Source organism: Pseudomonas sp. MF08875 (assembly GCF_059862525.1).
This window is the reverse complement of the sequence record NZ_JCBCUW010000017.1, coordinates 1-54,781: the sequence shown is the minus strand read 5'-3', so window position 1 is coordinate 54,781 and position 54,781 is coordinate 1. Positions and strand designations below refer to the sequence as shown.

General features: G+C 62.1%; 59 protein-coding genes (1 of these 59 cut by a window edge). 27 read left to right on the top strand and 32 right to left on the bottom strand.

Annotation, left to right across the window (positions count from 1 at the left end):
* Positions 1–1,079, bottom strand: the 5' portion of a protein-coding gene (katE, locus tag AC19YT_RS12185; protein WP_095110272.1) for a catalase HPII. 1,063 nt of this gene lie to the left of the window's left edge; 1,079 of the gene's 2,142 nt are visible here — the first part of the coding sequence; the start codon lies at positions 1,077–1,079; its stop codon lies beyond the left edge, outside the window.
* Between the two features lie 263 nt (positions 1,080–1,342).
* Here katE and AC19YT_RS12180 point away from each other — a divergent pair, with 263 nt between their 5' ends.
* From AC19YT_RS12180 to AC19YT_RS12170, 3 genes are read left to right on the top strand one after another with little or no spacing between them, the layout of a single operon-like run.
* Positions 1,343–2,350, top strand: coding sequence for a methionine ABC transporter ATP-binding protein (locus tag AC19YT_RS12180; protein ID WP_095110270.1), 1,008 nt, complete (start codon positions 1,343–1,345; stop codon positions 2,348–2,350).
* Positions 2,350–3,024, top strand: coding sequence for a methionine ABC transporter permease (locus AC19YT_RS12175; protein ID WP_095110269.1), 675 nt, complete (start codon positions 2,350–2,352; stop codon positions 3,022–3,024). The genes AC19YT_RS12180 and AC19YT_RS12175 overlap by 1 nt, the downstream gene beginning before the upstream one ends.
* 48 nt (positions 3,025–3,072) lie before the next feature.
* A complete protein-coding gene (locus AC19YT_RS12170; protein ID WP_095110267.1) occupies positions 3,073–3,846 on the top strand; it encodes a MetQ/NlpA family ABC transporter substrate-binding protein in 774 nt (257 codons plus the stop codon).
* Positions 3,847–3,913: 67 nt separating this feature from the next.
* Here AC19YT_RS12170 and AC19YT_RS12165 read toward each other — a convergent pair whose 3' ends face one another.
* Genes AC19YT_RS12165 through AC19YT_RS12145 form a run of 5 tightly spaced genes read right to left on the bottom strand, consistent with a single transcriptional unit; the run spans position 3,914 to position 7,819 of the window.
* On the bottom strand, positions 3,914–4,549 hold the full coding sequence (locus AC19YT_RS12165; protein WP_095110266.1) for an SCO family protein: 636 nt from the start codon (positions 4,547–4,549) through the stop codon (positions 3,914–3,916).
* Complete coding sequence (gene cyoE / locus AC19YT_RS12160) at positions 4,546–5,445, bottom strand: heme o synthase (RefSeq protein WP_095110264.1); 900 nt, start codon at positions 5,443–5,445, stop codon at positions 4,546–4,548. Before cyoE ends, AC19YT_RS12165 begins: the two co-directional genes overlap by 4 nt.
* Complete coding sequence (locus AC19YT_RS12155; RefSeq protein ID WP_500610319.1) at positions 5,433–6,512, bottom strand: COX15/CtaA family protein; 1,080 nt, start codon at positions 6,510–6,512, stop codon at positions 5,433–5,435. The genes cyoE and AC19YT_RS12155 overlap by 13 nt, the downstream gene beginning before the upstream one ends.
* Before the next feature lie 10 nt (positions 6,513–6,522).
* Positions 6,523–7,116, bottom strand: coding sequence for a PA_0111/PP_0108 family redox-active disulfide protein (locus AC19YT_RS12150; protein ID WP_500598676.1), 594 nt, complete (start codon positions 7,114–7,116; stop codon positions 6,523–6,525).
* Positions 7,082–7,819, bottom strand: a complete 738-nt coding sequence (locus AC19YT_RS12145; protein ID WP_500610318.1) for an SURF1 family protein — start codon at positions 7,817–7,819, stop codon at positions 7,082–7,084. Before AC19YT_RS12145 ends, AC19YT_RS12150 begins: the two co-directional genes overlap by 35 nt.
* A 70-nt stretch (positions 7,820–7,889) precedes the next feature.
* Between AC19YT_RS12145 and AC19YT_RS12140 the strand changes: the two genes are divergently transcribed.
* On the top strand, positions 7,890–8,093 hold the full coding sequence (locus AC19YT_RS12140) for a twin transmembrane helix small protein (protein WP_095110261.1): 204 nt from the start codon (positions 7,890–7,892) through the stop codon (positions 8,091–8,093).
* 8 nt (positions 8,094–8,101) lie between these two features.
* Here AC19YT_RS12140 and AC19YT_RS12135 read toward each other — a convergent pair whose 3' ends face one another.
* The 4 genes from AC19YT_RS12135 to coxB all read right to left on the bottom strand — a co-directional run bounded on the left by AC19YT_RS12135 (position 8,102) and on the right by coxB (position 12,511).
* Complete coding sequence (locus AC19YT_RS12135; RefSeq protein WP_095110259.1) at positions 8,102–8,989, bottom strand: cytochrome c oxidase subunit 3; 888 nt, start codon at positions 8,987–8,989, stop codon at positions 8,102–8,104.
* Between the two features lie 41 nt (positions 8,990–9,030).
* Positions 9,031–9,573 carry a cytochrome c oxidase assembly protein gene (locus AC19YT_RS12130; protein ID WP_095110258.1) on the bottom strand — a complete coding sequence of 181 codons (543 nt, stop codon included), beginning with the start codon at positions 9,571–9,573 and terminating at the stop codon, positions 9,031–9,033.
* Between the two features lie 138 nt (positions 9,574–9,711).
* Positions 9,712–11,301 (bottom strand): cytochrome c oxidase subunit I, encoded by a 1,590-nt coding sequence (gene ctaD, locus AC19YT_RS12125; RefSeq protein WP_095110256.1) that lies wholly within the window; start codon positions 11,299–11,301, stop codon positions 9,712–9,714.
* Positions 11,302–11,383: 82 nt separating this feature from the next.
* On the bottom strand, positions 11,384–12,511 hold the full coding sequence (gene coxB, locus AC19YT_RS12120) for a cytochrome c oxidase subunit II (RefSeq protein WP_500610317.1): 1,128 nt from the start codon (positions 12,509–12,511) through the stop codon (positions 11,384–11,386).
* 371 nt (positions 12,512–12,882) lie between these two features.
* Here coxB and AC19YT_RS12115 point away from each other — a divergent pair, with 371 nt between their 5' ends.
* A complete protein-coding gene (locus AC19YT_RS12115; RefSeq protein WP_095110253.1) occupies positions 12,883–13,530 on the top strand; it encodes a hypothetical protein in 648 nt (215 codons plus the stop codon).
* Positions 13,531–13,573: 43 nt separating this feature from the next.
* Here the strand turns inward: AC19YT_RS12115 and AC19YT_RS12110 are convergent, their stop codons facing one another.
* The 3 genes from AC19YT_RS12110 to AC19YT_RS12100 all read right to left on the bottom strand — a co-directional run bounded on the left by AC19YT_RS12110 (position 13,574) and on the right by AC19YT_RS12100 (position 17,223).
* Complete coding sequence (locus tag AC19YT_RS12110; protein WP_500610316.1) at positions 13,574–15,106, bottom strand: SulP family inorganic anion transporter; 1,533 nt, start codon at positions 15,104–15,106, stop codon at positions 13,574–13,576.
* A gap of 89 nt (positions 15,107–15,195) precedes the next feature.
* The gene (locus AC19YT_RS12105; RefSeq protein WP_095110251.1) at positions 15,196–15,927 is read right to left on the bottom strand and encodes a carbonic anhydrase; all 732 of its coding nucleotides are present in this window, start codon (positions 15,925–15,927) and stop codon (positions 15,196–15,198) included.
* A 237-nt stretch (positions 15,928–16,164) separates the two neighbouring features.
* A complete protein-coding gene (locus AC19YT_RS12100; RefSeq protein WP_500610333.1) occupies positions 16,165–17,223 on the bottom strand; it encodes a PA0069 family radical SAM protein in 1,059 nt (352 codons plus the stop codon).
* 183 nt (positions 17,224–17,406) lie between these two features.
* Between AC19YT_RS12100 and AC19YT_RS12095 the strand changes: the two genes are divergently transcribed.
* Together AC19YT_RS12095 and AC19YT_RS12090 are read left to right on the top strand one after the other, a co-directional pair.
* A complete protein-coding gene (locus AC19YT_RS12095) occupies positions 17,407–17,709 on the top strand; it encodes a hypothetical protein (protein WP_095110369.1) in 303 nt (100 codons plus the stop codon).
* A 95-nt stretch (positions 17,710–17,804) separates the two neighbouring features.
* On the top strand, positions 17,805–18,359 hold the full coding sequence (locus AC19YT_RS12090; protein ID WP_500610315.1) for a hypothetical protein: 555 nt from the start codon (positions 17,805–17,807) through the stop codon (positions 18,357–18,359).
* 50 nt (positions 18,360–18,409) lie between these two features.
* On the opposite strand, the gene AC19YT_RS12085 is transcribed toward AC19YT_RS12090, so the two are convergent.
* Both AC19YT_RS12085 and prlC read right to left on the bottom strand, forming a co-directional pair.
* Positions 18,410–18,685: a YheV family putative zinc ribbon protein gene (locus AC19YT_RS12085; protein WP_095110249.1), complete on the bottom strand. Its 276-nt coding sequence runs from the start codon at positions 18,683–18,685 to the stop codon at positions 18,410–18,412.
* Positions 18,682–20,760: an oligopeptidase A gene (gene prlC, locus AC19YT_RS12080; protein WP_500610314.1), complete on the bottom strand. Its 2,079-nt coding sequence runs from the start codon at positions 20,758–20,760 to the stop codon at positions 18,682–18,684. The genes AC19YT_RS12085 and prlC overlap by 4 nt, the downstream gene beginning before the upstream one ends.
* 75 nt (positions 20,761–20,835) lie before the next feature.
* Between prlC and AC19YT_RS12075 the strand changes: the two genes are divergently transcribed.
* Entirely contained in the window at positions 20,836–21,381 is a 546-nt protein-coding gene (locus tag AC19YT_RS12075; RefSeq protein ID WP_095110248.1) for a gamma carbonic anhydrase family protein, read from the top strand.
* Positions 21,382–21,410: 29 nt separating this feature from the next.
* Positions 21,411–22,061, top strand: coding sequence for an HAD family hydrolase (locus AC19YT_RS12070; protein WP_500610313.1), 651 nt, complete (start codon positions 21,411–21,413; stop codon positions 22,059–22,061).
* 53 nt (positions 22,062–22,114) lie between these two features.
* Here the strand turns inward: AC19YT_RS12070 and AC19YT_RS12065 are convergent, their stop codons facing one another.
* A complete protein-coding gene (locus tag AC19YT_RS12065) occupies positions 22,115–23,179 on the bottom strand; it encodes an aminopeptidase (RefSeq protein WP_500610312.1) in 1,065 nt (354 codons plus the stop codon).
* 126 nt (positions 23,180–23,305) lie between these two features.
* Between AC19YT_RS12065 and AC19YT_RS12060 the strand changes: the two genes are divergently transcribed.
* Complete coding sequence (locus AC19YT_RS12060) at positions 23,306–23,728, top strand: PA0061/PA0062 family lipoprotein (protein WP_500610311.1); 423 nt, start codon at positions 23,306–23,308, stop codon at positions 23,726–23,728.
* 6 nt (positions 23,729–23,734) lie between these two features.
* Here AC19YT_RS12060 and AC19YT_RS12055 read toward each other — a convergent pair whose 3' ends face one another.
* Together AC19YT_RS12055 and AC19YT_RS12050 are read right to left on the bottom strand one after the other, a co-directional pair.
* A complete protein-coding gene (locus AC19YT_RS12055; RefSeq protein WP_095110243.1) occupies positions 23,735–23,968 on the bottom strand; it encodes a DUF1161 domain-containing protein in 234 nt (77 codons plus the stop codon).
* A gap of 90 nt (positions 23,969–24,058) precedes the next feature.
* Positions 24,059–24,490: an OsmC family protein gene (locus AC19YT_RS12050; RefSeq protein WP_095110242.1), complete on the bottom strand. Its 432-nt coding sequence runs from the start codon at positions 24,488–24,490 to the stop codon at positions 24,059–24,061.
* A gap of 244 nt (positions 24,491–24,734) precedes the next feature.
* On the opposite strand from AC19YT_RS12050, the gene AC19YT_RS12045 reads away from it, so the two are divergent.
* Positions 24,735–25,736, top strand: a complete 1,002-nt coding sequence (locus AC19YT_RS12045) for an LLM class flavin-dependent oxidoreductase (RefSeq protein ID WP_095110240.1) — start codon at positions 24,735–24,737, stop codon at positions 25,734–25,736.
* Between the two features lie 197 nt (positions 25,737–25,933).
* On the opposite strand, the gene AC19YT_RS12040 is transcribed toward AC19YT_RS12045, so the two are convergent.
* Together AC19YT_RS12040 and AC19YT_RS12035 are read right to left on the bottom strand one after the other, a co-directional pair.
* Positions 25,934–26,158 (bottom strand): DUF1161 domain-containing protein, encoded by a 225-nt coding sequence (locus tag AC19YT_RS12040; protein WP_500598661.1) that lies wholly within the window; start codon positions 26,156–26,158, stop codon positions 25,934–25,936.
* Positions 26,159–26,269: 111 nt separating this feature from the next.
* A complete protein-coding gene (locus tag AC19YT_RS12035) occupies positions 26,270–26,485 on the bottom strand; it encodes a dodecin (protein WP_095110237.1) in 216 nt (71 codons plus the stop codon).
* 154 nt (positions 26,486–26,639) lie between these two features.
* On the opposite strand from AC19YT_RS12035, the gene AC19YT_RS12030 reads away from it, so the two are divergent.
* Positions 26,640–26,966, top strand: a complete 327-nt coding sequence (locus AC19YT_RS12030; RefSeq protein ID WP_095110235.1) for an ElaB/YgaM/YqjD family protein — start codon at positions 26,640–26,642, stop codon at positions 26,964–26,966.
* Here AC19YT_RS12030 and AC19YT_RS12025 read toward each other — a convergent pair.
* Positions 26,963–27,856 (bottom strand): LysR family transcriptional regulator, encoded by an 894-nt coding sequence (locus AC19YT_RS12025; protein WP_500610310.1) that lies wholly within the window; start codon positions 27,854–27,856, stop codon positions 26,963–26,965. The genes AC19YT_RS12030 and AC19YT_RS12025 overlap by 4 nt on opposite strands.
* Before the next feature lie 112 nt (positions 27,857–27,968).
* On the opposite strand from AC19YT_RS12025, the gene trpB reads away from it, so the two are divergent.
* Complete coding sequence (gene trpB / locus AC19YT_RS12020; RefSeq protein WP_500598659.1) at positions 27,969–29,201, top strand: tryptophan synthase subunit beta; 1,233 nt, start codon at positions 27,969–27,971, stop codon at positions 29,199–29,201.
* Positions 29,201–30,013, top strand: coding sequence for a tryptophan synthase subunit alpha (gene trpA / locus AC19YT_RS12015; protein ID WP_500610309.1), 813 nt, complete (start codon positions 29,201–29,203; stop codon positions 30,011–30,013). The genes trpB and trpA overlap by 1 nt, the downstream gene beginning before the upstream one ends.
* A gap of 177 nt (positions 30,014–30,190) precedes the next feature.
* On the opposite strand, the gene AC19YT_RS12010 is transcribed toward trpA, so the two are convergent.
* The 3 genes from AC19YT_RS12010 to AC19YT_RS12000 form a co-directional block, all read right to left on the bottom strand.
* Positions 30,191–30,544 (bottom strand): DUF6124 family protein, encoded by a 354-nt coding sequence (locus tag AC19YT_RS12010; protein WP_500610308.1) that lies wholly within the window; start codon positions 30,542–30,544, stop codon positions 30,191–30,193.
* Between the two features lie 442 nt (positions 30,545–30,986).
* Positions 30,987–31,313: a DOPA 4,5-dioxygenase family protein gene (locus AC19YT_RS12005; protein WP_500598657.1), complete on the bottom strand. Its 327-nt coding sequence runs from the start codon at positions 31,311–31,313 to the stop codon at positions 30,987–30,989.
* Positions 31,314–31,353: 40 nt separating this feature from the next.
* Positions 31,354–32,298, bottom strand: a complete 945-nt coding sequence (locus AC19YT_RS12000) for a choline sulfate utilization transcriptional regulator (protein WP_500610307.1) — start codon at positions 32,296–32,298, stop codon at positions 31,354–31,356.
* 114 nt (positions 32,299–32,412) lie between these two features.
* Between AC19YT_RS12000 and betC the strand changes: the two genes are divergently transcribed.
* The 3 genes from betC (at position 32,413) to AC19YT_RS11985 (ending at position 36,671) form a co-directional block, all read left to right on the top strand.
* The gene (gene betC / locus AC19YT_RS11995; protein WP_095110226.1) at positions 32,413–33,927 is read left to right on the top strand and encodes a choline-sulfatase; all 1,515 of its coding nucleotides are present in this window, start codon (positions 32,413–32,415) and stop codon (positions 33,925–33,927) included.
* 15 nt (positions 33,928–33,942) lie between these two features.
* The gene (gene choX / locus AC19YT_RS11990) at positions 33,943–34,863 is read left to right on the top strand and encodes a choline ABC transporter substrate-binding protein (RefSeq protein ID WP_500610306.1); all 921 of its coding nucleotides are present in this window, start codon (positions 33,943–33,945) and stop codon (positions 34,861–34,863) included.
* Between the two features lie 239 nt (positions 34,864–35,102).
* Entirely contained in the window at positions 35,103–36,671 is a 1,569-nt protein-coding gene (locus AC19YT_RS11985; RefSeq protein ID WP_500610305.1) for a SulP family inorganic anion transporter, read from the top strand.
* A 132-nt stretch (positions 36,672–36,803) separates the two neighbouring features.
* Here AC19YT_RS11985 and aroE read toward each other — a convergent pair whose 3' ends face one another.
* The gene (gene aroE / locus AC19YT_RS11980) at positions 36,804–37,625 is read right to left on the bottom strand and encodes a shikimate dehydrogenase (RefSeq protein ID WP_095110217.1); all 822 of its coding nucleotides are present in this window, start codon (positions 37,623–37,625) and stop codon (positions 36,804–36,806) included.
* A gap of 15 nt (positions 37,626–37,640) precedes the next feature.
* Positions 37,641–38,549 (bottom strand): oxygen-dependent coproporphyrinogen oxidase, encoded by a 909-nt coding sequence (gene hemF / locus AC19YT_RS11975; protein ID WP_095110215.1) that lies wholly within the window; start codon positions 38,547–38,549, stop codon positions 37,641–37,643.
* A gap of 166 nt (positions 38,550–38,715) precedes the next feature.
* Between hemF and AC19YT_RS11970 the strand changes: the two genes are divergently transcribed.
* Positions 38,716–39,693, top strand: coding sequence for an NADPH:quinone reductase (locus tag AC19YT_RS11970; RefSeq protein ID WP_500598650.1), 978 nt, complete (start codon positions 38,716–38,718; stop codon positions 39,691–39,693).
* A gap of 25 nt (positions 39,694–39,718) precedes the next feature.
* On the opposite strand, the gene tsaC is transcribed toward AC19YT_RS11970, so the two are convergent.
* Both tsaC and dprA read right to left on the bottom strand, forming a co-directional pair.
* The gene (gene tsaC, locus AC19YT_RS11965) at positions 39,719–40,276 is read right to left on the bottom strand and encodes an L-threonylcarbamoyladenylate synthase type 1 TsaC (RefSeq protein WP_095110211.1); all 558 of its coding nucleotides are present in this window, start codon (positions 40,274–40,276) and stop codon (positions 39,719–39,721) included.
* A gap of 55 nt (positions 40,277–40,331) precedes the next feature.
* A complete protein-coding gene (gene dprA, locus AC19YT_RS11960) occupies positions 40,332–41,432 on the bottom strand; it encodes a DNA-processing protein DprA (protein ID WP_500598648.1) in 1,101 nt (366 codons plus the stop codon).
* Positions 41,433–41,715: 283 nt separating this feature from the next.
* On the opposite strand from dprA, the gene def reads away from it, so the two are divergent.
* The 5 genes from def to AC19YT_RS11935 all read left to right on the top strand — a co-directional run bounded on the left by def (position 41,716) and on the right by AC19YT_RS11935 (position 46,316).
* Positions 41,716–42,222 carry a peptide deformylase gene (gene def, locus AC19YT_RS11955; RefSeq protein WP_095110206.1) on the top strand — a complete coding sequence of 169 codons (507 nt, stop codon included), beginning with the start codon at positions 41,716–41,718 and terminating at the stop codon, positions 42,220–42,222.
* A gap of 69 nt (positions 42,223–42,291) precedes the next feature.
* The gene (fmt, locus tag AC19YT_RS11950) at positions 42,292–43,251 is read left to right on the top strand and encodes a methionyl-tRNA formyltransferase (protein WP_500610304.1); all 960 of its coding nucleotides are present in this window, start codon (positions 42,292–42,294) and stop codon (positions 43,249–43,251) included.
* Positions 43,248–44,573 (top strand): 16S rRNA (cytosine(967)-C(5))-methyltransferase RsmB, encoded by a 1,326-nt coding sequence (gene rsmB, locus AC19YT_RS11945; protein ID WP_095110203.1) that lies wholly within the window; start codon positions 43,248–43,250, stop codon positions 44,571–44,573. Before fmt ends, rsmB begins: the two co-directional genes overlap by 4 nt.
* Positions 44,574–44,594: 21 nt before the next feature.
* Entirely contained in the window at positions 44,595–45,968 is a 1,374-nt protein-coding gene (gene trkA, locus AC19YT_RS11940) for a Trk system potassium transporter TrkA (RefSeq protein WP_095110201.1), read from the top strand.
* A 33-nt stretch (positions 45,969–46,001) separates the two neighbouring features.
* Complete coding sequence (locus AC19YT_RS11935; protein WP_095110199.1) at positions 46,002–46,316, top strand: tetratricopeptide repeat protein; 315 nt, start codon at positions 46,002–46,004, stop codon at positions 46,314–46,316.
* 9 nt (positions 46,317–46,325) lie between these two features.
* Here AC19YT_RS11935 and AC19YT_RS11930 read toward each other — a convergent pair whose 3' ends face one another.
* From AC19YT_RS11930 to AC19YT_RS11920, 3 genes are all read right to left on the bottom strand, one after another.
* Positions 46,326–46,565, bottom strand: a complete 240-nt coding sequence (locus tag AC19YT_RS11930; protein ID WP_095110197.1) for a pilus assembly protein PilZ — start codon at positions 46,563–46,565, stop codon at positions 46,326–46,328.
* 74 nt (positions 46,566–46,639) lie between these two features.
* Positions 46,640–47,527 (bottom strand): lysophospholipid acyltransferase, encoded by an 888-nt coding sequence (locus AC19YT_RS11925; RefSeq protein WP_500610303.1) that lies wholly within the window; start codon positions 47,525–47,527, stop codon positions 46,640–46,642.
* Between the two features lie 42 nt (positions 47,528–47,569).
* Positions 47,570–48,127, bottom strand: coding sequence for a DNA-3-methyladenine glycosylase I (locus AC19YT_RS11920; protein ID WP_095110193.1), 558 nt, complete (start codon positions 48,125–48,127; stop codon positions 47,570–47,572).
* Between the two features lie 80 nt (positions 48,128–48,207).
* On the opposite strand from AC19YT_RS11920, the gene glyQ reads away from it, so the two are divergent.
* From glyQ to AC19YT_RS11900, 4 genes are all read left to right on the top strand, one after another.
* The gene (gene glyQ, locus AC19YT_RS11915; protein WP_003213601.1) at positions 48,208–49,161 is read left to right on the top strand and encodes a glycine--tRNA ligase subunit alpha; all 954 of its coding nucleotides are present in this window, start codon (positions 48,208–48,210) and stop codon (positions 49,159–49,161) included.
* Positions 49,158–51,212: a glycine--tRNA ligase subunit beta gene (glyS, locus tag AC19YT_RS11910; protein WP_095110191.1), complete on the top strand. Its 2,055-nt coding sequence runs from the start codon at positions 49,158–49,160 to the stop codon at positions 51,210–51,212. Before glyQ ends, glyS begins: the two co-directional genes overlap by 4 nt.
* A 22-nt stretch (positions 51,213–51,234) precedes the next feature.
* The gene (gene gmhB, locus AC19YT_RS11905; protein WP_500598714.1) at positions 51,235–51,756 is read left to right on the top strand and encodes a D-glycero-beta-D-manno-heptose 1,7-bisphosphate 7-phosphatase; all 522 of its coding nucleotides are present in this window, start codon (positions 51,235–51,237) and stop codon (positions 51,754–51,756) included.
* 81 nt (positions 51,757–51,837) lie between these two features.
* On the top strand, positions 51,838–52,608 hold the full coding sequence (locus AC19YT_RS11900; RefSeq protein ID WP_500610302.1) for a lysophospholipid acyltransferase family protein: 771 nt from the start codon (positions 51,838–51,840) through the stop codon (positions 52,606–52,608).
* Between the two features lie 422 nt (positions 52,609–53,030).
* Here the strand turns inward: AC19YT_RS11900 and AC19YT_RS11895 are convergent.
* The coding region (locus tag AC19YT_RS11895) for a hydrolase (protein WP_500610301.1) at positions 53,031–54,781 on the bottom strand (1,751 nt) is incomplete at its 5' end.

Below are 54,781 nucleotides of genomic sequence, written 5' to 3'. Positions count from 1 at the left end.
ATATGCCCAGGGCAGAACGCCACTTGCTCGGTTTCGGCGAAGAAGTTGTCCGGGTTGCGGTTGAGCACCATTTTGCCCAGGGGCGTGATGGGTACCAGCTCTTCGGGGATCAACTTGGTGGGGTCGAGAATGTCGAAGTCGAACGTGTGCTCGTCTTCTTCGGCGATGATCTGCACACCGAACTCCCACTCCGGGTAATCCCCGCACTCGATGGCTTCCCACAGGTCCCGGCGATGGTAGTCGGTATCCTTGCCCGCCAGCTTCTGCGCTTCGTCCCACACCAGCGAACAGGTGCCGGCGGCCGGCCGCCAGTGGAACTTGACGAAGCTGGACCGGCCCTCAGCGTTAATCAGGCGAAAGCTGTGCACCCCAAAACCCTGCATGGTGCGTAGGCTTTTAGGAATGGCTCGGTCGGACATGGCCCAGATCACCATGTGTGCCGACTCCGGTTGCAGGGAGACAAAGTCCCAAAACGTGTCGTGAGCCGAGCCGCCGGTAGGTATTTCGTTGTGGGGCTCGGGTTTTACCGCGTGGACGAAGTCGGGAAACTTAATCGCGTCCTGTATGAAAAACACCGGCATGTTGTTGCCGACCAAATCGAAATTACCTTCGTCGGTAAAAAACTTCACCGCGAAACCCCGCACATCCCGCACGGTGTCCCCGGAACCACGGGGCCCCTGCACCGTGGAAAAGCGCACGAACACCGGGGTTTTCTTCTGCGGGTCGGTTAGGAACCCGGCCTTGGTCAGGGCCGAGTGGTCGGCATAGCTCTGGAAGTAACCATGGGCGCCAGTTCCGCGGGCGTGGACGATGCGTTCGGGAATCCGCTCATGGTCAAAGTGCGTGATTTTCTCACGCATGATGAAGTCTTCCAGCAGCGAAGGCCCACGTGCGCCGACCTTCAGAGTGTTCTGGTTGTCGGCGATTTTCACGCCCTGGTTGGTGCGCAGGGCCTGGCCGGTGGCGTCGGAACGGAAGCGCTCCAGGCTCTGCAACTTGGCGTTGGTGTTGGCGCGGTCAGCGGTGTCGGTGCCCGCTAGCTCGCTCTTGGGCGGCGGGGCTGGTTTTTTCGTGCTCATCAGACAAAAACTCCTCGTTTGCGGGCCGCAACCATGGCGGCGCTGGGGGCAAAAACCCGGGCACGGCACCCGGGAGTTTCGAGTTGCTTAAGTAATGACTGGTGGTTGTAGGCGCCGTTCCTTTTTTATGACCTTTGCTCGCGTTATTGCCAAATCGTTGGTTCATTGCGAAATAAATGCTAAGAACCTCTATACGGACAGGCTAAAATGCGCGCCCGGCTTACCGCTGCCCCTTTTCTAACGCGCCCCACAAGGTTCGCTACGTGATCGAGTTTCAAAACATCCACAAAACCTACCGGGTTTCCGGCAAGGATATTCCCGCCCTGCACCCGACGAATTTGCGGGTGGAGAACGGTCAGGTCTTCGGCCTGATCGGCCATTCCGGTGCAGGAAAAAGCACCCTGCTGCGTCTGATAAACCGTCTGGAAGAGCCAAGCGGCGGCATCATCACGGTGGACGGTGAAGAAGTCACCGCCCTCGACGCCAAAGGCCTACGCCGCTTCCGCCAGCAGGTCGGGATGATTTTCCAACACTTCAACCTGTTGGCCTCCAAGACCGTGGCCGACAACGTCGCGCTGCCGCTGACCCTGGCCGGCGAACTGTCGCGCAGCGAGATCGAGCGCCGCGTCGCCGAGTTGCTGGCCCGGGTAGGCCTGCAGGACCACGCCAAGAAGTACCCGGCGCAGTTGTCCGGCGGCCAGAAGCAAAGGGTCGGCATCGCCCGCGCCCTGGCCACCAAGCCGAAAATCCTGCTGTGCGACGAAGCCACTAGCGCCCTTGACCCGCAAACCACGGCGTCTGTCCTGCAATTGCTGGCCGAGATCAACCGCGAACTGAACCTGACCATCGTGCTGATTACCCATGAAATGGACGTGATCCGCCGGGTTTGCGACCAAGTCGCGGTGATGGATGCTGGCGTGATCGTCGAGCAGGGTTCGGTGGCCGACGTGTTCCTGCACCCCAAGCACCCGACCACCAAGCGTTTTGTCCAGGAAGCTGAGCAGATCGACGAAAGCGAGCAACGCGACGACTTCGCCCACGTGCCGGGCCGCATCGTACGTCTGACCTTCCAGGGCGACGCGACCTACGCACCATTGCTGGGCACCGTCGCCCGCGAAACGGGGGTGGACTACAGCATCCTCGCCGGCCGTATCGACCGCATCAAAGACACGCCTTACGGCCAACTGACCCTGGCCATCACCGGCGGTGACATGGAAGCGGCCTTTGCCCGCTTCACCGCGGCCGATGTCCACATGGAGGTGCTGCGCTGATGGAAGCGTTTGTGAGTTTCTTCGCCAATATCGACTGGTACGAAATCTGGCTCGCCACCGGCGACACCCTGATGATGCTCGGCGGCTCGCTGCTGTTCACCGTCCTGCTGGGCCTGCCCCTGGGCGTACTGCTGTTTTTGTGCAGCCCGCGCCAACTGCTGGAGCAAAAAAGCCTCTACGCCCTGCTGTCGCTGATCGTGAACATCCTGCGCTCGCTGCCGTTCATCATCCTGTTGATCGTGATGATTCCGTTCACGGTGCTCATCACCGGCACGTCGCTGGGTGTGGCGGGCGCGATTCCACCCCTGGTGGTCGGCGCCACGCCGTTCTTCGCGCGGCTGGTGGAAACCGCCCTGCGGGAAGTGGATCGCGGCATCATTGAAGCGACTCAGTCCATGGGCGCCACCACACGGCAGATCATCACCAACGCGCTGCTGCCCGAGGCTCGCCCCGGCATCTTCGCGGCGATTACGGTGACAGCGATCACGCTGGTTTCCTACACGGCAATGGCCGGTGTGGTCGGCGCCGGTGGCCTGGGCGACCTGGCGATCCGCTTCGGCTACCAGCGCTTCCAAACCGATGTGATGGTGGTCACCGTGGTGCTGTTGCTGGTGCTGGTCCAAGTTCTGCAAACCGTCGGCGATAAGCTGGTGGTGCACTTTTCCCGAAAATAAAGACAACCGCCGGTTTGGCCGGACCTGTCTGAACAAGGAGTCTGCTGGATGAAAAAACTACTCGTCGCATTCGCTGCCGTTGCAGCCTTTTCCGCTCAGGCCGCCGAGACCCTGACCGTGGCCGCCACACCGGTGCCCCACGCCGAGATTCTCAACTTCCTCAAACCGGCCCTGGAAAAAGAAGGCGTGACCCTCAAGGTCAAGGAGTTCACCGACTACGTGCAGCCCAACGTGCAAGTGGCCGAAAAACGCCTGGACGCCAACTTCTTCCAGCACCAGCCGTACCTGGATGAGTTCAACAAGGCCAAGGGCACTCACTTGGTGAGCGTGGCTGGTGTGCACCTGGAGCCCCTGGGCGCCTACTCCAGCAAATTCAAAAAACTGGCCGAACTGCCAAGCGGCGCCACCGTGGTGATCCCCAACGACGCCACCAACGGCGGCCGCGCCTTGCTGCTGCTGGATAAGGCTGGCGTGATTAAGTTGAAGGACGCCACGAACATCCTGGCGACCATCAAAGACATCACCGTGAACGAAAAAGGCCTCAAGTTCCGCGAACTGGAAGCCGCCACCATCCCACGCGTGCTGACCCAGGTTGACCTGGCGCTCATCAACACCAACTACGCGCTGGAAGCCAAGCTCGACCCGGCCAAGGACGCCCTGGTGATCGAAGGCAAAGACTCGCCTTACGTGAACATCCTGGTGGCCCGCCCGGACAACAAGGACAGCGAGGCCATGAAGAAGCTGGTCACCGCGCTGCATAGCCCGGAAGTAAAAGCCTTCATCTTGGAAAAATACAAAGGCGCGGTCGTGCCGGCGTTCTGATTGCTGCGTTAACACGAAAAAAGGGGGCGCATCGATTGCGCCCCCTTTTTTGCGCAACGGCCCAGGCTTAAGGGCGTTTGAGCAGTTCCGGCAACTGGGCCACCAGTTTCTGGTTGTTCAACGGCGCGCGAATGAAGCCGCGCTGGGTGCCGTCCGGGCCGATCACGGCGAGGTTGCCGCTATGGTCCACCGTGTAGTTGGGCTTGTTGATGTCGGCCGGGATGAACGGGATGCTTACCGCGTTAGCGACCTTCTGCACATCCTCCACGTTAGCGCCGGTCAGCCCCACGAACTGCGGGTCGAAGTAGCCCAGGTATTGCTTGAGCTGCGTGGGGTTGTCGCGGTTGGGGTCGACGCTGACCAGCACGATTTGCAGGTTGTCCACCGCCTCCTTGGGCAGCTCGCTCTTGATCTGGCGCAGTTGGGCCAAGGTGGTGGGGCAGATGTCCGGGCAAAAGGTGTAGCCGAAGAACAACAGGCTCCATTTGCCCTTGAGTTCATTGACCGTGACGCTCTGGCCTTCCTGGTTGGTCATCTGCACATCCGGCAGGTTGCGGCTTTGCGGCAGCAGGATGATGCCGGCGTCGATCAGCGCGGTGGGGTCGCCCTGGCCCTTGCCCGTGAGCACTTTATTGACGGTCAGGCCCATGACCAGGGCCACCAGGGCGACGAGGATGAAAACGGTTTTCTGAGTTCGAGTCATAGGTTCAACACTAGGTAGTGGTCTACGAGCAGGGCGATAAACAGCAGGAACAAGTAGTAGATAGAGTACTTGAAGGTGTTGATCGCCGCGTGCGGCCGACCGCCACGGTACAACACCCAGGCCCAATGCAGAAACTTCGCGCCCAGGCCCAGGGCACACAGCAGATAGAGCATGCCGCTCATGCGGATCACGTAGGGCATCAGGCTCACGGCCAGCAGCACGCAGGTGTACAGCAGGATATGCACCTTGGTGTAGTGCTCGCCGTGGGTCACCGGCAGCATCGGGATGTCAGCCTTGGCGTATTCCTCCTTGCGGTGGATGGCCAGGGCCCAGAAGTGCGGCGGCGTCCAGGCGAAGATAATCAGCACCAGCAACAGCGGTTCGGCGCTGATGTGCCCGGTCACTGCCACCCAGCCCAGCAGCGGCGGCGCGGCCCCGGCCAGGCCCCCGATGACGATGTTCTGCGGCGTGGCACGCTTGAGAAACCCGGTGTAGACCACCGCGTAGCCGAGCAACGAGGCCAGGGTCAGCCAGGCTGCCAACGGGTTGGTGAACGCCAGCAGCAAGGCTAGCCCCAGCACCGCCAGGGCCATGGCAAAGGTCAGCGCGGCGGCGGGCGACACCCGGCCCTCGGCCAGGGGCCGCTTGTGGGTGCGCGCCATCACGGCATCGATGCGCCGGTCCACCACGTGGTTGACCGCCGCCGCGCCGCCAGCACACAGGGCGATGCCCAGGTTACCGAACACCAGCACCGTCCACGGCACCCCGGCGCGGGTGGCCAGGAACATGCCGACCAACGAGGTGATGAGCATCAGCACCACCACTTTGGGTTTGGTCAGCTCCAGGTAGTCGCGCCAGATCGCCTGGCTGTGACGTTCGCCGATCAAGGTCGCCATGGCATCTCTCCTTTGATTGTGATGAGGCCGTTGGCCTGTTTGCGTGGGCTGAGCCGCCAACCCGTGAATGCCGGGCGCCGCACCCGCACCAGGCTGGTGCGTGCGTGGTAATTGACCAGCACCAGGGTCAGCAGCAGCGCCGCCCCCCCGGCGTTGTGGGCCACTGCCACCGGCAGCGGCAGGTGAAACAGCACATTGCTGATGCCTAGGCCGACCTGCGCCGCCAACGCCACCAGCACCAGGGCGGCCAGGCGCGTCATGCCCACCGCGCGCAACTGCCACGCCAGGCCCAGCAACACCAGGGTCACCAGCAACGCACCGATGCGGTGGGTGACGTGGATGGCGGTGCGCGCCTCGCTGTCGAGTTGGCCGCCCAGGTAATTGGGGCCGATGTGCTGGGTGAGGTGAAAGCCGTTGGCAAAATCCGCCGGGGGCAACCATTGCCCGTGGCAGGTGGGGAAGTCGATGCACGCCACCGCCGCGTAGTTGGAACTGACCCAACCGCCCAGGGCGATTTGCCCGATCACCAACAACAGCCCTGCCGTCGCCCAATGCTGCAGGCGCCGAGGCACGGTCAGGGCCGGCAGCACGCCGGAGAGGCGCAAGGTCAGCAAAAACAGCAGGCTCAAGGTGGCGAAGCCGCCGAGCAAATGGCCGGTGACCACTTGCGGCCAGAGTTTTAGGGTCACCGTCCACATGCCGAACGCGGCTTGGGCAATCACCACCGCCAACACGAACAGCGGCAGTTTCAGCGGTTGCTCCGGCCGGTGCCGATGGCGATAGGCCCGCGCCGCTAAAAGCAGAATCACCAGCCCCAGGGAGCCGGCGAAATAGCGGTGGACCATTTCGTTCCAGCCCTTGTGGGCCTCCACCGGGGTGTCGGGAAAGTGCAGCTCGGCATGGGCCAACTGGGCTTCGCTCTTGGGCACGCTGATAAAGCCGTAGCAGCCGGGCCAGTCAGGGCAGCCGAGGCCGGCGTGGGTCAGGCGGGTGTAGGCGCCCAGCAGCACGACCACCAGCGCCAGCAAGGTGGCAAACAACGCGAGGCGAAATCCAGGTTTGGCCATGACGATGCCCTTATCCGATGTTCGACAGTTTCAGCAGGTGGCGCAGGTCGTTGAGCAGCGCCTTGCCCTTGATCGTGGCGTCGTAGCGCAGCACCAGGTTGCCGTGGGGGTCGACGATCCACAGGCGCGGCCCCTGCTCGGCACCCGCGCCCTTGAGGTAAGCCGCGCGGTCCAGCGGGTAGCGCTGTAATTGCGGGTATTCGCGCTGCAACTGGGCGTCATAGGCCGCGGCCACCGGGGCGGCGCTGGCCAGGGCATGGCTGGCGCGCGAGGCATCGCGGCCCAGGCCGATCTGGATCTGCCGCGCCAGGTACACCAGTTGCTGGCAATCGGCGGCGCAGGCATCGGGCGCGGTCACCAGTATTTGCCAGCGCTGCTCCTGGGCGGGCACGCCGATGTCGGCGCGGGTCTGGCCGTTGCCGATCAGCTCGCCGTGGTAGCTGCGGCTTTGCGGCACCCAGAACTGCAATTTGTACATGCCGGTGGCCAGCACCATCGGGCCGATCACCAGCGCCAGGATCAGGATCAGTTGCAGGCGCCCGCGCGCGCGGCTGCGCGGGGCTTGCGTGTCAGACGTGTTGGGTGGATTCATGGCCGCTCCCATGGTGTTTCTCCCTTGCGTTGTGCCATCCGAGGTAGAGGTAAAGTGCCAGCAGCGCCAGCGCCATGGCGAACCACTGCACGGCATAGCCCAGGTGTTTTTCCGGCCCCATGGCCACCACCGGCCAGTCCGTGCGGTAGGTGCCCGGGCCGCTTTCGGCGCGCAGTTGCCAGGCAACGCCCTCGCGGCCCAACTCGGTCCAGAGCGCGGGCGGGGCCACTGCGGTTATCAGGCGAGGCCACGTGGCGTTGGCCGGGTCGGCGTGCAATTGGAAGGTGGCGCCCGGCGCGACATAGACCCAGGCATTGATAGCCAGGGCCTGGGCCGGGGTGCTGAATTGGGGTGGCGTACGCCGATCCGGCCAGGGCAACCAGCCACGGTTGAGCAACACCCATTGGCCACTGGCCTGGTCGAGGAAGGGTTGCAGCAGTTCGACGCCGACCTTGCCGTCGCGGGTGCTGTTGTCCAACAGCAGGCTGTGGCGGGCGTCGAACTGGCCGTGCAGGCGCACGCGGCGAAAGGCCGGGTCAGCAGGCTGCACCTGGCTCAGCGCCACAGGCGTGGCGGCGCGGCGCTCGGCGTAGCTGTCGAGCAGCAGGCGTTTTTGCTCGCCCCGGCCCAATTGCCAGAAGCCGAGAAACACCAACAGCGGTAACAGCGCCAGCACCACCAAGGTCGGCACCACGCCTGGGCGAAAAGTCTTCATGGCGTTGCCGCACACGTAGAAAGCGGACTAGCTTTACTCCATTGCATCCCGTCCCCCTGGAGTCCCCACCATGCTCAAAGCAGCCATCGTCCTGATGCTGATTGCCACGGTTGTCAGCCTGTTCAGCGGCTTGTTCTTCTTGGTCAGGGACGACAGCAGTTCCAAACGCCTGCTGACGGCCTTGATGGTTCGTGTCGGCCTGGCCACCGTCACCGTCGGCCTGATCGCCTGGGGTTTCTACAGCGGCCAACTGGTGAGCCACGCGCCCTGGTAAGCGGCGCGTCAGAGCACGTAGACGAAAACAAACAAACCGATCCACACCACATCGACAAAGTGCCAGTACCAACTGGCGGCTTCAAAACCGAACTGGTGCTCGTTATTGAAGTGCCCGCGCATCACCCGCATCAGCATCACGAACAGGATGACGGTGCCGATGGTCACGTGGGCCCCGTGGAACCCAGTGAGCATGAAGAACGTCGCGCCGTACACGCCCGAACCCAGGGTCAGCCCCAGCTCTTTGTAGGCGTGGATGTACTCTTCGGCCTGAAAACCGAGGAAGGCACAGCCCAACAGCACGGTGAGGGCCAGCCAGATTTTCAGTGCGCCGCGATGGCCTTTTTTCAAGGCGTGGTGGGCGATGGTGATGGTCACGCTGGAGCTGACCAGCAACACCGTATTGAGCAGCGGCAAGCCCCAAGGGCTGATGATGCCCTTGGGCGCGGGGTAGAGTTTCGGGTCCGGGGTGTTGAGCAGTGGCCAGGTGAACTCGAAACCGGGCCACAGCATGTTGGCCAGGCCCTTGGCGCCATCGCCGCCCAGCCATGGGCCGGACAGGTGCCGTACATAAAACAGCGCGCCGAAGAAGGCGATGAAGAACATCACTTCGGAAAAGATGAACCAGGTCATGCCCCAGCGAAACGAACGGTCCATCTGCGGGCTGTAGAGCCCGGCGTGGCTTTCTTTGATGACCGCGCCGAACCAGCCGAACAACATGTACGCCAGCACCAGGCTGCCGGCGAAAAATACCCAAGGGCCGTGGGAATCGGCGCGGGCGGCCTTGAGGTCGTTGAACCAGATGCCCAGGCCCACCACCGTGACCAGCATGCCGACCGTGGCGATGATCGGCCATTTACTCTGGGCCGGAACGTAGTACGTCTCGTGAGTTGCCATCTTATTGTTCTCCTTATCGGGCACGCTTGGACTCGCCGGGGTCAGTTGGTCGCGACCGGCGGGTGGCGAGCGGTGATATCGAACAGCGTGTAAGCCAGCGTCAGGTGTTTGACTTGCTTGGGCATGTCGCGGTCAACGATGAAACGCACCGGCATCTCGATGCGCTCCCCCGGTTGCAGAATCTGCTGGGTGAAGCAGAAGCACTCGGTCTTGTGGAAATACATTGCCGCCTCGGCCGGGGAAATGCTGGGGATGGCCTGGGCCGTCATCGGGCGGTTGGTCGGGTTGTGCGCCACGAACACCATCTCGTTCACCGCCCCGGGGTTGACCAACAGTTCATCGGCCTTGGAGTGAAACTCCCAGACCATGTCCACGGCATTGGTGGACAGGAACTGCACCCGCACCTGGCGCGACAGGTCGCTCACCTGCTCGCCCTCGTACTGCCCGGCGGTTTTGCCATTGATGCCGAACGCGGCGCACATCACGTCGTAGATCGGCACCAGGGCAAAGCCGAAGGCAAACATGGCCACCACCAGGATCAGCAGGCGGGTAACCAGGCGTTTGTTGGTGGCGGGTTCAGCCATGGCGCCCACCGTGTATACCTAAAACAACTGTGGGAGCGAACTTGCTCGCGATAAGCGCATCACCGTGAATATCGCTGTCGCGCAGTCTGTCATCGCGAGCAGGCTCGCTCCCACATGGGAACTCCAAACCCCGAATATTCATTTCACCTCCGGCGGCGTGGTGAAGGTGTGGTAGGGCGCGGGCGACGGAATGCTCCACTCCAGCCCCTCGGCACCGTCCCACGGCTTGGCCGGGGCGGGTGCGCCGCCACGGATGCACTTGATAACGATGAACAGGAACAGGAACTGGGTAGCGCCGAAGGTGAAGGCGCCAATGGAGGACACCATGTTGAAGTCGGCAAATTGCAGGTTGTAGTCCGGGATGCGGCGCGGCATGCCCGCCAACCCCACGAAGTGCATCGGGAAGAACGCCATGTTCATGCCCACGAAGGACAACCAGAAATGCAGCTTGCCCAGGGTTTCGTCGTACATATGGCCGGTCCACTTCGGCAGCCAGTAGTAGGCCGAGGCGAAGATCCCGAAGATCGCCCCCGGCACCAGCACGTAGTGGAAATGCGCCACCACGAAGTAGGTGTCGTGGTACTGGAAGTCTGCCGGGGCGATGGCCAGCATCAGCCCGGAGAACCCGCCGATGGTGAACAGGATCACGAACGCCACGGCGAACAGCATGGGCGTCTCGAAGGTCAGCGAGCCTTGCCACATGGTGCTGGCCCAGTTGAACACCTTGACCCCGGTGGGCACCGCGATCAGCAGGGTCGCGTACATGAAGAACAACTCGCCCACCAGCGGAATGCCCACCACGAACATGTGGTGCGCCCAGACAATGAACGACAGGAACGCAATGCTCGCCGTGGCGTAGACCATTGAGGTGTAGCCAAACAGCGGCTTGCGCGAAAAGGTCGGGATGATCGAGCTGACGGCGCCGAACGCCGGCAGGATCATGATGTACACCTCGGGGTGGCCGAAGAACCAGAACACGTGCTGGAACAGCACCGGGTCGCCGCCGCCCGCCGCGCTGAAGAAACTGGTGCCGAAGTGGATGTCCATCAGCATCATCGTCACGCAACCGGCCAGCACCGGCATCACCGCGATCAGCAGGAACGCGGTAATCAGCCAGGTCCAGACGAACAGCGGCATTTTCATCAGCGTCATACCGGGGGCGCGCAGGTTGAGGATGGTGGCGATCACGTTGATCGCGCCCATGATCGAGCTGATGCCCATCAGGTGAATGGCGAAGATGAAAAAGGTCACGCTTTCCGGCGCGTAAGTGGTCGAGAGCGGGGCATAGAAGGTCCAGCCAAAATTCGGCCCGCCGCCAGGGGAAAACAGCGTCGAGACCAACAACAGGAACGCCGCCGGCAGCAGCCAGAAGCTGAAGTTGTTCATCCGCGGCAGGGCCATGTCCGGCGCGCCGATCATCAGCGGGATCATCCAGTTGGCTAGGCCGACGAACGCCGGCATCACCGCGCCAAAGACCATAATCAGCCCGTGCATGGTGGTCATCTGGTTGAAGAATTCCGGCTGCACGATCTGCAGGCCCGGCTGGAACAGCTCGGCACGGATCACCATGGCGAACGAGCCGCCGAGCAGGAACATCGCGAAGCTGAACCACAGGTACATGGTCCCGATGTCTTTGTGGTTGGTGGTCAGCACCCAACGCATCAGGCCTTTGGCGGGGCCGTGGGCGTGGTCACCGGCATGGCCGTGGTCATCGATCACTGCGCTCATGTCCTTTCTCCTGCAAAGAAGTGGGCGAGGCGGTCATGGGCGCATCGCCGCGACCGTGGGCGGGGGCCTGCATTGGGCGCGCTCATTTGTTTTCAGCCTCTTTGAGGGCCAGCACATCCTTAGGCGTAACCATGTCGCCCTTGTTGTTGCCCCACGCATTACGCTCGTAGGTAACGACCGCAGCGATATCGACTTCCGACAGTTGCTTGCCGAACGCGGCCATCGCGGTGCCCGGTTTGCCGTGGTAGACGATGCCCAGGTGCTCGGCCGCAGGGCCGGTGGCGATTTTCGAACCCTTGAGCGCCGGGAACATCGGCGGCAGGCCCTGGCCCTCGGCCTGGTGACAGGCCACGCAGGTGGTGTGGTAGACCTTGTCGCCACGGGCCACCAGCTCTTCGAGCGTCCACTCTTTGGAGGTCAGTTCCTTGAGCTTGGCCGCCTCGGCCTTGCGCTCGCCGAGCCAGGCGTCGTAGTCAGCCTTGGACTTGACCTCGACCACGATGGGCATGAAGCCGTGGTCCTTGCCGCACAACTCCGCGCATTGGCCACGGTACAGGCCGGGTTTTTCAACGCGGGTCCAGGCCTCGTTGACGAAGCCGGGAATGGCATCGCGCTTGACCGCAAAGGCCGGCACCCACCAGGAGTGGATCACATCCGCCGCCGTCACCAGAAAGCGCACCTTGGCCCCCACCGGCAACACCAGCGGCTGGTCGACTTCCAGCAGGTAGTGCTCGCCCTTGGTGGCCTTGTTGTGGATTTGCTCGGCGGGCGTGGCCAGGTTGCTGAAGAACTCGACGTCCTGGCCCAGGTATTTGTAATGCCACTTCCACTGATAGCCGGTGACCTGGATGTCCACATCCGATTCCGAGCTGTCGTAGATATTGATTAACGTCTTGGTGGCGGGAATGGCCATGGCCACCAGGATCAGGAAAGGTACGACGGTCCACAGAATCTCGACCGTGGTGCTCTCGTGAAACTTGGCCGGTACCTGGCCGGTGGAGCGGCGGTGGACCATCATCGACCAGAACATGGCACCGAAGACGATGATGCCAATCACCACACAGATCCAGAAAATGGTCATGTGCAGGTCGAAGACCGCGTTACTCACCTCAGTGGCCCCTGGCGTCATATTCACCGTCCAGGCGGCTTGCGCCTGGCTGAATACTGACCACAACACAAGGCCCATCCAAACATGTGGATGTCGCGTCATTGCGGGTTCCCCTTATCGTTCTTGTTATCCCGTCAGGCGTTACACCTGCGGCCAAGGGAGCGGCTCAGATACTGCAAATCACCGCCAAGCCTTGCCTGCACAGCAGTCGGGCGTCATCAGCTAATCGCGTACAGAAGCGAGTATAGACAGCGACCGGGACCTCGCAACGCGATGGCGTAAAACAGCTGATACAAATGCAATGGACCCGGTAGGCCCAATGAATGAAGGGAGATAACGGACGAATGGTGGCATTTCGATATAACGGCAGAGCATAACCGTGAAATAATTATGACAAAGCCGTCTTAGTAAGTTTTGTAAGCAAGCTAACTTATGTCTTCCCTCATCAACTGCCTTCGCTTCCTGGAGTTTTCATGAACACCGCCGCATTGCGCGAGCAGATCCAACGTGCCCACCAACATGAGACCCAAACCGGTCAACTTGCGCGCCAGTTGGAAACCCAATTACCGCACCTGCACTCGGCCATCCAACTGCCGCAGGCCAACGCCAAAGGCGCGATGACCGGTTTTGTCACCGCCTATATCGACCAAGTGCCCGACCTGCTGGACGCCGCCAATGGCGTGGCGCGCGAGGCTGGCATCGAGTCGCAGATCAAGCCGGTACTGAAGATCGCCGAGCAGTTCTTCCTCCAGCCCCTGAAAATCATGGACGGCCACGTCGGCCTCGCTGGCCTGCTGGATGAAGCCTACCTGGCCCATCGCCTGGTAGAAGAAGTCAACGACCTGTACATCAAGCACTTCGGCCAACCGCTGATCCCCCTGGACATGACGGTTGCCAACCTGATCGCCCATCAATTGATCGGCGAAGCCTTTGCCAACCAGTTGGACGAGGCGGTACACCACGCCGTGGACGAAATGCTCAACGAAGAGAGCTTCGCCCTGGAGTCGGTCGAGGCCTACCGCGACAAGCTCGCCAGCCCCGACACCGGTGCCGCGTGGAAGCGCTGGCCATGCCTGTCGCGCCAACTGGGCGTGGTCCTGGAGCTGGACCCGCCCGCCTGATGCCACCGTAGCCATTGGCGCGGCCTCGGGTCGCGCCAACCCGCTATGCCCGCACGCCCACACCGGTGGTTGTGCGCAAACGCCCCTCTAGCCGCCGCTTCAAGCCCCGCGCCTCAATCAGCAGTGTCGAGCCTTTGGCCGCGTTGGCCCGTGCCCATTCCTCCAGCAACTCCAGGCACGCATGATCGATGTAGCTCAAATGGCCCAACGGCACATGCACCCTCGCCCCGGGCGGGATCTGCGCCAACACCCGGGTCAGGGCCGGAACCTTGAGAAAGGTCGCTGCGCCGGATAGGCGCAACTCCATCTCACCGGCCATTGGCAGGTCCACCAGGCTGATTTTCAAGCGCGAAGCCTTCCAGGCCAATTTCGCCAGCGTCAGGCCGAAGCCGATCAGCACCCCGGTCAATAGGTCGGTAAAGATGATCGCCAGCGCCGTGGCGCCGTAGGTCAGCATCGGCATGCGGCCATAGCGGCCCAAGCCGCGGAACACTTTCAGGTCCACCAATTTGCACCCGGTGTACACCAACACCCCGGCCAGGCTGGCTACCGGGATGCTTTGCAGCACGCTGGACAGCAACAACACGAAGGTCAGCAACCAGGCACCATGAAAGATCGTCGATAACCGCGTGCTGGCACCGGCCTGCACATTCGCCGAACTGCGCACGATCACCCCGGTCATCGGCAACGCGCCGAGCACGCCGCACAGCATATTGCCCACGCCTTGGGCGCAGAGCTCACGATCGAAATCCGAGCGCGGGCCACTGTGCATACGATCGACCGCCGCAGCCGACAACAGCGTTTCGGCACTGGCGATAAACGCTACGGCAAACGCGGCGACCAACAGGTCCGGGTTGGCCAGGTTGAGCAAGTCCGCCGGGCGCAGCCAATCGATAGCCTCGGCCAGATTGGCCGGCACCTCCACCCGCCGCACCTGCAACGCCAGCAGCAGGCTCGCCGCCGTGGTCACGCCCACACCCAGCAGAGCACCCGGCACAAAGCGCAGCGCCTGGGGCCGCCATTTATCCCACAGCCACATCACCGCAATCGTCGACAACCCTAACAACCCGGCTTGCCAGCCCAAGCCACTTCCAAGGGTCGGCCACGCCTCAGCCAGGGCGCCCGGGAACCCCGCCAAGTTATCCAACCCGGAAGGCTTGGGCACACCATCGAGCATCACATGCACCTGGGACAGCACGATCAGCACACCAATCCCGGCCAACATCCCGTACACCACCGCTGGCGCCGTCACCCGGAACCAGCAGCCCAGGCGAAAGCGCCCGGCCAGCAATTGCAGCAACCCCGCCAGCAGCAGGATCGGCCCCAGCATCGCCACGCCATGCTGGCGCACCAGCTCGAACACCAACACCGCCAGCCCCGCGGCCGGGCCACTGACCTGCAACGGCGACCCGGCCAGCCAACCCACCACCAAGCCGCCGACGATCCCGGTAATCAGGCCCTTGGCCGGTGGCATACCAGACGCGATGGCAATGCCCATGCACAAGGGCAGGGCTACCAGAAACACCACTACCGAAGCCAACAGCTCCCGTGGCAAAACCGCTTTGAACGCACCCATAAAAAGGCTCCCGAACATTTCTTCAGGCGTGGCGAAGCCGACCGCTAAAACAGCAGTCCAGGCTAAGCCAGGCAGGAACTAAGGAAGATCTAGAAGCGCGCTTTGGGCGTCGCTACAGGTATCGGATGGCTGCCATCGAGCGGCAGGAAGCAGCCTTTGTCGGCATCGTAGGCTTTGATTTCGCTGGTCTCGATGCTGTAGACCCAACCATGGATAAACAGATGACCGTTGGCCATGCGCGAGGCCACCGAAGGGTGAGTGCGCAAGTGCTGGAGTTGGGCGATGACGTTCTCCTCGGTCAACACATGCATGCTTTCGTTTTCATCGGCGCAATTGCAGTTTTCCTGAACCATGGTCTTGGCGACTTCAGCGTGGCGCAGCCAGGCTTTGACCGTAGGCATTTTCTCCAGGCTTTGTGGGTTGAGCACCGCCCGCATCGCGCCGCAATCGGAGTGGCCGCAAATGATGATGTGCTGCACGCCCAAGGCCAGCACCGCGTATTCGATGGCAGTCGAAACGCCGCCGTTCATCTGCCCGTAGGGCGGCACGACATTGCCCACGTTACGGGTCACGAACAGATCCCCCGGGGCACTTTGGGTAATCAGCTCAGGCACGATGCGCGAGTCAGCGCAGGCAATGAACATCGCCCTGGGCCGCTGGGCCGTGGCGAGCTTCTTGAAGAGCTCTTCCTGTTCAGGAAAGACCTCATGATGAAAGTGCAGAAAACCATCGACGATATGCTGCAACGCTGCATCGGCGCTTTCGGCGTCCGGAAGGACAGAAGCCGACGCAGCCAACGGCTGTTTATCCTTGTCACTCATGATTCATCCTCTTTTATTGACGGATTTTTGGAATCTTCCCGTGTTCACCGGTGCGAAGCCAGCTATTGACTAGAAAATAATCAACTCGCGAAATGCGACTGACCGGTCAGTCGACGAACAACGTACCCGTCGAAACTTAACTAAACCTGAACCAACCGCTCTAGCCTAATGCTTACAGGTTAGCCAAAACGTGACTACGGTTAAGATGCCCAAGCACTTGCAGGAGACCTCCGTAGTCTAGAGCAGCGACATCTGACTGCCCGGTGGGCAAAAGGCATTGCAGTCCAAGTTGAAACCCTCGCGTCGATCCAGCCCCAACCGCTTGAGCGCCTTGGCGAAACGCTGGGCCAGCAAATCGGCGAACGGCCCTTCACCCCGCATCCGCGCGCCAAAACGGCTGTCATACAGTTCACCGCCACGGCTTTGGCGCACCAGGCTCAACACATGGGCCGCCCGCTGCGGGTAGTGGGCGGCCAGCCACGCCTCGAACAGCGGCGCTACCTCCAGCGGCAGGCGCAACATCATGTAGGCCGCGCTCTGCGCGCCCGCACCGTGGGCCTCTTCCAGCAGGCGCTCCAGCTCGCTGTCGTTAATCATCGGAATCATCGGCGAGCACAACACCCCCACCGGCACCCCCGCTTCGCGCAACACCCGGATTGCCCGCAGCCGGGCCTTGGGTGCCGCTGCGCGCGGTTCAAGAATGCGTTTTAGCTCGTCATCGAGTGTGGTCAGGCTAATCATCACCGCCGCCAACCGTTGCTGGGCCATTTCGGCCAAGAGGTCCAGGTCGCGCAGGATTAGCGAACCCTTGGTGACGATGGTGACCGGGTGGCGGTAGCGCAACAGCACTTCCAATGTCTGGCGCGTGATTCGATGTTCGCGTTCGATGGGTTGGTAAGGGTCCGTATTGGAGCCCAAATTGATTGGCGCACATTGATACCCGGGCTTACTTAGCTGCTGCTCCAGCACCTGCGCCGCGTTGGTCTTGGCGATCAACCGGGTTTCAAAATCCAGCCCTGGCGACATGTCCCAATAGGCATGGCTGGGCCTTGCGTAACAGTAAATGCAGCCGTGCTCACAGCCTCGATAGGGGTTGATCGAGCGATCGAAGGGCAAGTCCGGGGAGCTGTTGCGAGTGATGATGGTTTTCGCCGTTTCGATGCGTACCTCGGTGCCCTGGGTCAGCGGGGCTTCCTGATACCAGCCGTCATCCTCGGCCACCGAGTGCCTGGGCGCGAACCGGTTGTGCGGGTTGGTGGCAGTGCCACGACCACGTGGGGGCAAGGGGGTAAGCATCATGCAAATCTCTTGACTGTATAAACGTACAGTAACCGAGCTTTTGCCTCCCTGCCAGTACCGCCGGGCATTTGGCCGAGCGGCGAGGAAAAATAATGAAATACATGGCGGTTCCCGACAAAAAAAACTCATCTAATGTTAGCCAAGCAACAGCCAATACAACTCACCTTGAAGGGAATCAATATGTCTTTCGTTAATTCGCGCGGTATCTTCCTACAGCTTCTTGCACCATCGATTGTTAGCCCGAACGAGGCAGTGGTTTCGATGAAGCTGGGACTAGAAGTTCTCGGTTACAACGAAGAAACCGAAGAGCAAACCCACACACTTGTCGACATAACCGAACTAGCAGCGTTCTCCAATGATGGCGGTAAAACATTCACCCTACGCACGGTCAGGGATATTGACGGTGACGGTGATATTGACGAAGCCGACAAGGAAAAACTCCTAGCACTGGCCAGTGCCTATGCCCGAATTCTTAATCCTTGATATGCACTCGATGAACTCTGCGCAAAATATCGCATCTCGAGTTCCAATGTAACGCAACCACCATAGTTATATTTAGTAATCCAGAGGTACATCAAATGGAAGGTGCAAAAAATCGAGGGGTATTTCTTCAGCGTGTTGATGAAGGAAATGAGACCAAGATCCTCGGCCAGCTTGCGGGTACGGTTTCAACCATAGACGAATCAACACAGCAACCAGCAGATACCTTGACTGAGTCCACGTATTTCACGTTGTCGGTAAAAAATGATGGAGACACACATAATCTTACATACGGCCCCTGGGACGATGTAGATGTAAACTCAGATAACATGATTGATGATCGAGACGAGCAAGCCATGACGGAACTTGCACTGTCCTACTATCACCAAATAACACTAAAGGCGCCACACGGTATATTTCTATACCTCATCAATAGCAACCATACAACACTTCAAGTACTGGTGCAGATTTCGAAAAAAGCCGGAAACCTGCTCACAGACTCCACATCATTTACTGCAATCAGCACTGATGGCGGATCAAGCTTTACCATACCGGACTTTTCTATCGACGTAGATGGAGACAACCAAGCTAACCATGACGATAAAACCAGCATAGAACGGCTGGTATCGGCGTTCACTTCCTTTAAACTTTGAACTTAGGCAAACCTGCCAGGTTGTAATTAAACCTGGCAGGTTTGAATCTATCAGTTGTTTTTTTTCAATTTCGGATTGGGGAAAAACTGCACAGCCTGCACCTTCGCATCCGGCACCTTCAATGCGGTGGTGTTGACCCGCGTGCCCAACTCCTTGGGCACCGACAGGCCCTGTTCGTTGAGCACATCCGAGTAACCGCAGGCGACGCATTCGCGGTGCGGGACATCGTCCTCGCTCCACATCATCAACTTGTCCGACTCGCTACACGCCGGGCAGACCGCTCCGGCGATAAAGCGTTTTTTCGTTATCACTGGCCCTTCACTCATGCTGCTGCGTCCTCGGTCAGGCCGCTATGGCGCAAGAGTGCGTCAATCGACGGCTCGCGGCCGCGGAAATCGACGAACAGCACCATCGGGGCCTGGGAGCCACCGCGCGCCAGGATCGCCTCGCGGAACGCACGGCCAGTCTGCGGGTTAAGCACGCCATCTTCCTCGAACTTGGAAAATGCATCGGCCGACAGCACTTCCGCCCACTTGTAGCTGTAGTAACCCGCCGCGTAACCGCCGGCAAAAATGTGGGCAAAGCTGTTGGGGAAGCGGTTATAGGCCGGCGGGCGCATCACCGAAACCTCGTCGCGTACGCCTTCGAGCACCTGCGCCACGCTACGGCCATCGCCGTGGGTGGCGTGCAGTTCGAAGTCGAACAGCGAGAACTCCAGTTGGCGCACCATCATCAGGCCGGACTGGAAGTTTTTCGCCGCCAGCATCTTTTCCAGCAGGTCTTGGGGCAGCGGTTCGCCGGTCTCGAAGTGACTGGAAATCAGCGCCAGGCCTTCAGGCTCCCAGCACCAGTTCTCCATGAACTGGCTCGGCAGCTCGACCGCATCCCAGGCCACGCCGTTGATGCCCGAGACACCGGCGTGTTCGACGCGGGTCAGCAGGTGGTGCAAGCCATGGCCAAACTCATGGAATAGGGTGGTCACTTCATTGTGGGTCAGCAGCGCAGGCTTGCCGCTGTCAGCCGGGGTGAAGTTACATACCAGGTTCGCCACCGGGCTTTGCAACACGCCCTCCAGGGTGCGGCGGCGGTCGCGGGCGCCGTCCATCCAGGCGCCACCGCGCTTGTTGGCCCGGGCGTAAAGGTCGAAGAAAAAGCGCCCCACGTGCTGGCCGTTTTCCTTGATCTCAAACAGGCGTACATCCGGGTGCCAGGTGTCGAAACCGCTCAGTTCGGTGATTTCGATGCCGTACAGGCGTTGCACGATGGTGAACAGGCCGCCCAACACCTTGTCGATCGGGAAGTAGGCGCGCAGGGTTTCCTGGGCCACGCTGTAGCGCTGTTCGCGCAGTTTTTCGCCGTAGAAACCGCTGTCCCAGCTTTGCAGGTCGGGGCAACCCTGTTCGGCGGCGTAAGCCTTGAGCTGTTCCAGGTCTTGGGCGGCAAATGGCTTGCTGCGCTTGGCCAGGTCACGCAGGAAACTCAACACCTGATCGCTGGAGTCTGCCATTTTGGTGGCCAGGCTCAGTTCGGAAAAACTGGCGAAACCCAGGAGCTTGGCCAATTCCTGACGCAGGTCGAGGATTTCTTCCATCACCGGGCCGTTATCGTTCTGACCGGCATTCGGGCCTTGGTCGGACGCACGGGTGCAGTAGGCGGCGTAGACTTCCTCGCGCAACGCACGGTCCTGGGCGTAGGTCATCACCGCGTAGTAGCACGGGAACTCCAGGTTGATGAGCCAACCGTCGAGCCCTTTGGCCTGGGCCGCCGCGGCCATTTGCGCCTTGGACGAATCGGTCAGGCCGGCCAGCAGCCCTTCGTCGGTGATGTTTTTGCTCCAAGCCTGGGTCGCGTCCAGCAGTTGGTTGGAGAAGCGGCTGCCCAGCTCCGACAACTTACTTTGCACCTCGGCATAGCGCTGTTGCTCGGCGGGCGGCAGGTCGATACCCGACAAGCGGAAGTCACGCAGGGAATGTTCGAGGATGGTTTTCTGCGCCACGTCGAAACCGGCCGCCTGCGGGCTGTTGGCCAGGGCTTCAAAGGCCTGGAACAGCGCACGGTTCTGGCCCATTTCGGTGGAGTAGGCGCTCAGTGCCGGCAAACAAGCCTCGTAGGCTTCGCGCAGCTCGGCGTTGTTGCACACCGCGTTGAGGTGGCTGACCGGGCTCCAAGCGGCGCCGAGGCGGTCATTGAGCTCGTCCATGGCCAATACCAGGCCAGCCCAGGTAGGCTGCTGGCCTTGTGCTTCGAGGATTTGCGCGATGGCAGCGCGGTTGTCAGCCAGGATCTGTTCGATGGCCGGTTGCACATGCTCGGCACGGATCGCCGAAAACGGCGGCAGGTCGTAGGGCTGCAAAAGAGGGTTGTTCACGCTCACGGTGGGCACCTTGGCTGGAAGAAACATCGGGCCATCTTAATTACAATCGACGCCCGCCGCAGCTATAAGCCCCATTAATAAATGTCACTGAGGGAAATTCACTTGGCCATTCGTACCTACCAGAACCGCCGCCCGGCCCTGGCTGAACGCGCCTTTGTCGATCACTCGGCGGTGGTCATCGGCGACGTTGAAATCGGCACAGACAGCTCGGTTTGGCCTTTAACGGTGATCCGCGGCGACATGCACCGCATCCGCATCGGCGCGCGCACCAGCGTGCAGGACGGCTGTGTGTTGCACATTACTCACGCCGGCCCATTCAACCCCGATGGCTTCCCGCTGCTGATCGGTGACGACGTAACCATCGCCCACAAAGTCATGCTCCACGGCTGCACCGTCGGCAGCCGGGTGCTGATCGGCATGGGCAGCATCGTGATGGACGGCGCGGTGGTGGAGGACGACGTCATCATCGGCGCCGGCAGCCTGGTGCCACCGGGCAAACGCCTGGCCAGCGGCTTTCTGTATGTGGGCAGCCCGGTCAAGCAGGCCCGCCCACTGACTGACAAGGAACGTGCCTTTTTCACCTACAGCGCGGCGAACTACGTGAAGCTCAAGGACTTGCACCTGGCCGAAGGTTTCGACCAGGCCTGACCTTGCCTCGCCCTCAATCAGGATTTTCCATGCACTACCAAACCGTTTTGTTCGACCTCGACGGCACCCTCACCGACCCGCGCGAAGGCATCACCCGCTCGATCCAGTTCGCCCTGGCCAACCTGGGCATAGACGAGCCGGACCTGAGCAAGCTCGAACACTTTATCGGCCCGCCCTTGCTGCAAGCCTTTATGCAGTTTTACGACTTCGACGAGGCCAAGGCTTGGGAGGCGGTGAACTTCTACCGTGAGCGTTTCAAGGTCACCGGCCTGTACGAAAACCGTGTGTTCGACGGCGTCACCCCATTGCTGGAGACCCTCAGTGGGCAAGGGCGCCAGCTATATATCGCCACCTCAAAACCCTGGGTGTTCGCCCGGGAAATCGCCCGCCACTTCGACTTCGCCAAACACTTCAAGGTGATCTACGGCAGTGAACTGGACGGCACCCGCACCAACAAGGTCGAATTGCTCGCCCACCTCATGCGCGAAGAAGGCCTCGACCCCGCCCACACCTTGATGATCGGCGACCGCAAACACGACCTGATCGGCGCCAAAACCAATGGCCTGGACGCCGCCGCCGTGGGCTACGGTTTTGGCAGCCACGAAGAGTTGAGCGCCGAACAACCGACTTATCACTTCCAAACCCTGGCCCAATTGCATGAGGCGTTTTTGCCGCGTTAGTGCTCTTGCGGGGGGCTGGCGAATGACAAGGGTGGTGAATGGGTGCGCACCTGCTATTGGCGCGCTGCCGCCAACAAGCCCTCAAGCCGTTGCTGGCGCGCCTGCGCGGGCAGGGCGCCCAGGGTTTGCACTGCACGGTAAAACGCCGGCCAATCGCCCTGGGCCTGCTGGAACAGCGCCGCAAACGCCGGCACCCATTGGTCGTAGAGGCCGAAGGGCAACAAGCGGGCGTTGTTTAGCGGCGCATTAACCCAGGCGTCGTAGCGCTTGGACCCAGCCCATTGGTGCTCGCGCAGGTGCCGGTACTCGCGGCGCAGGCGCTCGAATTCGGCGGCCTTGCCCTGGCGCATGGCTTCGGCGGACAGGGGCGAGGCGTACAAGCGCTCCAGGCGCGCGCGGCTGTCGAGCACCAACGCAATGAACTGCTCGCGCTGGCGGCCCTGCGCATCGCCGGCCGGCGCCAGGCCCCGGGCCGAGCGCCATTGCCGGGTGCCTTCCTGCTCAACGAAGGAGGCGAAGGACTCATTGAACGACGTGTCGTCTTTCACGTAGACACGCTGATGCGCCAGCTCATGGAAGATCAGCGTGGCCAGGCGTTCGTCGCCCCAACCCAGCATCGAACTAAGGATCGGGTCATTGAACCAGCCCAGGGTGGAATAGGCCTCGACCCCGCCAATCGACACATCCAGCCCTTGTTGGGCAAGCAGCGCCGCCTCGCCCCGGGCGCCGCTCTGGCTGTAATAGCCGCGATAGGCCACGCAACCGGCAATCGGGAAGCAGTGGTTTTGCGGGCTCAGGGAAAACTCCGGCGTGGCGAACACATTCCACACCACAAACGGGCGGCCGATATCGGCGTAGAGCCGGTAGCTCTGGTTATCCGGCAAATGCAGCTGTTCGCTGGCAAAGGCCCGAGCCTTTTGTGATTGCGCCAAGTGCGCGCGCAAGGTCGGGTCGCGGGCCGGGTCGGCGACCACCTCGGCCACCGGCACGCGGGCGTTGAGCAGGCGTAGCTGGCCTTGGGCCAATTGGCCGTAATAGCTCAGGCTGGCGCAGCCGTTGAGCAGCACGGCGGGCAACAAGAGCGCAAATAGCCCAAGGCGTCTGTTTTGCCTTATCAAATTCCAATCTTCCCGTGAGTGGCGCAGCGCACGACTATCGCGCCTGTTTGCCGCTGCGCCAAGTGCACCTTCGTACCCGAGGCGGATCGGCGCTATGCTCAGCCCCTGACCGTCCGGATGCCTGCCATGCGCCTAGCCTTGTTGTTCCTCGCCTGCACCACCCTCACAGCGTGCGTCGCCACGCCACTGCCCGCCGTAAACCCACAGATGGCCTGGGTCGACTTCGCCACCCCATCGCCCGGCGGCAAAGTGCTGATGGCCGATCGCCTGGACAACCAACGGCTGCCGGACGGGCGCTACTTCCAGGTGACGCCGGGGCGCCATGAGCTGACAGTGCGTTTTGACTTTGAAGTCATGGGCGGCGGCATGCTCATGACCACCGAACCGCGCGAGCGCCTGTGCTACATGACCGTGCCGTACGAGCATTTCGAGGCCGGCCAGCGCTATCGGTTGGAGGCCCGTTCACTGGCCTTCACCCCCAGCGCCCGGCTGCTCAACGCCCGGGGCGAGGTCGTCGCCACCGAGCGGGCGATCCACTGCGTGCCCTGAGTGGGCTCAGCGGTCGTTCTTTTGATAGATGATTTTCCGGGTGCCGTTCTCGCAACTGCCGACCACCATGTTCTGGTCGTGTACATCAGCGTTGGGGACGACTTCCAGGGTGTATGAAGCAACGCCTTGCGCCTGGATCTTGGCCTCGATCTCGGCCTTGAGTTCTTCACAAGGTTTAGGTGCAGCCAACGCCGAAGTGCTCAGCGCCAAGCCGATTACCGCCAAAGCAAAACCTTTCATGTGCCAACTCCCTGAATGCGGTGCGCAGGGCCCTGCGCCAAAGCCGCGAAGGCCCATTGCACCACACATGTAAACCCACGGTTACGCGGATCAGCCCACCAGGGTCGCGTCCAGGGTGATTTTGGCGTTCAGCACCTTGGAAACCGGGCAGCCCTCTTTGGCTTTTTTGCTCAGTTCTTCAAATTGCGCCTGGGTGGCGCCGGGGATTTTGGCCTTGAGAATCAAATTCACGGCGGTGATGGCAAAGCCATCGTCGAGCTTGTCCAGCGTGACTTCGGCCTGAGTGTCGATGCTGTCTGCCTTCAGGCCCGCGTCGCCCAGGATCATGGAAAACGCCATGGAAAAGCAGCCCGCATGCGCGGCGCCGATCAGCTCTTCCGGGTTGGTGCCCTTGCCGCCCTCGAAACGTGCCTTGAAACCGTAAGGCGCCTCGCGCAACACACCGGTTTCGGTGGAAATGGAACCGATGCCGGTTTTCAAGTCGCCTGCCCAGTGGGCCGATGCTTTCTTCGTGATGCTCATCGCTGTCTCCTCAGGTTCGGCGCGAAAGATCGCGCCTGTGGGGTTTTGCGTTACTAGGGTTCTGAGGATAGAAGAGCCGCCAAAGTTCACCTCATCAGAAATCGCCACGCATCTGGTAGGTAAATTCGCGTCCGCTATTGAATCTCGGGTATATGCCCACATTGCATGAAGCAGGCTTATCGAAATCGGCAGGTTTTGGCGCGTGACAAAAAACCTGCAAACCCCTCACTGGAGACGCAGGTTTATGAAGCAACTGTCCGATATCAAGTTCTCGACCCTCGACCTGGTGCCCGTGCGCGCCGATGGCAGCCCGGCGCAATCGTTGCGCAACTCCCTGGATCTGGCGCAACACGTCGAGAAGTTCGGCTATCACCGCTTTTGGGTGGCCGAACACCACAACATGGACGGCATCGCCAGCTCCGCCACCTCCGTGCTGCTCGGCTACCTGGCCGGTGGCACCTCGACCATCCGCGTCGGCTCCGGCGGGGTGATGTTGCCCAACCATGCGCCGCTGGTCATCGCCGAACAGTTCGGCACCCTGGAAAGCCTCTACCCCGGGCGAATCGACCTGGGCCTGGGCCGTGCGCCCGGCTCCGACCAAATGACCGCCCGCGCCTTGCGCCGCGAACGTTCGGGCAGCGCCGACGATTTCCCGGACGACGTGGCCGAACTGATGGCGTACCTCGGCCCGCGCACCCCGGAGCAAAAAGTCATCGCCGTGCCGGGTACGGGCACCCACGTGCCGGTGTGGCTGCTGGGTTCGAGCCTGTTCAGCGCCCAACTGGCGGGCGAACGGGGGTTGCCTTACGCCTTCGCCTCACATTTCGCACCGCGCTACATGCACGAAGCCATTCGCGTTTACCGCAACCACTTCAAGCCTTCGGCCGTGTTGGATAAGCCCTACGTGATGCTCGGCATTCCGCTGGTGGCCGCCGACACCGACGAGCAGGCCGATTACCTGGCCACCTCGGTGTACCAACGCATCCTGGCCCTGATGCGGGGCCAAAGCCTGGTGCAGCGCCCACCGGTCAGCACCATGGACGGCTTGTGGTTGCCCCATGAAAAAGAAGCCGTGGCCAGTTTCCTGGGCCTGGCGATGGTCGGCAGCCCGGAAAAAATCCGCGCCAAACTGCAGGTGCTGATCGAACAGACCGGGGCCGATGAACTGATCTTTACCTGCGACTTGTACGAACACGCTGATCGCCTGCATTCCTATGAATTGCTGGCGCAGGTGATGAAGGGGTGATGGCGGTTAGGTGAACCGCAGATGATGGGGGAGCGGGCCGGGCAATGGGCTTGTGGCGGCTGCAATGGCGTCATCGCGGGCAGGCTCGCTCCCACAGCTGAACAGTGGTGTGGGTGGGATGTTCATTCTTCCTTTGTGGGAGCGAGCCTGCTCGCGATGGCGGCACGCAGGCCTCCCACGGGGGTTCAGCACAAGCACTAGCCGCGCTTGTAGACGATCTCTTTAGTGCCCGCCTCGCAGGTGCCGACGACTTTGCCGTCAGCGTCCGCGCCTTTTTCCACGATCTCCAGCGAATAACCCGACGCACCATTGGCATTGATCTTCGCGGCGATTTCGCTTTTCAACTCTTCGCACGGCTTGCCCGCAGCCAGGGCGGTGCCCGCCAGGCTCAACAAACCTACAGCCAGTACAAACTTCTTCATCGATCACATTCCCTGGTCGGATTAAAAAACCTCGGCGGCGGGCCCAATGCCCGCGGCCGGATAGCGCTTTGCCATTCCTATGGCAATCGGCCAGCGTACAAGTTCAGCGCCTCAGCTATTGGCGATGCGAAACCCCACCTTGAGGGTGACCTGAAAATGCGCCGCTCTGCCGTCCTTGATATGGCCGCGGGTTTCGGTCACCTCGAACCATTCCAAGTGCTTGATGCTCTTGCTGGCCTCGGCCAGGGCATTGTTGATGGCGTCTTCGATGCTGGTGGGGGACGACCCTACCAGTTCCACTTTCTTGTAGGTGTGATGGTCTGTCATAGCGATCTCCTTTGGCGTAGGTCAAAGCCTAGCAGCGAATAGGGCGAATACTTGTGACAGGCGTTTCTTCACGAAAGGTCAGAATTTCTGCACTTTCCCAAACCCCTGGAGTCCGAACCTTCACACGCCACTCAACCAATGCAGGAGAGCCACCATGGCCAACACTTCTTTACGCAAAGCCTCATTGCAAAGCATGGAAGCGGAAATCGAGAGTCTGCTCAAATCCCTGGAAAGCCTCAAAGACGATGCCTCCGACGAGTCGCGTAAAACCCTCAAGGCCCTCAAAAGCAACGCCGAGAACGCGCTGAAGCATTCGCGCCACCTGCTCAGCGACGCTTATGAAGAAGTCAAAGTCAAAACCCGCGAAACCGGGATCGCCACCCGCGACTATGCCCAGCAACACCCCTGGACCACTGCCGGTGTCGCGGTCGGTGCCCTGGGCCTGCTGGCCGCTTACTTGATGTGCAAACGCGGCGACTAAGCCTGCTGGCGCAGCTCATTTTTGAGCCACTGCGCCAACTGCCGAGCGCGCCCGTCCGCGGCGCGCTTGGGTAGCCACAACGCCAGTTGCGCCGGGGTTTGGCAAAAACCCCACGGCGCAACCAGGCGCCCGGCGCGCAGGTCCTCGGCCACCAACGGCTCAGGGGCGATCGCCACGCCCAAACCGGCCACCGCCGCTTCCAGCAAGTAGTACAAATGCTCAAACCCCTGCCCGAACTTCAGCGCCCCGGCGTCGAGGTCGCTTTGCCGTGCCCAACTGGGCCAGGCCTGGGGCCGCGAGGTGGTGTGCAGCAATGCCTGGCCGAGCAGGGCACTGGCCGGGGCCTCGCGCAACGCCTCGTAGGCCGCGCAGCGCGGGCTCATCACCGGGCCGATGCGCTCACTGGCCAACTCGTACACCTGCATATCCGCCGGCCACGGCGGCTCGGCGAACACCAAGAGCGCGTCCAGCCCCGGGCGGCGCGGGTCCAGGTCGCCTTCACCGGCCGACAGGTGCAGGCGTAAATCCGGCAAATCGGCGTTCAAGCGCCCCAACCGCGGGATAAACCAGCGCGCCAGCAAGCTACCCGAGCAGCCCAACACAAAGGGCGCATCCGCCGTGCTCTGGCTCAGCTCGGCGCACACCGTGCGCAAGCGCTCGAAGGCCTCGGTGCTGGCATCGCGCAGGCGCACACCGGCATCTGTGAGTTTAAGGCCGCGCCCTTCCTTGACGAAAAGGCCCACCCCCAGGTGCTCCTCCAACGCCTTCAACTGCCGGCTGACGGCACCGTGGGTTACGTGCAGGTGTTCGGCGGCCTTACTCACGCTATTGAGGCGGGCGGTGGCCTCGAAGGCGCGCAGGGCGTTGAGCGGGGGCAGGTCTTGGCGCATGGTAAATGTGAGTTTTCCTGACAGGTTGCGGCGATCTTATCGGTTTTCAGCCCCCGGCGGCAGGGGTAGAGTGAACGCCATTGTCACTTAACGAATGCCCCTGGAGCGCGTCATGACCCAGCCCCATCACCCGCAAAACCTGCGTAACGGCCCCGACGCCAACGGCCTGTTCGGCGACTTCGGCGGCCGCTACGTGGCAGAAACCCTGATGCCGTTGATCCTCGAACTGGCCCGCGAATACGAAGCGGCCAAAGTCGACCCGGCCTTCATTGAAGAATTAGCCTACTTCCAGCGCGACTACGTCGGGCGCCCCAGCCCGCTGTACTTCGCCGAACGCCTGACCGAGTTCTGCGGCGGCGCCAAGATCTACCTCAAGCGCGAAGAGCTCAACCACACCGGCGCCCACAAGATCAACAACTGCATCGGCCAGATCCTGCTGGCGCGGCGCATGGGCAAAAAACGCATCATCGCCGAGACCGGCGCCGGCATGCACGGCGTGGCCACCGCCACCGTGGCCGCGCGGTTCGGCCTCGACTGCGTGATCTACATGGGCACCACCGACATCGAGCGCCAGCAGGCCAACGTGTTCCGCATGAAGCTGCTGGGCGCCACCGTGATCCCGGTGGTGGCCGGCACCGGCACCCTCAAAGACGCCATGAACGAAGCGCTGCGCGACTGGGTGACCAACGTCGACAGCACCTTCTACCTGATTGGCACCGTGGCCGGCCCGCACCCGTACCCGGCCATGGTGCGCGACTTCCAAGCCGTGATCGGCAAGGAAACCCGCGACCAGTTGCAAGCTCAGGAAGGGCGCCTGCCCGACAGCCTGGTGGCGTGCATCGGCGGCGGCTCCAACGCCATGGGCCTGTTCCACCCGTTTTTGGATGACCAGAGCGTGCAAATCATCGGCGTCGAAGCGGCCGGCTACGGCATCGACACCGGCAAGCACGCGGCCAGCCTCAACGGCGGCGTACCCGGCGTGCTGCACGGCAACCGCACCTTTTTGCTGCAAGACGACGACGGCCAGATCATCGACGCCCACTCCATCTCCGCCGGCCTGGACTACCCCGGCATCGGCCCGGAACACGCCTGGTTGCACGATATCGGCCGTGCCGAATACACCTCGGTCACCGACGACGAAGCCCTCGACGCCTTTCACAAATGCTGTCGCCTGGAAGGGATTATTCCCGCACTGGAAAGCGCCCACGCCCTGGCCGAAGTGTTCAAGCGCGCCCCGACCCTGCCCAAGGATCACCTGATGGTGGTCAACCTCTCCGGGCGCGGCGACAAAGACATGCAAACCGTCATGCACCACATGGAACACACCCAGCAGGAGAAACACTGATGAGCCGCCTGCACACCCGCTTCGCCCAGCTCCAGCAACAAAACCGCGCCGCCCTGGTGACCTTCGTCACCGCCGGCGACCCCAACTACGACACCTCGCTGGCCATCCTCAAGGGCCTGCCCGCCGCCGGCGCCGACGTGATCGAGTTGGGCATGCCCTTCACCGACCCCATGGCTGACGGCCCGGCCATCCAACTGGCCAACATCCGCGCCCTGGGCGCCAAGCAGAACCTGGCCAAAACCCTGCAAATGGTGCGCGAGTTCCGCCAGGGCAACAGCGATACGCCCCTGGTGCTGATGGGCTACTTCAACCCCATCCACCACTACGGCGTGCCGCGCTTCATCAGCGAGGCCAAAGAGGCGGGCGTGGACGGTTTGATCGTGGTGGACCTGCCGCCCGAGCATAACGGCGAGCTGTGCGACCCGGCGCAAGCGGCGGGCCTGGACTTTATCCGCCTCACCACCCCGACCACCGACGATGAACGCCTGCCTACCGTGCTCAACGGCAGCTCCGGGTTTGTGTACTACGTCTCGGTGGCGGGCGTGACCGGCGCCGGCGCCGCCACCCTGGAACACGTCGAAGAAGCCGTGGCACGCCTGCGCCGCCACACCGACCTGCCCATCAGCATCGGCTTCGGCATCCGCACCCCCGAGCAAGCCGCCGCCATCGCCCGGTTGGCCGACGGCGTGGTGGTGGGCTCGGCCCTGATCGACCACATCGCCAACGCCACCAGCGACGAACAAGCCGTGGACGGCGTACTGAGCCTGTGCGCCGCACTGGCCCAAGGCGTACGCGGGGCGCGTGGCGCCTAAAGGTGTTAGGCGCTAGCTAAAAAGGGGTTCAGGCACGCTGCCTGAACCCCTTTTTTTATTGAGCAGGCCCCTCATATGGGAGCGAGCCTGCCCGCGATGGCAGCGGCACAGCCAACAACCTCGCCGAATGACACACCCCCATCGCGGGCAGGGCCCGCTCCCACAGGGGCAGCGGTTTTAGCCGTGGCCGTGTTCCACATCCAACACCCGGTTCACCAGCAACTGGCCCAACTCGATCATCTGCTGGATCGCCAGCGCCACATGGCGGCGCGAGCCGTCGAGGTCGAACGCCAAGTCGCAGGCCATGGCATTGGCCGAGGTCAGGGTTTGGTAGGCGTTGGTCAGCAGCGTTTCGGCGTGGGTATCGGGCACCACGCTGAACAGAGTTTCAGGCGGGCACGGGCGCGGGGTGTCGGGGCGCAAGTGAAAATCCAGGGCACGCTCGGCGGCCTCGTGGAAACGCGGGGAATCGGCGGATGCGTAGGGGGAAACGCTGAGGTCTTCGGGCGGGTTGGGGGTGGGTTTGAACATGTTTTAGCTCCGAGTAATTAAGGAGCCAACACCGTTTCGCTTGCTTCGAAAGAGGTGGCGGCTGTGCGCAGGTGTGCAAGACCGGACTCGGAACCCGGCAGGCCCGAAGGCCTCCCACACACAGCCGCCATAACGGTTCGCGAGCATAGAAAAATGCTCGATGAATAGCCATAAGCGATTGTGGGCCGAGTCGGACTTGCACGTCCGTGTCACCGATTGAGCGATGACCGGCGCAGACTAGCCCCCGGTTTTGCCGCCCACAAGTTCACCACCCGCGCCACAACCTGAAGGAAAACTCCCCAAACACCACAAAACCTGTGGGAGCGAGCCTGCCCGCGATGGCAGCGGCACAGCCAACAACCTCGCCGAATGACACACCGCCATCGCAGGCAGGGCCCGCTCCCACAGGGGGTTGTTCGATAGCGGGGCGGGGCTTAGCCGCTCAAAAAACGCTCAAATCCAACGGCCGTATCGCGCCCATCCACACGGCGTAGTCGGTGTGGTCGGCCAGGTCGTCGCCGGTGTTGGGGTGCAAAAACACCACCAGGCCATTACGGTTCAGCGCCAGCCACGGCAGCATCACGCCGATGATTTCGGGGCCGAAGGCCAGTTGGCAGCTCCAGTCCGGGTGCGGGCCCACGGGGCGTTCGTGGAGACGGCCCATGTGCACGTCGAACAGCCCCGTGGCGGTTTCGCACAACTGGCGGGCTTGTTCGAGGGTGTTGGCGTCGTAGTAGATGTGGGCGTGGTAGCCCTTGATCCGTTGCATAGTGCTCTCTGGATGTCAGATTTTTTACCCAGCCGCCACGCTACACCGCGATAGCCGGCAGGGCCATCCCCGCCAGGGTGTCGGCGCGGTGCTCGGCCATCAGCCAATCGACAAAGCTCTGGATCAGCGCCCCGCGCCGTTTACGGGCCGGCAGCACCACGTGGTAGCCAAACCCCGAGGCGGCACTTTCGGCAATCGGCCGGCACAGCAGGCCTTGGGCCAGCAAGTTATCCACCAGGTGACGCCAGCCAATGGCCACGCCCTGGCCACCAATCGCAGCCTGGATCAGCAGCGTGTAGTTGTCGAAACGCAATTGCCCAGGCGCCGGCGCGGCGTGCAGGCCCAAGGCGCGAAACACCCCGGCCCAGTCGAACCAATGGCTGCTGGCTTCACCGCGCAAGTGCAGCAGCGGCAGGTCGGTGAGGCTAGCGGCCGGCAAGGGCAGGGCGCGGCCCTTGAGCAGCAGCGGGCTGCACACCGGGAACACTTCTTCGTTGAACAGCCAATGGCTGTCGCCCTGCTTGAAGCGGCCGTCGCCAAACCACACGGCCACGTCTATGTCGGGGCGCAGCATGGTGTGGTTGCGCTCGCTGGTCACCAGGCTCACGTCCACCTGGGGGTAGGCGGCGTGAAAGCGGTGCAGGCGCGGCATCAGCCAATAGGCGGCAAAGGCAAAGTCGGTGGCCACTTGCAGCACTTCATGCTGGCCCTGATTGCCGATAGCCAGCAAACCAGTGTCGATGTGCTGCAACCCGGCCTGCACGTGCTCCAGCAGCAGCGCGCCGGCGTCGGTCAGTTCGATGCCGCGGTAGATGCGGTCGAACAGGCGTGTGGCCAACTGTTCTTCGAGCCGTTTGATCTGCTGGCTGATGGCCGGTTGGGTGGTGCCCAGCTCCACCGCCGCCGCGGTAAAACTGCGCTGGCGCGCTGCGGCCTCAAAGGCGCGCAGCAGGTCCAGGGATAAATCGCCAAGGGCTTCATACATAAGCTGTGCTTATCCTAGTCATTGCCTTGCGTGGGCTTTACCGCTCAGTGCGCGGGCTACATTCTCGGCCCCAGCACTTTCGCATAACTGCCGACTATGGAATGCCGCGAACCCATGAAGCGCAAGAACATTCTTTTCATCATGGCCGATCAAATGGCCGCGCCCATGCTGCCCTTCTACGGGCCATCGCCCATCAAGCTGCCGAATTTGAGCCGCCTCGCCGCCCAGGGTGTGGTGTTCGACGCCGCGTACTGCAACAGCCCCCTGTGCGCGCCGTCGCGCTTTACCCTGGTCAGCGGCCAGTTGCCGAGCAAGATCGGCGCCTACGACAACGCGGCGGATTTCCCCGCCGATGTACCGACCTATGCCCACTACCTGCGGCGCCTGGGCTACCGCACGGCGCTGTCGGGCAAGATGCACTTTTGCGGCCCCGACCAGTTGCACGGCTACGAACAGCGCCTGACCAGCGACATTTACCCCGCCGACTACGGCTGGGCGGTGAACTGGGACGAGCCGGATGTGCGCCCCACCTGGTACCACAACATGGCCTCGGTGCTGCAGGCCGGCCCGTGCGTGCGCACCAACCAACTGGATTTCGACGAAGAGGTGCTGTTCAAGGCGCGCCAGTATTTGTACGACCATGTGCGCGAGGCCGGCGACCAGCCGTTTTGCCTGACGGTGTCGATGACCCACCCCCACGACCCGTACACCATCCCCAAGGCGTATTGGGATTTGTACCGCGACGATGAAATCCCACTGCCGCACACGCCCCCTCAGGCAGCGCAAGACCCTCATTCCCAACGCTTGCTCAAGGTTTACGACCTATGGGACAAGCCGCTGCCTGTGGATAAGATCCGCGACGCGCGCCGTGCCTATTTTGGTGCGTGCAGCTATATCGACGACAACGTCGGCAAACTCCTGCAAACCCTCGACGAAACCGGGCTGTTGGACGACACCCTGATTGTCTTCTCGGGCGACCATGGCGACATGCTCGGCGAGCGCGGGCTCTGGTACAAAATGCACTGGTTCGAGATGGCCGCCCGCGTGCCGCTGCTGGTGTGGGCGCCGGGGCAATTCGCGGCGGGGCGGGTGCGGGCGGCGGTATCGACTGCCGACCTGCTGCCCACCCTGGTGGAGTTGGCCGGGGGCGAGGTGGCGCCGGGGCTGGCGTTGGATGGCCGCTCGCTGGTGCCGCATTTGCAGGGCGGCAGCGGGCACGACGAGGTGTTCGGCGAGTACATGGCCGAAGGCACCGTGAGCCCGCTGATGATGATCCGCCGGGGCGCCTACAAGTTCATCTACAGCGAGGACGACCCGTGCTTGCTGTTCGACGTGCACAACGACCCCCAGGAACAGGAAGAACTCAGCCAATCGCCGCCACATCGCCCGCTTTTCGACGCTTTTCTCGCCGAGGCGCGGGCCAAGTGGAACATCCCCGCCATCACCGCCCAGGTGCTGGCCAGCCAGCGCCGCCGCCGCTTCGTGGCCCAGGCATTGGCCGTGGGCCAACTCAAGAGCTGGGACCACCAGCCGCTGGTAGACGCCAGCCAGCAGTACATGCGCAACCACATCGACCTCGATGACCTGGAGCGCAAGGCACGTTATCCACAACCCTGCCCACTCCAATAACGTAAGGGGATGCACATGCAAAGGTTATCCACAGGGCTGCTGGCCGGGTTGCTGGCCTTGGGCTGCGCGGCGGCCCAGGCCGAACCGGGCTGCGAGACAGTGAAAATGGCCGACCCGGGCTGGAGCGACATCGCCGCCACCAATGCCCTCACTGGGTTTGTGCTCGAAGGCATGGGCTACAAGCCCAGGGTCGATACCCTGGCGGTGCCGATCATTTTCGGCGGCCTCAAGGACGGCCAGGTGGATGTGTTCCTGGGCAACTGGATGCCGGCGCAACAAGGCTTCTACGACAAGTTCGTGGCCTCGGGCGAGGTCACCCAACTGGCGAAAAACCTGGACGGCACCGAGTTCACCCTGGCCGTACCCGACTATGTGTGGGAGGCCGGCGTGCAGGATTTTGCCGACCTCAATCGGTTTGCCGAGCGCTTTGGCAGCAAGCTCTATGGCATCGGCGCCGGCGCCCCGGCCAACTTGTCGCTGCAAGAGATCATCAAGAAAAACGATTACGACCTGGGCCGCTGGAAACTGGTGGAATCCAGCGAGCAGGCGATGCTGGCCGAGGTAGCGCGGGCAGTGAAGCGCCAGCGCTTCGTGGCCTTTCTGGGCTGGACGCCGCACCCGATGAACGTGCAACTGAACATGCGCTACCTCAAGGGCGGCGAAAAGTACTTTGGCGCCACCGGCAGCGTCCACACCCTGACCCGCAAGGGTTATGCCCAGGCCTGCCCGAACGTGGCCAAGTTGCTGAACAACCTGACATTCACCCAGGCCATGGAAAACAGCATCATGGCCGCCGTGGCCAACGACAAAACCAGCAACGGCGCCGCGGCCAAGGCCTGGCTCCAGGCCAACCCGGCGGTGCTGGACGCATGGCTGGAGGGGGTGAAAACCCTGGATGGGCAGGAGGCGTTGGCGGCGGTTAAGGCCAGGCTTTAATAGCTGGTTTTTGCCTGGCGGTTTTTTCTGTGGGCCAGGTTCTGTGGGAGCGAGCCTGCTCGCGATGGCGGCAGTACAGCCAGCAACCATGACGGCAGGTATACCGCTATCGCGAGCAGGCTCGCTCCCACAGTGCTCTCCCATAGCGCTTTCCCACAGGGTTGGGCTCCTTAGGGTCTGCCCCCCGTCAACCCGCCACCTGATACTCTTTGGCCACCTCCCCCCACCTCCGAGGCCCCATGGCTGTGCCCACTCGCCATCAGTTGTTTCCCTTCCTCGCCTGGCTGCCGCGCCAGACCCGCGCCAGCGTGGGCCGCGACGCTATCGTCGGGTTGAGCGGGGCGATCCTGGCGTTGCCGCAGTCGATTGCCTACGCGCTGATCGCCGGCCTGCCGCCGGAATACGGTTTGTACGCGGCGATCGTGCCGGTGTTGATCGCCTGTTTGTGGGGCTCGTCGTGGCATTTGATCTGCGGGCCGACGGCGGCGATTTCCATCGTGCTGTATGCCAGTGTCAGCCCCTTGGCGGTGCCGGGGACGCAGGACTACGTGACCCTGATCCTGTTGCTGACCCTGCTGGCGGGCATTTTCCAGTGGCTGCTGGGGATGTTGCGCTTCGGCGCGCTGGTGAATTTCGTCTCCCATGCCGTGGTGCTGGGCTTCACCCTCGGCGCGGCGGTGGTGATTGCCCTGGGGCAGTTGCCCAACCTGTTGGGGCTGGAGGTGCCGAACCAGGCGACCGCGATCAACAGCCTGCTGGCGCTGCTGCGCGAGGCTGGGCACATCGACCGCCCGTCGCTGGCCCTGGGCCTGCTGACCCTGGCCCTGGGCATCGGCCTCAAGCGTTTGCTGCCGCGCTGGCCGACGCTGCTGCTGAGCCTGGTGGCCAGCAGCCTGCTGGTGTGGCTGTGGCCGGGGCTGTTTGGCCATGTGCAACGGGTCAGCGGGTTTGTCGGGCGCTTGCCGCCGTTCAGCGCTTTGCCGTTGGACCTGGACTTGATCCTGCGCCTGCTGCCCAGCGCGGTGGCGGTGGGCATGCTGGGGCTGGTCACCAGCCTGTCGATTGCCCGTTCGATCGCCGCACGTTCCCAGCAACTTCTCGACGCTAACCAGGAAGTTCGTGCCCAGGGCTTGTCCAATATCGTCGGTGGGTTTTTCTCCGGCTCGTTGTCGGCTGGCTCCTTCACCCGCTCCGGGTTGAGCTACGAGGCGGGTGCCTGCTCGCCGCTGGCCGGGGTGTTTTCGGCGCTGTGGGTGGCGCTGTTCGCCGTGGCCGGGGCAGGGTTGATCGCCCATATACCGCTGCCGAGCATGGCAGCGAGCATTGTGCTTATCAGTTGGGGGCTGGTGGATGTGCGCGGCATTCGCGCACTGCTGCGGGTCAGCCGCGCGGAGTTCGTGGTGATGCTGCTGACCTGCCTGGCGACCCTGTTGCTGGAGCTGCAAACGGCGATTTACGCCGGGGTGCTGGCGTCGCTGTTTTTCTACCTCAAGCGCACGTCGCAGCCACGGGTGCAGCAGTTGCGCGAGGGCGAGGACGATGTGCTGCGGGTCGGCGGGTCGATTTTTTTCGGCGCCAGCCATTACCTGCAAGTGCGCCTGCAACGCTTGCACGGCGCGCGGGTGGTGATCGACGCGCAGCAGATCAACTTTATCGACTACTCAGGGGTGGAGATGCTCCACCAGGAAGCGCGGCGCCTATTGCAGCAGGGCCGCAGCCTGACCCTGCGCCGCGCAAGGCCGCAGGTGGTGGAGGAGCTGATGAAGCTGGAAGGGCCGCAGAAATGCCCGATTCGGTTCGAGGACTGAGGGGTTTCTTGCTATGGGAGCCAGCCTCTGTGGGAGCGAGCCTGCCCGCGATGGCGGTGGGTCAGAAAAGGTGATGTCGGCTGACACTGCGCCATCGCGAGCGGGCTCGCTCCCACCAGGAGAGCTGAAGCCCTACAGCGCCAACCCCTGCCGCAACTGCGCCAACACCGGCGCCGTGTCCGGGCGCACGCCGCGCCACAGGTAGAAGGCTTCGCCGGCCTGTTCGACGAGCATGCCCAGGCCATCGAGCGACAGCGCCGCACCGTGTTCGCTGGCCCAGCGGCAGAACGGGGTCGGGGCCTGGCTGTACATCATGTCGTAGCACACCGTGTGGCCCGGTTCGATCAGGCTGCTGGCAATCGGCGGCAGGTCGCCCGCGAGGCTGGCGGAGGTGGCGTTGATAATCACGTCCACCGATTCGTGCAGCCAATCGAAACCGCTGGCCGACACCGGCCCCAGGTCGGCGAAGAGTTCGGCCAGCAGTTCGGCTTTTTCTACGGTGCGGTTGGCGATTATCAGCGACGAGGGCTGCTCGCCCAGCAACGGCTCCAACGCCCCACGCACCGCGCCGCCCGCGCCCAGCAGCAGCACGCGCTTGCCCTTGAGGCTGACCCCGGCATTGACCGTGAGGTCGCGCACCAGGCCCGCGCCGTCGGTGTTGTCGCCCAGCAGTGTGCCGTCGTCGAGTTTGCTTAAGGTGTTGACCGCACCGGCCCGCAGGGCGCGCTCGGTGAGGCGGGTGGCCAGGCGATAGGCCTGTTCCTTGAAGGGCACTGTGACGTTGGCGCCGCGCCCCTCGCGGAAAAATTCCCGGGCGCAGTGGGCGAAATCGTCGAGCGGCGCCAGCAGCGTGTCGTAAGCCAGTTGCTGACCGGTCTGCTGGGCAAACAGGCGATGGATCAGCGGCGATTTGCTATGGGCAATCGGGTTACCGAAAACGACGTAGTGATCCATCGGGCATCTCCTCGGTCAGGCCAGCCAGTCGCGGTCTTGCAGGAAGTAGTCGGTCAGGCGCGCTTCTTCGCTGCCAGGCTCGGGTTTCCAGTCGTAGCTCCAGCGCACTTGCGGCGGCAACGACATGAGGATCGACTCGGTACGCCCGCCCGATTGCAAGCCAAACAGGGTGCCACGGTCGTAGACCAGGTTGAACTCCACGTAACGGCCGCGGCGCAACTCCTGGAATTGGCGCTGCTGCTCGCTGTAGGCCTGGGCCTTGCGGCGCTGGACGATGGGCAGGTAGGCGTCGATGTAGGCGTCGCCGATGGCGCGCATGAAGGCGAAGCAGGTGTCGAAATCCCACTCGTTCAGGTCATCGAAAAACAGGCCGCCGATGCCCCGCGGTTCGTTGCGGTGCTTGAGGTGGAAGTAGCTGTCGCACCAGGCCTTGTAGCGCGGGTAGACATCGGCGCCGAACGGCGCGCAGGCCTGTTCGGCCACGCGGTGCCAGTGCACGCAGTCTTCGTCGTTGCCGTAGTAGGGGGTCAGGTCGAAGCCGCCGCCGAACCACCACACCGGTTCTTCGCCTTCTTTTTCTGCGATGAAAAAGCGCACGTTGGCGTGGGACGTTGGCACATAGGGGTTGTGCGGGTGGATCACCAGGGACACCCCCAGCGCCTCGAAGCCACGGCCGGCCAGCTCGGGCCGATGGGCGCTGGCGGACGGCGGCAGGCCGCTGCCGAATACGTGGGAAAAGTTGACGCCGCCCTTCTCGATCACCGCGCCGTTTTCGATCACTCGCGTGCGACCGCCGCCGCCGGCGGGCCGGGTCCAGGCGTCTTCGACGAAACGGGTGCCACCGTCCTCAGTTTCCAGGGCGGCACAAATGCGGTCTTGCAGGTCGAGCAGGTAGGCTTTTACGGCCTCGGTGCGGGTAGTCATGGCATCACCTTGAATCGGGCAAAGCTACACGGCGCTTCGTATGGAGCCTGAGGCCGGCGCAAATGGGCGCGTAGCATACCACTGCGCTCGCGTGCGCCGCAGTTGACGAAGATCAAGCTTAGGAGTCCGATAGGAGCCTTTGCCAACCGACCCGAGGACAGTGCAGATGGCCAAGCGTATTGAGTTCCGTGCCCATGGCGGCCCCGACGTATTGGAGTACGTGGACTACTCAGCGGCCGCGCCCGGCCCCCAGCAAGTGCAAGTGCGCAACAAGGCCATTGGCCTGAACTTCATCGACACCTATTTTCGCAGTGGCTTGTACGCGCCGCCGGCCTTGCCCTCGGGCCTGGGCGCCGAGGGCGCCGGGGTGGTGGAGGCGGTGGGCAGCGAAGTGACCCGGTTCAAGGTGGGCGACCGCGTGGCGTACGGCAGCGGCCCGTTGGGCGCCTACAGCGACCTGCATGTGCTGCCGGCGAACAACCTGGTGCATCTGCCCGAGGCCATCAGCTTCGAGCAAGCGGCGGCGGTGATGCTCAAAGGCCTGACGGTGCAGTACCTGTTGCGCCAGACCTATGCCCTCCAGGGCGGCGAAACCATCCTGTTCCACGCTGCGGCCGGTGGCGTGGGTTCGCTGGCGTGCCAGTGGGCCAAGGCCCTGGGCGTGAAGCTGATCGGCACCGTCAGCTCGCCCGAAAAAGCGGCGCTGGCCAAATCCCTCGGCGCCTGGGCGACCATCGACTACAGCCGCGAAGACGTCGCACAGCGTGTACTGGAACTGACGGACGGGAAAAAGTGCGACGTGGTGTACGACGGCGTCGGCAAGGACACCTGGCTGACGTCCCTGGACAGCGTGGTGCCACGGGGCTTGGTGGTGAGTTTCGGCAATGCGTCGGGCGCGGTGGAAGGGGTGAACCTGGGGATCCTCGCGGCCAAGGGCTCGCTGTACGTGACCCGGCCGACCCTGGCGACTTACGCCAACACCGCCGAAACACTGCAAACCATGGCCGATGAGCTGTTCGCCATGGTCACCAGCGGCAAGCTGAAGGTAGACATCAGCCAGCGATACCCACTGGCCGAAGCGGCCAAGGCGCAGACCGAGCTGTCGGCGCGGCGCACCACGGGGTCGACGATTCTGTTGCCTTGAGGGCGCTATCGCGAGCGGGCAGTCCCTAACCCGCCCGCACCACTTGGCCGGTGGCCAGGTCGCGGATCACGCTGGGGTTCTTGCGCCCGCCCAGGCGCCCGCCCAGCACCAGGTCCAGTTGCCCGCGAAAATACTGCTCCACCCGCAACCGGGTACGCGCCGCCGGGCGGCCCTGAGGGTTGGCCGAAGTGGACACCAACGGCCCGACCAGCGAGCACAAATCGCGCACTTGCGGGTGGTCGCTGACGCGCAGGGCCACGGTTTCGTGTACGCCGGTGATCCACTGCGGCAGCATCCCCCGGTGGGGCACCAGCCAGGTGTTGGGTCCCGGCCAGGTGCTGGCCATGCGGTCGATCCACAGGTCCGGGAAGTCTTCAAACAAAAAGTCGAACTGGCGGATGTTGTCCGCCACCAGGATCAGGCCTTTTTCCACCGAACGGCCCTTGAGCATCAGCAAGCGCTCGACCGCGTCGAGGTTCCACGGATCGCAACCCAGGCCCCACACGGCTTCGGTTGGATAGGCAATCACCGCCCCGGCGCGAATTTCTCGTGCGGCCTCTTGCACACGCCAACTATTGACCATCGCTGAGTCTCCAAAATGAAAGCTGCGCGCAGTTTACCGATCTTCCCGGTAAAGCCTAGCGCGCCAGCCAGCGCGCGCCTTCGCAAACGGCGCGGCCGTCCATCTCCAGCTCTGTCAGGGCCGCCAGCACCTTGGGCAAGGCCCAGCCACTGGCGGCGGCCAGGGCTTCGCTGGTGTGGGGCGCGGCGTGCAGCAGCGCCAGCAACGGGTGATCGCTGGGCGCCGGCGCCGCCTCGCAGGAGGGCGGTAGCTGCTGCCAGCCGCGCAGGGCTTCGAGCACGTGCTCGATGGTTTCCACCAGCACCGCGCCATCGCGGATCAACTGATGGCAACCCCGCGCTCCGGGGTGGTGGATGGAGCCGGGAATGGCATAGACCTCGCGGCCCTGTTCCGCCGCCAGCCGCGCGGTAATCAGCGAACCGCTGGCCACGCTGGCTTCCACCACCAGCACGCCGAGGGACAACCCGCTGATGATGCGGTTGCGCCGCGGGAAGTTGGCGGCGTTGGGCGCGGTCTCCAAGGGGAACTCGGACACCACTGCGCTACCGCCGTCGATCATGGCTTGCGCGAGGGTGCGATTGCGCTGTGGATAAAAATTTTCCAGGCCCGTGCCCAGCACGCCGATAGTCTGCCCGCCCACGTCCAGCGCGCCCTGGTGCGCCGCGCCGTCGATGCCCAGGGCCAGGCCGCTGGTAATGACAAAACCGGCGCCGGCCAGGCTGCGGGAAAACGTAGCGGCGGTGTCCATGCCCGGGCGCGACGCGCGGCGGCTGCCGACCATCGCCAACTGCGGTTTTTCCAGAATCTGCGGCGCGCCTGCGACGAACAACAGCGGCGGCGCATCGTCAATTTCCGCCAGCAGCGCGGGGTAGCCGGGCTGGTCCCACATCAGCAAATGCTGGCCCGGGCGCTCTAGCCAGGCCAATGCGTGGCTGGCGCCGTCGCGCACTTGGGGGTTGCGCCGGGCATCGCTACAGGCCGCCGGCAACCCCAAGGCGCGCCAGGCACTGGCCGGTGCGCTGAGGGCTTTGGAGGCCGAACCGAAGGCTTGCAGCAGCGTGTAAAAACGCCGCGGGCCGAGCTCCGGCAGGCGATGCAGGCGCAGGCGCGCTTCGAGTTCGGCAGGGGATAGAACGGTGGGAGCAGGTGTGGGCATCGGATCATCCTTGATCGATATAAGTCCCTTCGGAAAAGGAACAAGCTGTGGATAAGTCTGTTGGTAACTTGTTGAGAATCTGTGATTTCACCGGCCTTTTCAGGCCCTTCGCAGCGCCCATACGGCGACTGCTCGTTTCAACATCGGGGGAATCCCTTTATTATGTGCGTTCGCGCCCAACGCCTGAGCCCGCGTGGCTCGCTCCCCCAGGAGCGCGTTGGGCACCGGTCGCCCGTCAGGCCGCCGATTTCGCCCTTACTTCACACGTGCAGCAATTACGCTTATGGCCATTTTGAACATCCTCGAATTTCCCGACTCGCGCCTGCGCACTGTCGCCAAACCGGTGGCCGTAGTGGACGCCGAGGTGCGCCAGTTGGTCGATGACATGTTTGAAACAATGTATGAGGCCCCCGGCATCGGCCTGGCCGCCACCCAGGTCAACGTGCATAAGCGCGTGGTGGTCATGGATCTGTCCGAAGATCGCAGCGCGCCCCAGGTGTTCATCAACCCTGAGTTCGAGCCGCTGACCGAAGAAATGGGCGAGTATCAGGAAGGCTGCCTGTCGGTGCCGGAGTTCTACGAGAACGTCGAGCGCCCGTTGCGCGTCAAGATCAAAGCCCTGGACCGCGACGGCAAGCCATTCGAGCAGATTGCCGAAGGTCTGCTGGCGGTGTGTATCCAGCATGAGTGCGATCACCTCAACGGCAAGTTGTTCGTCGATTACCTGTCCACGCTCAAACGCGACCGGATCAAGAAGAAGCTGGAAAAGAAACATCGCCAGCAAGCTTGATCCCCTTCTTTCAAAGGCTTGCTGCAGCAAGCCTTTTTCTTTTTCGCGTGTTTTCAACCGAGAACTTTCATGACTGAGCCACTGCGCATTGTCTTTGCCGGCACCCCCGAATTTGCCGCCGAACACCTCAAGGCCCTGCTCGACAGCCCTTACCAGATCGTGGCCGTGTACACCCAGCCCGACCGCCCGGCCGGCCGCGGGCAAAAACTGGCGCCCAGCCCGGTCAAGCAACTGGCCCTGGAACACGGCATCGCCGTGCTACAACCGCCAACCCTGCGCAACGCCGAGGCCCAAGCCGAACTGGCGGCCCTCAAGCCCGACCTGCTGGTGGTGGTGGCCTACGGCCTGATCTTGCCGCAAGCGGTGCTGGATATTCCGCGCCTGGGCTGCATCAACAGCCACGCCTCGCTGCTGCCACGCTGGCGCGGGGCGGCGCCGATCCAGCGCGCCGTGCAAGCCGGCGATGCCGAAAGCGGCGTGACCGTGATGCGCATGGAACTGGGCCTGGACACCGGGCCGATGCTGCTTAAGGTCGCCACGCCCATCAGCGCCACCGACACCGGCGGCAGCCTGCATGACCGCCTCGCGCAAATCGGCCCGCCCGCCGTGCTGCAAGCCATCGCCGGGCTCGCTGCTGGCACCCTGCAAGGCGAAGTGCAGGACGACGCCCTCGCCACCTACGCCCACAAGTTGAACAAAGACGAAGCGCGTATCGACTGGAGCCGCCCAGCGGTGGAGTTGGAGCGCTTGGTGCGGGCCTTCTACCCGTGGCCGATCTGCCACAGCACGCTCAACGGCGAAGCGCTGAAAGTGCTCGCCGCCAGCCTGGCCGACGGCCACGGCGCACCGGGCGAGATTCTCGCCGCCAGCAAGGATGGCCTGGTGGTGGCCTGTGGCGAGCAGGCGCTGTGCCTGACCCGTCTGCAATTGCCCGGCGGCAAGGCGCTGAACTTCAGCGATTTGTTCAACAGCCGCCGTGAGAAATTCGCCCTGGGCACCGTCCTCGGCCACGCGGCGGATGCCCAATGAACCCGCGTCTGGCCGCCGCCAAGGCCCTGGCCGCCGTGCTCAGCGGCAAGGCCTCGCTCAACAGTTCGCTGCCGACCCAGTTGGATAAGGTGCAAGACCGCGACCGTGGTTTCACCCAGGACCTGGCCTTCGGCACCGCCCGCTGGCAGCCGCGGTTGTCGGCGCTGGCGGCCACGTTGCTGCAAAAACCCTTCAAGGCTGCCGATGCCGACGTCGAGGCGTTGTTGCTGGTGGGCCTGTACCAGTTGCTCTACAGCCGCGTGCCGGCCCACGCCGCCATCGGTGAAACCGTGGGTTGCGCCGACAAGCTGAAAAAGCCCTGGGCCAAGGCCCTACTCAACGCCGTGTTGCGCCGCGCCCAGCGCGAAAGCGAGGCGCTGTTGGCCGAGCTGGAGCACGACCCGGTGGTGCGCACCGCCCACCCGCGCTGGTTGCAAAAATCCCTCAAGGCCTTCTGGCCTCAGCAATGGGAAGCCATCTGCGCGGCGAACAACGCCCACCCGCCGATGATTCTGCGGGTCAACCGCCGCCATCATGGCCGCGACGCGTACCTCGGTTTGCTCAGCGCCGCAGGCGTGGCCGCCAAGGCGTGCGTGTTCAGCCAGGACGGCATCATCCTCGACGAGCCAAGTGACGTGCGCCAGTTGCCCGGTTTTGCCGAAGGCTGGATCAGCGTGCAGGACGAAGCCGCGCAACTGGCCGCCGACCTGCTCGACCTGGCCCCCGGCCAGCGCGTGCTCGACGCCTGCTGCGCGCCGGGCGGCAAGACGTGCCACATCCTGGAAGTCGAACCGGCCCTGGCCGGCGTGGTGGCCGTGGACCTGGAAGCCAAGCGCCTGGTGCGCGTGCGGGAAAACCTCGCGCGCCTGGGCCTGAGCGCCGAGTTGATCGCCGCCGATGGCCGCGACACCGCCGCGTGGTGGGACGGCAAGCCGTTCCAGCGCATCCTGCTGGACGCGCCGTGCTCGGCCACCGGGGTGATCCGCCGCCACCCGGACATCAAACTGACCCGCCAACCCGACGACATCGCCGCCCTCGCGGTGCTGCAAGGCGAGTTGCTCGACGCCCTGTGGCCGACCCTGGAGGTGGGCGGGGTGCTGCTCTACGCCACGTGCTCCACCTTGCCGACGGAAAACACCGAGGTTATCCAGGCGTTCTTGCAGCGCACCCCGGGCGCACGGGAGTTGGACATCGCCGGCCAACTGGGGCAGCCTGCCGCCGGCATCAAACAGCCCCACGGGCGCCAGTTGCTGGCGCAAGAGGGCGGGCATGACGGTTTCTACTACGCCAAGCTAATCAAGATCGCCGCCGCGCGCGGTTAACGGTTTTAAGGGAGTGAGCGGATGAAAATCATCATCCTCGGCGCAGGGCAGGTGGGCGGTTCGCTGGCAGAACACTTGGCCAGCGAAGCCAATGACATCACGGTGGTCGATACCGACGGCGAACGCCTGCGCGACCTCGGTGATCGCCTGGACATCCGCACGGTGCAGGGCCGCGGCTCGCTGCCGACCGTGCTGCGCCAGGCCGGCGCCGACGACGCCGACATGCTGGTGGCCGTGACCAACAGCGATGAAACCAACATGGTCGCCTGCCAGGTCGCCCACACGCTGTTCCACACCCCGACCAAAATTGCCCGCGTGCGCGAAGCGTCCTACCTGACCCGCGCCGACCTGTTCGACAACGACGCGATCCCGGTGGACGTGCTCATCAGCCCCGAGCAAGTGGTCACCAACTACATCAAGCGCCTGATCGAGCACCCTGGCGCCCTGCAAGTCATCAACTTCGCCGAGGGCAAGGCCCAACTGGTAGCGGTCAAGGCCTACTACGGCGGGCCGCTGGTGGGCCAGCAACTGCGCCAGTTACGCGAGCACATGCCGAATGTGGAGACGCGAGTCGCAGCTATTTTCCGACGCGACCGGCCGATCCTGCCCCAGGGCGATACGGTGATCGAAGCGGACGACGAAGTATTCTTCATCGCCGCCAAAGCGCACATTCGCGCGGTGATGAGCGAAATGCGCCGCCTCGATGAGAGCTACAAGCGCATCGTGATCGCCGGCGGTGGGCAGATCGGCGAACGCTTGGCCGAAGCCATCGAAAGCCGCTACCAAGTGAAGATCATCGAGATGAACCCGGCGCGCTGCCGCTACCTGTCCGATACCCTGGACAGCACCGTGGTACTGCAAGGCAGCGCTTCGGACCGCGACCTGCTGTTGGAAGAAAACATCGCCGAAGCCGATATTTTCCTGGCGCTAACCAACGATGACGAAGCCAACATCATGTCTTCGCTGCTGGCCAAACGCCTGGGCGCGCGCAAAGTGATGACCATCATCAACAACCCGGCCTATGTCGACCTGATCCAGGGCGGCGATATCGATATCGCCATCAGCCCGCAATTGGCCACCATCGGCACCTTGCTCACCCACGTGCGCCGCGGCGATATCGTCAGCGTGCACTCGCTGCGCCGCGGCGCCGCGGAGGCCATCGAGGCGATTGCCCACGGCGACTCCAAGTCGAGCAAGGTAGTCGGCAAGGCCATCGAGAACATCGGCCTGCCGCCGGGCACCACCATCGGCGCGATCATCCGCGACGAGGAAGTCATCATCGCCCACGACGACACGGTGATCGAAGCGGGCGACCACGTGATCCTGTTTCTTGTGGATAAAAAGCACATCCGCGATGTGGAAAAACTGTTCCACGTGGGGTTGAGCTTCTTCTAACCCCTTTGGCCTACCTCAAGAAGGAATCCATCCATGCTCGATTCCCTGGAAAAAATGCTCGCCAAGGGTGTGGATAACGCCCTGCTGCGCTTCGGCCTGGGCAAGGGCTACCTGGACCTGGGCGACAACGCCCGCGCAGCCGAGCACTTCACCCGCTGCGTAGCTTTTGACCCTAAGTATTCGGCAGCCTGGAAGCTGTTGGGTAAGGCGCACCTGGGCCTGGCCGACCGCGCCGGCGCACGGCACGCCTGGGAGCAGGGGCTGGAAGCGGCCCGCAGCCATGGCGACAAGCAGGCAGAAAAGGAAATGAGCGTGTTTTTGAAGAAGCTCGACCGCCAGGCGCAATGACCGCGGCGGCTACAGGTAGCGCAACGCGATCCCTTCGGCATCGACTTGCACCACTTCCATGCGCACCCGCGGCGCCACCACGGGCAGGCCTTGCACCTGGCCGTAGACCACCGCGCCCTTGCTCAGCCCCGCCAGGGCCGGGTGTTTGACGTACACCCCGCTGGCGGAAAGGTGGCGGGTCTGGCCCAGGCATTCGCCGAAGCTTTCATGCTGGATCTTGATGCGAAAGGATTTGCGTAGATCGGACATCTGTTGCGCCCTATTGAACCTTTGCGTTGTGGATAACCCTGCAAGAAGGTTATCCACAGATCGTGCCAATGCACTCAGTACCAGCGAGCCTCGCCCGGTGGGCGCTTTTTGAAGCGCTTCATGCTCCACATGTATTGGCTTGGGTAAGCCGCCACATACTTCTCCACCACCTGGCTCATGGCCGCGCAAGACGTTTGGGTATCGGTGCTGTACATGGCCTCTGGCGCAGCTTCGAGGATCACTTTGTAGCCCGAACCGTCCGGCAGGCGCAGGGCATGCAGGAACACGCCCACGGCTTTGCCGCCGGCGAGCATGTTGGGCACGAACTTGCTGGTCAGGGCCTGGGTGGCGAAAAACGGCACGAAGATACCGGCGGATTCGGCCGGTTCCGGGTCAGCCGGGATGCCCACTGCACCACCTTTGCGCACTTCCTTTATGACACTGAGGATGCCTTCTTTGGTCGATGCCGCGACGCGGTTGCCCAGTTGCACGCGTTGCTTGCGCAGCAGGTCGTCCACAGCTTTGAGCTTGGGCGGGCGGTAGAAAATAATCGGTTTGCACTGGCTGCAATAGAAGTGGTTGAGCACTTCCCAGTTGCCCAGGTGGCTGGTGATACCGACCACGCCTTTGCCCGAGGCCAGGGCCTCCTTGAGCACCTCCAGGCCTTCGACTTCGCGCACCAGATCGATGGAGCGCTGCGCCGGCCAGATCCACGCGCAGGCGCTTTCGGTCAGCGACTTGCCGATGTCCCTCAGGCTGCGCCCGACCAATTGCTCGCGCTCGGCGGGGTCCATGTCGGGGAAGCACTTGCTCAGGTTGATGCGCACCACGTCGCGCGAACGGTTCGGGGTTTTCCACATCACCCAGCCAATGGCCGCGCCCACTGCTTGCACGGCCCGCCACGGCAGCAGGGCAAACAACCGCAGAGCGCCTACCAGCAAGGCGCCTTTCAACTTATCCACAGGTCACTCCTGATCTCATGTGCTGTGTGCGAACCGCGCATTCTAACCGCGTGCGGCCAAGGGCGCGTAGCGATCACAGTCAACGGTGTGGTCCATGACCATGCCCGAGGCCTGCATCAGCGCATAACAGATGGTCGGGCCAACGAAGGTGAAGCCGGCCTTTTTCAGGCCCCGGCTCATGGCTTCGGCTTCGGGGGTAACCGCGGGGACTTCGCTGCGGTCCTTGAAGTGGTTGATTTTCGGCTGCCCACCGACGAACGACCACAGCAGCGCCACCGGGTCGTCCTGGGCCAGCCACGCCTGGGCGTTGCGCCGGGCGGCGTTGAGCTTCAGGCGATTGCGGATGATCCCGGGGTCGAGCATCAATTGCTCGATTTCGGCGTCGCTCATCTGCGCCACGCGCTGCACATCAAAGCCGAACAGGACCTGGCGATAATGTTCGCGTTTGCGCAAAACCGTGATCCAGGACAACCCGGCCTGGAACCCTTCGAGCAATAACAACTCGAACAGACGCTGCGCATCGCGTAGCGGCACGCCCCACTCCTGATCGTGATAAGCCATGTAAAGCGGATCTTGTGAGCACCAAAAGCAGCGTGGCATAAGGCTCCAGGGGGCGTGCGCGCAAATGAATCGGGTATACTCCCGCTCTTTAAATCGCAGCCCAAGAAACAGGTGAATTTGTGAGCCAGCCTACGCCAGCCGTGCGTACCTTCCAAGACTTGATCCTCGCGCTCCAGCAATACTGGGCCGAGCAAGGTTGTGTGGTACTTCAGCCCTACGATATGGAAGTAGGCGCCGGCACTTTTCATACCGCCACGTTCCTGCGCGCCATCGGCCCGGAAACCTGGAACGCCGCTTATGTGCAGCCCAGTCGTCGCCCGACTGACGGCCGCTACGGCGAAAACCCGAACCGTCTGCAGCACTACTATCAGTTCCAGGTTGTCCTGAAGCCGAACCCGGACAACTTCCAGGAGCTGTACCTGGGCTCGCTCAAGCACGTGGGCCTGGACCCGCTGGTGCACGACATCCGCTTCGTCGAAGACAACTGGGAATCGCCGACCCTGGGCGCCTGGGGCCTGGGCTGGGAAGTCTGGCTCAACGGCATGGAAGTCACCCAGTTCACCTACTTCCAGCAAGCGGGCGGCATCGAGTGCTACCCGGTGACCGGCGAAATCACCTACGGCCTCGAACGCCTGGCCATGTACCTGCAGGGCGTGGACTCGGTCTACGACCTGGTCTGGGCCGATGGCCCGTTCGGCAAGGTGACCTACGGCGACGTGTTCCACCAGAACGAAGTGGAGCAATCGACCTACAACTTCGAGCACGCCAACGTCGAGAAACTGTTCGAGCTGTTCGACTTCTATGAAAGCGAAGCCAAGCGCCTGATCGAACTCGACCAGCCGCTGCCGTTGCCCAGCTATGAAATGGTGTTGAAGGCGTCCCACACCTTCAACCTGCTGGACGCGCGCCGGGCGATCTCGGTGACCGCGCGCCAGCAATACATCCTGCGAGTGCGCACCCTGGCGCGTTCCGTCGCCCAAGCCTACCTGCTGGCCCGCGCCAAGTTGGGCTTCCCGATGGCAACCCCGGACCTGCGTGATGAAGTGTTGGCTAAGCTGGAGGCTGCACAATGAGTGCTCAAGATTTTCTGGTTGAACTGGGCACCGAAGAACTGCCACCCAAAGCCCTGAATACCCTGGCCGAAGCGTTCCTCGCCGGTATCGACAAAGGCCTGCAGGCCGCGGGCCTGGGCTATGAAGCCAAGCAGGTCTACGCCGCGCCGCGCCGCTTGGCCGTGCTGATTACCGCGCTCGCCACCCAACAACCGGACCGCAGCATCAACCTCGACGGCCCGCCCCGCCAGGCCGCGTTCGATGCCGAAGGCAACCCGACCCAAGCCGCCCTTGGCTTTGCCAAGAAGTGTGGCGTGGAGCTGAGCGAAATCGACCAGAGCGGCGCGAAACTGCGCTTCAGCCAGGTCATCAAGGGCAAGCCAACCGCCAGCCTGCTGCCGACCATCGTCGAAGACTCCCTCAACGACCTGCCGATTCCCAAGCGTATGCGCTGGGGCGCGCGCAAAGAAGAATTCGTACGCCCAACCCAATGGCTGGTGATGCTGCTCGGTGACCAGGTCATCGACTGCACCATCCTGGCGCAAAAGGCCGGCCGCGATTCCCGTGGGCACCGCTTCCACCACCCGGACAGCGTGCGCATCACCTCGCCAGCCAACTACCTGAACGACTTGCGCGCCGCCTATGTACTGGCCGACGCCAACGAGCGCCGCGCCATCATCAGCCAGCGCACCGCAGAACTGGCCACCCGCCAGGAAGGCACCGCGATCGTGCCGCCAGCGCTGCTCGACGAGGTGACTGCCCTGGTGGAATGGCCCGTGCCGCTGGTGTGCTCGTTCGAGGAACGCTTCCTCGACGTGCCCCAGGAAGCCCTGATTACCACCATGCAGGACAACCAGAAGTACTTCTGCCTGCTGGACGCTGATGGCAAGTTGCTGCCGCGCTTTATCACCGTAGCCAACATCGAAAGCAAAGACCCACAGCAGATCATCGACGGTAACGAGAAAGTGGTTCGCCCACGCCTCACCGACGCCGAGTTCTTCTTCAAGCAAGACAAGAAGCAAAAACTCGAAGCCTTCAACCTGCGCCTGCAAAACGTGGTGTTCCAGGAAAAACTGGGCAGCGTCTACGACAAGGCCGAGCGTGTTTCCAAGCTGGCGGCGCACATCGCCACCCGCATCGGCGGCGACGCCACCCGCGCGGCCCGTGCCGGCCTACTGTCCAAGTGCGACCTGGCCACCGAGATGGTCGGCGAGTTCCCGGAAATGCAGGGCGTGGCCGGCTACTACTACGCCCTCAACGATGGTGAGCCGCAAGACGTCGCCCTGGCCCTGAACGAGCAGTACATGCCCCGTGGCGCCGGCGCCGAACTGCCGAGCACCCTCACCGGCGCGGCCGTGGCGATTGCCGACAAGCTCGACACCCTGGTAGGGATCTTCGGCATCGGCATGCTGCCCACCGGCAGCAAAGACCCCTACGCCCTGCGCCGTGCCGCCCTCGGCGTGCTGCGCATCCTGATCGACAAGAAACTCGACCTCGACCTGACCGACGCCGTGGCCTTCGCGGTCAATGCGTTCGGCGCCAAGGTCAAGGCCGCGGGCCTGGCCGATCTGGTGCTGGAATTCATCTTCGACCGCTTGCGCGCTCGCTATGAAGATGAAGGCGTGGACGTTGCCACCTACCTCTCGGTGCGCGCCCTGAAACCCGGCTCGGCCCTGGACTTCGACCAGCGTGTGCAAGCGGTGCAGGCCTTCCGCCAACTGCCGGAAGCGGCAGCGCTGGCGGCAGTGAACAAGCGGGTATCGAACTTGCTGAGCAAGGTCGAAGGCAATATCCCAACCACCGTTGAAGCCAAATACTTCGACAATGCCAACGAGTTCTCCCTGTACTCGGCCATCCAGCAAGCCGACCAGGCTGTGCAACCGATGGCGGCGGCGCGTCAGTACCGCGAGTCCCTCGCACGCCTGGCAGCCCTGCGTGAACCCGTTGACGCTTTCTTCGAAGCGGTAATGGTCAACGCGGAAGATGCCAACGTGCGGGCCAACCGCTACGCGCTGTTGGCACGTCTGCGCGGCCTGTTCCTGGGCGTTGCCGACATTTCGCTGTTGGGCTAGGGAGTCGCCGTTGAAACTGCTGATGCTCGATCGGGACGGGGTCATCAACTATGACAGCGACGCTTACATCAAGTCGGTCGAGGAGTGGACTCCACTGCCCGGCTCGGTCGAAGCCATCGCGCAGTTGAGCAAGGCCGGATGGACGGTGGCCGTCGCCACCAACCAGTCCGGCATTGCTCGCGGCTACTACGACATCGCCACGCTGGACGCCATGCACCAGCGCCTGCGCGCCCTGGTGGCGGAGCAGGGGGGTGAGCTGGGCCTGATCGTCTACTGCCCCCATGGCCCCGATGAAGGCTGCGATTGCCGCAAACCCAAACCCGGCCTGCTGAAAACCATCGCGGCTCATTACCAGGTGGAATTGGCCCGTGTCTGGTTCGTGGGCGACAGCATCAGTGACCTGGAGGCAGCCAAAGCCGTCGACTGTCAGCCAGTTTTGGTAAAAACCGGTAAAGGCGAAAAGACTCTGGGCAAAACCCTACCGGTGGGCACCTTGATTTTTGACGATCTGGCGGCGATTGCCGCTGAACTTATCCACAACTAGGGTTCTTCTGACGTCCTGACCAGGGAATGTTCGGGAGTGCGCTTGAACAGGCGGGCAATGCCCGCAACGGTAAATGTCGCTATGTCGATCTTGCAGGCAATCAGGACCTTCTTCTTTTACCTGCTGCTGGGCACCAGCTCCTTGCTCTGGTGCAGCCTGAGCTTTTTCATCGCGCCTTTTCTGCCTTTCAAGGCCCGCTATCGCTTCATCAACGTCTATTGGTGCCGTTGTGCGCTGTGGCTGAGCAAGGTCTTTCTCGACATCCGCTTTGAAGTCAAAGGCGCCGAGAACGTCCCTGCACAACCCTGCGTCATCCTGTCGAACCACCAAAGCACCTGGGAGACGTTCTTTCTCTCCGCCTATTTCCAGCCCTTGAGCCAAGTCCTCAAGCGCGAACTGCTGTTCGTGCCCTTCTTCGGCTGGGCCATGGCCATGCTGCGCCCGATCGCCATCGACCGCGACAACCCCAAGGCCGCCCTCAAGCACGTCGCCAAAAAAGGCGATGAACTGCTCAAGGACGGCGTCTGGGTCCTGATCTTCCCCGAAGGCACCCGCGTCCCCTTCGGCCAGGTCGGCAAATTCTCCCGAGGCGGCACCGCCCTGGCCGTCAACGCCGACCTGCCCGTCCTGCCCATTGCCCACAACGCCGGCAAATTCTGGCCAAAAACCGGTTGGGCGAAAAAAGCCGGCGTCATCACCGTCGTCATCGGCGAACCCATGTACGCCAACGGCACCGGCCCCCGCGCCATCGCCGAACTCAACGACCGCGCCGCCGCTTGGAACGAACAAACCCAACGCGACATGGGCTCCCTGCCGCCGAGCATGGCTGAAGTGGAAAAAGTGGCTGTTTAAAATCTGTGGATAAACTGTGGGTGTTTTAACTATGGAGTTAACTGGCCTTATACCATTGATTTATATATATATTTCTTAAGGGCATAAAGCTCATGAAAAGGTGCATAATTTTTATGACCTGATAGGCCATAACTGAAATTCTTTCTTTTAGAGGTTCGGATTTTTTCATCATAAAACCCGCTGGCATCCATCATTACAGGTGAGCGAAATAACCTCACCACAGAAATACGTTAATCAAAACTCAGCGATGGCTAACAAACAATCAGCATTTGCTAGAACAATTTGAAGTAACCGTACATACGCCGTTAAAAATGGATAAGTCGCTTACTCGCAAACAAAGTTACCTCACGCGTAAAAACCAAAATAAAACCTGACAACTAAACATTTCTGCGAATTGAACATGCAAAGGTTAGTTTTAAAAATCAACTTCTTCGGGATTTCATTCTATATCGCTTAACAGCATTAGCCAATTTAAAAAGCCCTATCAAGATAGCCTTATGCACTAAGCCTATGCCTTCCAAATGTTTGACGCCCGATGTCCATTGAACTCGCCGGATATAGTCTATGACTTGGCGACGAGAGTGCGAACTAACAGCTGATAGCGCTATAGTTGACAATGCAGGGGCTTTATTTTTTTGGAAAATTTCACCGAAACCAAAAACATCATGCTGTGGGGTATCTATAAAAATGCGGGCCAAGTCTGTGTCTGGGTTGGTGCTTAATTTCTTCCAAATATGTACTGCAGACTTATGAAGTTCCATAGAGCTAACGACATAACGCTCTAGATAGGGCCCCCATACTTTCGACGCGCAGGCAACTCCATTTTGAAAATGAATAGAGAACTCATCATGAGATCTATTCTCATCTTCTGAGACTTTTCGCTGAGCTTCAACTTTTCCATCGATCATCAAATATCTTTCAGCACTTCCTTTATTAGAAGTGCAGAGCATTTCAAGTACAGCAAATGCCTCAAACAACGCCGCTTTATCTGGGTCGCTTAACTCATTAACGCCATAAGCGGACTTTGTGGTATTCCTCCCTTGAGGATTTATCACTTTCCGGAGGCCGAGGTACATACCGTGTAAATGTGCAGTGGATTTTATACGAGCCAAATTATCTTGGATCGTACCGCGCCAGCCAATATCAACAACACCAACATTGCCGTTTTGGGTAAGTCCTTTAGTCTCAAGGTAACAGCTCAACAAACCACGCTGTTCCTGCATCTGCTTTTGCACCGCATTAATAAAGATGGTCGAGCTAATAAGTTTTTTTAACGGCTCACTGTCTTCCGGATTATCGATTATATCCGTCGGCTGCAGGCCCACCTCTTTTAGAAGTTCAGAAAACGATTCGCACTCAAGACCCAACGTAGAGAATAAACCAGATATTTTTTGCGAACGATTCAAACGCCAAATCCGATTGAACTCTTCTATCGATACAGCCTCCATCGACGCAACAAATGTAGCTAAGCGGCTAACCTCGAGCTGCTCTTGCGAGGGCAGCGGATGCCCAAAAAACTCATTAGTAGGAAAAATAGTTTCATATATCCGCTGAAAAAATTCGCCTTCGCGTGTAAGAAAAAAAATCTTATCCAGTTTCTGTACAACAGCTTCCTCAGCTATCCACATAGCAAATCCAATGAATAGAGGCGCTGCCTCGATACCAAATCGAAATGCTGAGGCCTCTATCGTTTGCAATTTAGATAGTGGAGTTATAGATGCTTGAATGCTGAGTCGGCGTAGATGCTGGAACAATACATCTCGTGAAACAAACAGACCTTCACGCTGCTCCCTGGCGCTATGAGAATGCTCCGGGACAAAAGATATGCCTTTCACACCTAGAGAGAGAGGCATCTCCACATCCGACCAGGGATGATCTCCAATATGAACATGCTCTTCTGGTTTTATGCCATAACGTTCATGTAGATACCTAAACAACGCTCCCGAGCGTTTGTTAAGACCCACATCACATGAACTTAAGCCGTCTTCATATACATGACTCAGACCTTTTTGCGCAAGCAGCTGCTTTAGGCTCTGTACGTAAACCCAAGAAATACGATTTTCTGTAAAATACACCGCCATTAAAGCCAGGAGGCCAAGATGGCAAAGCGGTATGAACTCCCCGACGCAGCCTGGGATCTGGTTGCAGATATCTTCACCAAAAATCAGCGCAC

Bases quoted from the DNA above. Each gene is read 5' to 3' on its own strand.
- AC19YT_RS12135 (WP_095110259.1), bottom strand. From the start codon at position 8,989: ATGGCAACTCACGAGACGTACTACGTTCCGGCCCAGAGTAAATGGCCG.
- AC19YT_RS11900 (WP_500610302.1), top strand. From the start codon at position 51,838: ATGTCGATCTTGCAGGCAATCAGGACCTTCTTCTTTTACCTGCTGCTG.
- AC19YT_RS12105 (WP_095110251.1), bottom strand. From the start codon at position 15,927: ATGAGTGACAAGGATAAACAGCCGTTGGCTGCGTCGGCTTCTGTCCTT.
- AC19YT_RS12165 (WP_095110266.1), bottom strand. From the start codon at position 4,549: ATGACTCGAACTCAGAAAACCGTTTTCATCCTCGTCGCCCTGGTGGCC.
- AC19YT_RS12090 (WP_500610315.1), top strand. From the start codon at position 17,805: ATGGAAGGTGCAAAAAATCGAGGGGTATTTCTTCAGCGTGTTGATGAA.
- AC19YT_RS12025 (WP_500610310.1), bottom strand. From the start codon at position 27,856: ATGCGCCAAGACCTGCCCCCGCTCAACGCCCTGCGCGCCTTCGAGGCC.
- AC19YT_RS12155 (WP_500610319.1), bottom strand. From the start codon at position 6,512: ATGGCCAAACCTGGATTTCGCCTCGCGTTGTTTGCCACCTTGCTGGCG.
- glyS (WP_095110191.1), top strand. From the start codon at position 49,158: ATGAGTGCTCAAGATTTTCTGGTTGAACTGGGCACCGAAGAACTGCCA.
- trkA (WP_095110201.1), top strand. From the start codon at position 44,595: ATGAAAATCATCATCCTCGGCGCAGGGCAGGTGGGCGGTTCGCTGGCA.
- hemF (WP_095110215.1), bottom strand. From the start codon at position 38,549: ATGACTACCCGCACCGAGGCCGTAAAAGCCTACCTGCTCGACCTGCAA.
- AC19YT_RS12030 (WP_095110235.1), top strand. From the start codon at position 26,640: ATGGCCAACACTTCTTTACGCAAAGCCTCATTGCAAAGCATGGAAGCG.
- betC (WP_095110226.1), top strand. From the start codon at position 32,413: ATGAAGCGCAAGAACATTCTTTTCATCATGGCCGATCAAATGGCCGCG.
- AC19YT_RS12055 (WP_095110243.1), bottom strand. From the start codon at position 23,968: ATGAAAGGTTTTGCTTTGGCGGTAATCGGCTTGGCGCTGAGCACTTCG.
- prlC (WP_500610314.1), bottom strand. From the start codon at position 20,760: ATGTTTCTTCCAGCCAAGGTGCCCACCGTGAGCGTGAACAACCCTCTT.
- AC19YT_RS12145 (WP_500610318.1), bottom strand. From the start codon at position 7,819: ATGAAGACTTTTCGCCCAGGCGTGGTGCCGACCTTGGTGGTGCTGGCG.
- AC19YT_RS12095 (WP_095110369.1), top strand. From the start codon at position 17,407: ATGTCTTTCGTTAATTCGCGCGGTATCTTCCTACAGCTTCTTGCACCA.
- AC19YT_RS11970 (WP_500598650.1), top strand. From the start codon at position 38,716: ATGGCCAAGCGTATTGAGTTCCGTGCCCATGGCGGCCCCGACGTATTG.
- fmt (WP_500610304.1), top strand. From the start codon at position 42,292: ATGACTGAGCCACTGCGCATTGTCTTTGCCGGCACCCCCGAATTTGCC.
- AC19YT_RS12110 (WP_500610316.1), bottom strand. From the start codon at position 15,106: ATGGGTGCGTTCAAAGCGGTTTTGCCACGGGAGCTGTTGGCTTCGGTA.
- rsmB (WP_095110203.1), top strand. From the start codon at position 43,248: ATGAACCCGCGTCTGGCCGCCGCCAAGGCCCTGGCCGCCGTGCTCAGC.
- tsaC (WP_095110211.1), bottom strand. From the start codon at position 40,276: ATGGTCAATAGTTGGCGTGTGCAAGAGGCCGCACGAGAAATTCGCGCC.
- AC19YT_RS12150 (WP_500598676.1), bottom strand. From the start codon at position 7,116: ATGGGAGCGGCCATGAATCCACCCAACACGTCTGACACGCAAGCCCCG.
- AC19YT_RS12100 (WP_500610333.1), bottom strand. From the start codon at position 17,223: ATGCTTACCCCCTTGCCCCCACGTGGTCGTGGCACTGCCACCAACCCG.
- AC19YT_RS12115 (WP_095110253.1), top strand. From the start codon at position 12,883: ATGAACACCGCCGCATTGCGCGAGCAGATCCAACGTGCCCACCAACAT.
- choX (WP_500610306.1), top strand. From the start codon at position 33,943: ATGCAAAGGTTATCCACAGGGCTGCTGGCCGGGTTGCTGGCCTTGGGC.
- AC19YT_RS12130 (WP_095110258.1), bottom strand. From the start codon at position 9,573: ATGGCTGAACCCGCCACCAACAAACGCCTGGTTACCCGCCTGCTGATC.
- ctaD (WP_095110256.1), bottom strand. From the start codon at position 11,301: ATGAGCGCAGTGATCGATGACCACGGCCATGCCGGTGACCACGCCCAC.
- dprA (WP_500598648.1), bottom strand. From the start codon at position 41,432: ATGCCCACACCTGCTCCCACCGTTCTATCCCCTGCCGAACTCGAAGCG.
- gmhB (WP_500598714.1), top strand. From the start codon at position 51,235: ATGCTCGATCGGGACGGGGTCATCAACTATGACAGCGACGCTTACATC.
- AC19YT_RS12140 (WP_095110261.1), top strand. From the start codon at position 7,890: ATGCTCAAAGCAGCCATCGTCCTGATGCTGATTGCCACGGTTGTCAGC.
- aroE (WP_095110217.1), bottom strand. From the start codon at position 37,625: ATGGATCACTACGTCGTTTTCGGTAACCCGATTGCCCATAGCAAATCG.
- trpB (WP_500598659.1), top strand. From the start codon at position 27,969: ATGACCCAGCCCCATCACCCGCAAAACCTGCGTAACGGCCCCGACGCC.
- AC19YT_RS12060 (WP_500610311.1), top strand. From the start codon at position 23,306: ATGCGCCTAGCCTTGTTGTTCCTCGCCTGCACCACCCTCACAGCGTGC.
- AC19YT_RS12000 (WP_500610307.1), bottom strand. From the start codon at position 32,298: ATGTATGAAGCCCTTGGCGATTTATCCCTGGACCTGCTGCGCGCCTTT.
- coxB (WP_500610317.1), bottom strand. From the start codon at position 12,511: ATGACGCGACATCCACATGTTTGGATGGGCCTTGTGTTGTGGTCAGTA.
- AC19YT_RS11985 (WP_500610305.1), top strand. From the start codon at position 35,103: ATGGCTGTGCCCACTCGCCATCAGTTGTTTCCCTTCCTCGCCTGGCTG.
- AC19YT_RS11930 (WP_095110197.1), bottom strand. From the start codon at position 46,565: ATGTCCGATCTACGCAAATCCTTTCGCATCAAGATCCAGCATGAAAGC.
- def (WP_095110206.1), top strand. From the start codon at position 41,716: ATGGCCATTTTGAACATCCTCGAATTTCCCGACTCGCGCCTGCGCACT.
- AC19YT_RS12005 (WP_500598657.1), bottom strand. From the start codon at position 31,313: ATGCAACGGATCAAGGGCTACCACGCCCACATCTACTACGACGCCAAC.
- AC19YT_RS12175 (WP_095110269.1), top strand. From the start codon at position 2,350: ATGGAAGCGTTTGTGAGTTTCTTCGCCAATATCGACTGGTACGAAATC.
- cyoE (WP_095110264.1), bottom strand. From the start codon at position 5,445: ATGGCGACCTTGATCGGCGAACGTCACAGCCAGGCGATCTGGCGCGAC.
- AC19YT_RS12035 (WP_095110237.1), bottom strand. From the start codon at position 26,485: ATGACAGACCATCACACCTACAAGAAAGTGGAACTGGTAGGGTCGTCC.
- trpA (WP_500610309.1), top strand. From the start codon at position 29,201: ATGAGCCGCCTGCACACCCGCTTCGCCCAGCTCCAGCAACAAAACCGC.
- AC19YT_RS11920 (WP_095110193.1), bottom strand. From the start codon at position 48,127: ATGCCACGCTGCTTTTGGTGCTCACAAGATCCGCTTTACATGGCTTAT.
- AC19YT_RS12070 (WP_500610313.1), top strand. From the start codon at position 21,411: ATGCACTACCAAACCGTTTTGTTCGACCTCGACGGCACCCTCACCGAC.
- AC19YT_RS12045 (WP_095110240.1), top strand. From the start codon at position 24,735: ATGAAGCAACTGTCCGATATCAAGTTCTCGACCCTCGACCTGGTGCCC.
- AC19YT_RS12050 (WP_095110242.1), bottom strand. From the start codon at position 24,490: ATGAGCATCACGAAGAAAGCATCGGCCCACTGGGCAGGCGACTTGAAA.
- AC19YT_RS12170 (WP_095110267.1), top strand. From the start codon at position 3,073: ATGAAAAAACTACTCGTCGCATTCGCTGCCGTTGCAGCCTTTTCCGCT.
- AC19YT_RS11935 (WP_095110199.1), top strand. From the start codon at position 46,002: ATGCTCGATTCCCTGGAAAAAATGCTCGCCAAGGGTGTGGATAACGCC.
- AC19YT_RS12010 (WP_500610308.1), bottom strand. From the start codon at position 30,544: ATGTTCAAACCCACCCCCAACCCGCCCGAAGACCTCAGCGTTTCCCCC.
- AC19YT_RS12040 (WP_500598661.1), bottom strand. From the start codon at position 26,158: ATGAAGAAGTTTGTACTGGCTGTAGGTTTGTTGAGCCTGGCGGGCACC.
- AC19YT_RS12085 (WP_095110249.1), bottom strand. From the start codon at position 18,685: ATGAGTGAAGGGCCAGTGATAACGAAAAAACGCTTTATCGCCGGAGCG.